Raw genomic sequence first — 55910 nt, forward strand, 5'->3', positions numbered from 1 at the left:
TGGGAGCAAAAACAACGCTACAAAAAAGAACTATTGCAAAAAGAAGCTGCAGGTAAATTAACACCTACTGAAGCAGAACAACTAAAACATATAAAAAAATTCCCACTTCGAAAGTTATTTGCCAGTAAAAAAGTAACAATCACAACAATCGGTCTTATTATTATGTCATTTATCCAGAACTTCGGATATTACGGAATCTTCACATGGATGCCAACTATTTTAGCAAATAAATATAACTATACATTAGCAAAAGCAAGTGGCTGGATGTTCATTTCTACCATCGGTATGCTAATTGGAATTGCAACCTTTGGTATTCTAGCTGATAAAATTGGTCGTCGTAAAACTTTTGCAATTTATTATATTGGCGGTACAGTATACTGCCTCATTTACTTCTTCTTATTCACAGATTCAACATTATTATTATGGGGAAGTGCATTGCTTGGATTCTTTGCAAATGGAATGATGGGAGGATTTGGGGCAATTTTAGCTGAAAACTATCCTGCTGAAGCTCGCTCTACCGCAGAAAACTTTATTTTCGGTACAGGACGTGGATTAGCTGGATTTGGGCCTGTTATCATCGGCTTACTCGCTACAAGTGGCAACCTACTTGGAGCATTGTCCCTGATTTTTATCATCTACCCAATCGGGTTAATTACAATGCTACTATGTGTACCAGAAACAAAGGGAAAAGTATTAGATTAAACGTAAAAGAGGAAGCATCTCATTTAAGATGCTTCCTCTTTTACGTTTTTATTTATTTTGATTTACTAGCCTTCTGAAATAAGAATGCAGTTTTATCTTCTTCTTTTACAATACCTTGTTTTAATGCTAATTCTCCCGCAACTTTAGGCGCTAACCATAGCATCGGGAATAACAAAATTGATACCGGAACTGCCGTCACTACGATAAACGATTGTAGCGCATTAATACTTCCTTCACCCATATATAAAAGAATTGCTGCAACTGCTCCCATAATAAGCGACCAAAAAATTCGCAAACTAATTCTAGGATCTCCGTCTCCAGTCACTGCCATTGAAATGGAATACGCCATTGAATCTCCTGTTGTCACTACAAATAAAATTGTTAATAAAAGAAATGCTGGTCCAATAATATTAGAAAGTGGCAATTGTCCTGTAATTGCAATCATAGCTGCCGGCATACCAGATTCACTTAATGCATCCGAGATAGAACCAGGATTCATTAACTCATAAAACACACCTGATCCACCTAATATAGTAAACCAAAACGTTGTAATAATAGGTGCGATAATTCCAATTGCAACGATGATTTCTCGAATCGTTCTCCCTCTTGAAATTCGACTCACTAAAATTGCCATCATTGGTCCGTATCCAATAAACCATCCCCAGAAAAAGATTGTCCAAGATCCTAACCAACTTGTATCACCACGGTATGTGCTCATCGGTATAAACTCACTTACATAAAATCCAAACGAAGAAACAAACGAATCAATAATAAATCCACCTGGCCCAAATAGTAATATGAATGCCATTAACAAAATTGCTAATCTAACATTTAAATTACTTATAATTTGAATCCCTTTATCAATACCTGTTACTGCCGATATGGTAGACACGGCCACTACACAAACAATAATTGCTAATTGAGTAGTAAATACATCAGAAATTCCAAATAATTCTTGTAACCCATAACTTGCTTGTAAACCTAAAAATCCAATTGGGCCAATTGTACCTGCAGCTACTGCAATAATTGCAGCTGCATCAATTATCGTTCCAAGCAGGCTCTTTCTTAATTTTCCCCCAAAAATAGGATATAAAAGCGTTCGAGGTTTTAGCGGCATACCTTTATGATAATGTCCATACATCATAACTACCGCACTAATTGTACCTAAAATCGTCCATGCTAAAAATCCCCAATGCATATAACTTTGTGCTAAAGCAGGCATAACTGCTTCTTTCGTTCCAGCAGATATACCATCATGTATTGGTGGCACCGTCATCAAATGGTACATTGGCTCTGCTGCTGCCCAAAAAACGCCACCTCCGGCAAGTAATGTAGACATAATAATAGCAAGCCATTTTGCCGTACTAATCTCAGGTTTTTCTAATCCCCCAAGTTTAACTCTCCCATATTTGGAGAACGCCATACACATCGCAACAATAAATGTACCTAATAATAAAACTTGCCAGAAGGCACCAAAATATTTAATTGAAAAAGCGAAACTGTTATTAATCGCACTCTCTACATAATCCTTGTTCAAAAAAACTGCAATTACAAATAATAAAAGTGAACCACCGCTAATAATAAACACAGGCCAATCAGTTTTTCGACTCTTCATCCTCATTTACACTTCCTCCTTCCTCAGCAATCTAAAAAACAACTTTATTATGTTTTATTGTTTAAACCCAAAACACAATAATTATATATGCATAACATTTCATCGACTTCCCACATACTTATGTTGTCCCTAAAAACATGCCAAATCCCTTATTAAAAAGAAAAAATCTCTTTCTCTTACATAAAAAAGCAAAACAAAAGACCTTATATTTCTATAAGGTCTTCGAAACAGAAATTTGATTATAACATAAGGAACTCCTTGGTTCAAAAATCCTCTTCCAAAAATAACCGAGAGTAAAGGCTTCCATTTGCTACATAACAGTAATTAAAAAAAATATATTTTGCAGAAAAAAACTGCACTAAATATTATTTATGAAAGAAATTTGGCTTCAAAATTTCATTCGGATACGGTTTATGATAAATATGAGTGGTAGCTGGAGATAGCGGTGGAATAAGCCACACCCAATTACCTGTTACAACACGACCACAAGCAGCTTCTTGCTTCTCAAATTGCTGAAATTGTTGTGCAGCAGTATGATGATCAACAATACTAACTCCTTGTTTTTTAAAAGAGTGTAGTACGGCAATATTCAACTCAATTAGCGCCTTATCCTTCCATAACGTACCGTTTCTCGATGTATCTAAATCCATCATCTCCGCAACAGCCGGAAGTAAATTATAACGATCATGATCCGCTAAGTTGCGCGCCCCAATTTCTGTTCCCATATACCATCCATTGAACGGAGCGGCTGTATAAGAAATACCGCCAATTTCTAAGCGCATATCTGAAATCATTGGAACCCCATACCATTTTGCTCCAAGTGATGAAATAGGGTATTCTGGGTGTTCAATTGGCACTTCTTTTACTTCTTTCCTCGGAATTTCTTTATATGTAGGCGCCTTCCCGTTTATAGAAAATACAAGTGGCAATACATCGAAATTCGTACCTTCTCCTTGCCAGCCAAGCTCCTGACAAAAGTCCGTAAATGTAGCGGAATGCGAGTCACCGATCACTCCCATTTCTGTTTTATATCCTGCATATCGAATCAATTGGTGATTATAAATTCGTATATTATTTTCCTCACCTTGATATTGCTTAAAAATCGTAATGGTTGGTTTAACTTTTCCATCGTTCGTTGCATATTTAATATGATGAATTAATGCATTATATACACCCTCTTCATCATTTACTTCGCGCGCATCTAATATGTGCATCTTACTCCAAAATAGTCTTCCAATACATCTATTACTGTTACGCCATGCCATTCGTGAACCATGAACAAGTTCTTCAAATGTATGCTCATATGTCCCTGTCTTCTCTATCTCAATTTGAATTTCTTTTATACGTTCTTCTATCAATTGTTCTTTATGAAGCTCCTTATAACAAATCGTAATAAAATTACTTGCTTCCTCTATTAATTGTTTCGTTTTACTCATAAACAATCTCCTTCTATTTCAACAAAACCTTGCTACTTTACAGTATAAGCAAAAAGGATAGGAGTCACAAATGAAATTGAGAGTGTTACTTTTATTGTAATATTTTTCAGAAAATTAACAGACTTACTATTGACTTATATGGAAAATGGGTGTATTTTTGACTCAGGTAAAGTATTTTTACCTAGACCAACTTTTTTAAATAGAAAGGAGGTAATGTTATGTCTTCATTTCAATTGCCAAAGCTTTCATATGACTATGATGAACTAGAGCCACATATCGATAGCAATACACTTTCCATTCATCATGGAAAGCACCATGCGACATACGTAAACAATTTAAATGCTACTTTAGAAAATTATACTGAATTACATAATAAATCTTTAGAAGAATTGCTATGTAATTTAGATGCTTTACCGAAGGAAATTGTTACAGCTGTAAGAAATAACGGTGGTGGTCACTATTGTCATAGTCTTTTTTGGGAAGTGATGAGCCCACGAGGTGGCGGTGAGCCTAATGGAGACGTTGCAAAAGTAATTGATTATTATTTCAATACCTTTGACAACTTAAAAGATCAACTTTCCAAAGCAGCTATTAGTCGTTTTGGAAGTGGCTATGGATGGCTTGTTCTTGACGGTGAGGAACTCTCTGTTATGAGTACACCAAATCAAGATACGCCTTTGCAAGAAGGGAAAATCCCCTTACTCGTAATTGATGTATGGGAACATGCTTATTATTTAAAGTATCAAAATCGGCGCCCAGAGTTTGTTACCAATTGGTGGCATACAGTAAACTGGGACCAAGTAAACGAGAAGTATTTACAAGCAATTCAATCACAAAAACATTAGTCGTATGTATAAGGTAAATTTGGTAATGTAAAATCAGTATTGTCGAAATCCTCCAGAATCCCCCGGATTGCCACCGGGGGATTTATGATTACTTCATTGTATTTATATAATGTTTTAAAACATTTTTTATTTCTAGTTTCAGCTCTCGGAACAAAAATCCAAATTTACGAGCCTTTCCATTATGTAACGTACAGTTAGTTACCTCATTATAAGGAGCTATATTTTCTCCAGCTTCCTGGATGAGTGCTTTTATTCCCGTCTTCTCTTCTATGAAATGAATAATTTCTTCCGTAGAAACTACCCCGTTACTACAGGCGTTAATTGGTCCTTTCACATTTTCCATTCCGCACCAAGCTAGAAACTCTCCTGCCTCTTTTTCATGTATAAATGACAAAGTTCCATCTACATGATCCACAACGATAGGTTTTTGGTTCACAACACATTCAACGTAAAATTGTAACCTTTTCGTATAGTCATTTTCTCCAATAACAACTGGAAAACGCACTGCAACGACTGGGAATGTTGCATATTGAAATAAAACCGCTTCGGCTAATCGCTTTCCTTCACTATAATTAAAATCATTTCTATCTCCATATGTAATTGCATATTCGTATGGATTAAAGTCCTCTTCTAACAAACTTAATGCAGGTTCATAGACAGCCATTGAAGATGTCATAATATACTTCTTCGTTTTTCCTTTCAAAACTTCACATACCATTTTCGCTGCATTTGAACTATAGCATAAATTATCGTATACAATATCATAACTTTTTCCTTCTAGACGCTCTTCTAGTAGCTTTCTATCTTTTCTATCGACAATTATTCTTTTTACTGCGCTACCAAAAGAATCTTCAGTAACTCCCCTTGTGGCAATTGTTACATCGTGTCCAGCTTGCAAAAGGTACTCTACTAAATGTTTACCAAAAAACCTTGTTCCTCCTAGCACCAACACTTTCTTCAATTTCATCATCCCCATTTTCATGATTTATGAGATACCACCTCTTTTATTATAAAACGCTAATATATAAAAAAGCATGAAATCAGTTTAACGATTCCATGCTTTTATGCAGATCATATATTAACGTACTCGATATTTATAAATACAATAACAGAAGTACAAAATAGAAATTACTGATACATAAACCCATAGTTCATATACGAATCCCTCTCCCCATACTCCCATAAAATAAAATAGTGAAGGTAAAGTCAATGTTACCCATGATTGTACGAAGGCAATCCTTCCAAGATATTGATTGATGTTCTTCTTTTGTGTATTTAATACAAAGAATAAATACCAAAGTAATGCCCACATAAACCACGTTAATGCATTAACAACATCATGGAATTGAACAAATGAAACAACCATATAGAATAAAGCAATAATTGCTACCCAAATACAAAACCATCCTAGACCACTACTATCCATTCCTTTTATAAAAGTAACACCTACATATAAATAAGTTAATCCAAATAAGAAAGTAGCCGCATATGAATACACTGTCCAATTGCTTTGGTCAGAAATCATGATCAAATAAAACGGAATAATAATTTGTAGTGCACCCACAAATAAATTAAAAACACCCGCACTTTTCATCTCTGCTTTCCCTAATATAACAAGACTATTTAAAAATAAAGCTGCCCCTGAAAGTAATAATCCTATATAACCCATATATATTCGTGTGAAAATCTTTACCTTTCACACTTTTAACCTCCCCACACTATAAAGTGATACTGATATTATTTTTCTTCCCATTTAAAACTACATACATAATTTTTCATCTGAATAAGTCAGACCTCCTACCTTAAAAAGGAGCGAACTTAAAACGCTTTCAATAATAAATAATCCTATCAAAACATGAACTAGGATTCCTTGATTATAAACGGACTCTAGCAATGATACAAGTGTTGGAATACTTTTCAATAATACGCTTTCAATTTCTATAAAAAATTAATAAAATAATACATTCCTCTATCTCATTCTACTACCTTCTAGCATAAGATATTGTAAAATCATATCATTTTAAGAAAGGTTTGATATTTATGCCTCTTCATTATCCAAATCATTCTGTTTTTCACTCTACAGGTGTGTTAACAAGAGAGCCTGCAACTATTTCAGCAGTCGTAAACATTGTAAATTTAGATGCATATTACGCTCACTATGTAAATATAGAAGTGTGGGATTGGTCTAATTATTCTAATCCTGTAAAGTTACCTGTATTAATTGGTGAAAATGTAGAAGTAGAATTCCCATATGTTTTACAAGGCAATCATCTCGCAGTCTTTTATGCTAATTTAGATGAGACTGTTGATTTGTATGAAATACGTATTTCTTATCCCGCTCACTCCAATATTATTGCAAATTGTTTCGGGCGAAGTCTCCCACCATATACAAGTCAAGAGGGAAACACAGTATATCACAAACAACTTGTTCGAATTCATTAATTCCTCCTATTATGTAATAGGTGGTGGTCCGTAATACATTCTATCTTATAAGAAAATTGTATTACGGACCTAAAACGCGATAGTACCCCTTAGCAGTTTTTGATTGTTTCAAACCCTCAATTTTGTATAAGGAATAGGCTTGATTCAAAACCTTTAATTTCTTTTAATAAATTTACATATGCTCGCTGAAATTGCTCTTGTGTTGCTGGCTGATCATAAGTGAAGCTTTAATTAGTGGGGGGTTTTACGGGCAGTTGATCCCCCATCTATATCCTTTCCGATAATTTGCCTTATTTATAACAATACCTCTGTAGCACTTTTCAATCTTCATTCACTTACTACTAGGCTATATTAAATACAATTTCGTTCTAAAACGAGAAATAGAACGCATACTTAATAATCAATACCTTTACTTACATTGAAAATATTGATTCCTACATGTGTTGCCAGCCAAATATTCCTATAAAATAGCGAACGTTCTTTTCTAGGTTCGCTAATAAACTTAATAGAAAATGAATATAAAAAATGACCTCTTGCTTTTATGCAAAGGTCATTTTTTTATATTCATCATTAAACTTCTAAATAGCCATTTTTATTATTTGATTGCCATTTCCAAGAATCTGCACACATTTCTTCTAATCCACGTGTTGCCTCCCAGCCTAATTCACGCTTTGCTTTCGATGCATCAGCAAAACATACTGCCACATCACCTGGGCGACGCTCTGTAATTTTATAAGGAACTTTCTTGCCCGAAACTTTTTCAAACGCTTCAACCATCTCTAGTACACTATAGCCCATACCTGTGCCCAGGTTATAAGCATCTACTCCTGTTGTACTCAGTACTTTCTCAAGTGCCTTTACGTGACCATTTGCTAAGTCCACAACATGGATGTAATCACGGACTCCCGTTCCATCTTTCGTTGGATAGTCATTTCCGAATACACTTAATTCTTTTAACTTACCTATTGCTACTTGCGTTACATATGGCATTAAGTTATTTGGGATTCCATTTGGATCTTCTCCGATACGCCCACTTTCGTGTGCACCAAATGGATTGAAATAGCGAAGTAATGCAATACTCCATTCTGCATCTGCAAATGCTACATCACGCATAATTTGCTCAATCATTAATTTCGTTTGACCATATGGATTTGTTGCACTTAATGGAAACTCCTCCGTAATCGGTGACGTTTCTGGAATACCATATACAGTTGCAGATGAACTAAAGATCATCTTCTTAACATTATGTTTCTGCATTACTTCACATAGCACTAACGTGCTTGTAATGTTGTTATGATAATATGTTAATGGAATCGCTACTGACTCCCCTACAGCTTTAAATCCTGCAAAGTGAATAACTGCGTCAATTGCATTTTCTTCAAAAATTGCGTCAATTGCTTCGCGATTTAAAACATCTTCTTTATAAAACTTAAATTGTTTTCCTGTTATTTCTTTCACTCGATTTATAGATTCTACCGAGCTATTCGAAAGGTTATCCACTACTATAACTTCGTAACCGCTATTTAGTAATTCTACACATGTATGACTACCAATATATCCTGCTCCACCTGTTACAAGTATTGCCATAATTATAGTCCTCCATATTTCATTCATTATAAACTTCTCAAAGTATATCACATATTTCTTATCCTATGTTTAACATGCGAACACAGAAACTTACATTTTATCCCATAATAATTTTATAACATATACGATTCTAATCAGGTAATAAAAAAACGCCACATAATTTTTATTATGTAGCGTTTTTTTATTAAATTACGTAACAATATACACTTAGAAAATGCGCAAGACTACCTAATAATACAAAAACATGAAAAATTTCATGATGCCCCATATATTTAAACTCTAACCATTTTGGCTTTGTTCCATAAATAAATCCACCAATTGTATAAAAAATGCCTCCAAGTACTAAGAAAATAATGCCTCCTGTACTTAAATTCTCAGCTAACGGTGCAAAGAATAAAACAATTAACCAACCCATCGTAATATAAATTGCTGTCGATAACCATCTTGGACAATTAAACCAAAACATTTTAAATACAATGCCACAAATCGCAGTTGCATAGACTAAACAAAATAATAGTAAACCACTTGCTGAATTTAATGTAATCAAGCAAAAGGGTGCATATGTACCTGCAATTAATATAAAAATCATAGAATGATCTAGCTTCCTAAAGAAGTAAATAACACGTTCATTGGCCACAACACTATGATACACAGCTGACGCCGTATAAAGGACCATCATTCCAATACCAAACAAAATAACAGCTGTAATTGCAGCAAATGATGGCATCTTAATAGAAACTTTCACAAGCATAGCTAATAAGGCAATAAATGATAATATCGCTCCACCTAAGTGAGTAAATGCGTTAACTGGTTCCCTTACATAAGTATTCATAATAACACCCCTCATATAATTACATATAGTTTCGATAACTACATGTAATTATATACACATTTCTTTTTAAGGTCAACATTTACAATTCATTTGTTTCGTAATACCATATTTAAAGATATATTAAACATTAAGTTCCACTAAGTTATAAAAGTGAGGGATTCTACGTGGAAAATATAAATGAATTACTTGAGACATTACATTTAGAAAAAAATATTAAACTTGAGGATATTCCAAATGTTGACTTATATGTAGACCAAGTTGTCCAACTATTTGAGAATACTTATGCAGATACAACGAGAACTGATGATGAAAAAGTATTAACAAAAACGATGATTAATAATTACGCAAAAGGGAAACTATTTATCCCTATCAAAAATAAAAAGTATTCAAAAGAGCATATGATTTTAATTAGCCTAATTTACCAATTAAAGGGCGCACTCTCCATTAACGATATAAAAAGTTCATTAGAAAATATAAATGACTCCTTATTAAACGATGATTCATTTGAATTAAATGCGGTATATAAAAATTATCTTACTCTTACTGAAAGCAATGTCGAAAGCTTTAAACAAGACGTAAATAAACGTGTTACAGAAGTAAATGAGATTTCTTCCTTAGAAGATACAAAGCTAGAAAAATTTCTACTACTAACATCCTTCGTGACTATGAGTAATATGTATAGACGTTTAGCAGAGCAACTAGTTGATGATTTGAAAAAATCATAAATAAAAAACTATCCACCTATTAAAGTGGATAGTTTTTTATTTACTTAATTGCCTCATGAACTTTTAATTGTTTCCCTTTAATCGTTGTAGTCTTCATGACTTTCAAGACAAGTGGTCCTTTTCCATTTAATATTTCAACGTAAGAAACGTTATCTTGTATCGTAATAATGCCTATATCTTCTGCTGTAACACCTTTAATTTTAGCAATTGTACCGACGAAATCTACCGCTCTAATTTTCTTTTTCTTCCCGCCATTAAAGTACAGCTTCATAATGCCTTTGTTTATGTCCGCATTTTTATCTTTCTTTATAATTGGTTTAGCATGTATCTTTTCTTCAAATGCAGCTTTCTCTTTCATAACTTCTTCTTTTGAAGGTCCAATTGCCTTTGGAATTTCAAAACCAATATAATCCTCAATCTCTTCTAAAAATCTATTTTCATATGGTGTTATAAATGTAATAGCTTTTCCACTATTTCCAGCTCGTCCCGTTCTCCCAGTACGATGTACATAGCTTTCTTTTTCAAGTGGAATATCATAATTAATAACATGTGTAATATTATCAATATCGATTCCTCTCGCAGCCACGTCTGTTGCTACTAAATAACGGAATTTCCCTTTTCTAAAATCATCCATGACTTCAAAACGATCTTCTTGTACCATACCACCATGTATTTTGTCGCAAGGATAGTTAGCTCGTTTTAACTGTCTATATACATGATCTACATTTTCTTGTGTACGACAGAAAATAATACAACTATCAGGATTCTCAATCGTTGTTACATCTTTAAGTAGTGAAAGCTTCTCGTCTTCTATCACCTCAAAAAGAGTATGTTCAATTTTATCCGTTGTAATCCCGGCCGCTTTAATTTCAATATGAATTGGTGAATTCATATATGTACGAGATAATTTTTCAACATCTTCTGGAAGTGTTGCTGAAAATAACATTGTCATTCTTTTTGTAGGTAATTCATCAATAATTGCCTCTACTTGATCGATAAAGCCCATATTTAGCATCTCATCTGCTTCATCAATAACTAAATACTTCAAACACTCTAAAGAAAGGGTACCCTTTTCAATATGATCCAACACACGACCAGGAGTCCCAACTACAATATGTGTCTTTTGCTTTAATTCTAATTTTTGACGTGCAAATGGAGATTTCCCATAAACTGCCGCAGCCTTAATCCTTTTGAATCGACCTATATTCGTAATATCTTCTTTTACCTGTACCGCAAGCTCTCTCGTTGGTGTTAAAACTAATGCTTGTGGTTTATTCTCTTCCCACTCCACCATTTCACAAAGTGGAATACCAAATGAAGCTGTTTTTCCACTTCCAGTCTGGGACTTCACAACAAGATCCTTCTTTTGTAATGCGACTGGAATAACCTCACCTTGTACTTCTGTTGGATGATCATATCCTAACCCAGTAAGTGCCCTTACAATTTCCTTACTTAATTTATAATCAGAAAAACTTTTTTTACTCATATATTAACCTCATTTTATTCTGTATTATTTTCTTTTTTATCTTTTGTATACGTTACTATCACCCTACTTATTATACTTGAAACCTCACATAAAAAGGTGGATCATGCCAGATTCATCTTTTTATATAGAAATAAACCTTATCATTTCATATATTGTTCAACTAATTGATAACATCTTTTGCTCGTATTGTTAGCATTAACCCTTTCATAGTACCCTCGCCCTACCAAAAAATAAAAAGAATACATACAACCTTGTGTAATTATCTCAATTTTTCAACCTTTTCCATAAACGAACAATACAATTGAAAAAACGTTTTAAATTCGTTTTTAACGTTGTTTTTCAGATATAAAATCTATTTTTTCAAAAAATGTTAAGAAATCCTTTGACTTCTTAATAAAAATAATGTAAATTATCCTATGGACGAACATTTTTGATTAATAAAAATAAAATATTCGTATTTTAGGGGTGTAAATGATGGAAAACGTATTCGACTATGAAGATATTCAATTAATTCCTGCAAAATGTATTGTAAATAGCCGCTCTGAATGTGATACAACTGTCACTTTAGGAAAACATAAATTTAAATTACCTGTCGTGCCTGCAAATATGCAAACGATTATTGATGAAAGAATCGCAACTTATTTAGCTGAAAACAATTACTTCTATATCATGCATCGTTTCCAACCAGAGAAACGAATCTCATTCATTAGAGATATGCAATCACGTGGATTAATCGCTTCTATCAGCGTTGGTGTAAAAGAGGACGAATATGAATTCGTACAACAATTAGCTGCTGAGCAACTTACACCTGAATATATCACGATTGATATCGCACACGGTCATTCTAATGCTGTGATCAACATGATTCAACATATTAAAAAACATTTACCAGAGAGCTTCGTTATCGCTGGAAACGTTGGAACTCCAGAAGCGGTAAGAGAATTAGAAAATGCTGGTGCTGATGCAACAAAAGTTGGTATTGGACCTGGTAAAGTTTGTATTACTAAAATTAAAACAGGCTTCGGAACTGGTGGTTGGCAGCTAGCTGCACTTCGCTGGTGTGCAAAAGCTGCAAGTAAGCCAATTATCGCTGATGGTGGTATTCGTACACACGGCGACGTAGCTAAATCTATTCGATTTGGGGCAACTATGGTAATGATCGGTTCTCTATTCGCTGGTCACGAAGAGTCTCCAGGGGAAACTATCGAAAGAGATGGCAAACTTTATAAAGAATACTTCGGTTCTGCTTCTGAATTCCAAAAGGGTGAGAAGAAAAACGTTGAAGGTAAGAAAATGTTCGTTGAGCATAAAGGTTCTTTAGAAGATACGTTAATCGAAATGGAACAAGATCTTCAATCTTCTATCTCTTACGCTGGTGGAACAAAACTAGATGCTATTCGTACTGTAGATTATGTTGTCGTGAAAAACTCGATTTTCAATGGTGACAAAGTATATTAATTCTTAAAATTAAAAAGAAGGAGAAGCATAGAATTGCTTCTCCTTCTTTTTCATATATAAAAATGTTAAATATTTTTATTTTACTGAATTTTCTAGTATCATATTTTTAGATGCTTTTAATAAGGGGGATGTAAGACATGAAAACTATAATTGAGAATCGTCTTGTTCGTGCGGAAGTACCTAACGAACTAAAATGGGATTTGTCTGATTTGTATAAGTCTGATGATGAGTGGCATACCGCATTAAACGTATTAGAAAATAATATACAGAAACTTGATGCATTTAAAGGACGGTTACATACTAACTCCACAACTTTATTAAATTGTCTACTTTTAGAAGAAGAGCTTTTAATGAAGTTAACAAAACTGTACTCATATGCAAATTTAAAAGAATCTACTGATCGTACAAATCCAATTATTCAAGCGAACTCTTCCAAAATTTCTGCTTTATGGACGAAAGTACATACTGCACTATCCTTTATTCATAATGAAATCCTCTCATTCGACGAAGGAACAATTGAAAAATATTTAACTGAAGAAACAAAACTCGAACCTTTCCGTAAGTCGTTACTAGAAATACTCCAAAAAAGGCAGCACACTCTCTCTCCTGAAACAGAAGAAGCACTTGCTGCACTTGGCGAAGTTCATAGTTCTCCATACAAAATTTACGGCATGACTAAATTGGCAGATATGGATTTCACTTCTATACAAGACGAACAAGGAAACGAACTCCCTGTTTCTTTCGCATTATTTGAAAGCAAATATGAATTTTCTCCAAGCGCATACATACGTAGAAAAGCATACTCATCATTTGTTTCCACTTTGAAACGCTATAAAAATACAGTTGCGACTACATATGCTACCGAAGTAAAAAAACAAGTAACACTTTCTCGTTTACGTAAATATGAATCCGTTACCCATATGCTATTAGAACCACAAAAGGTTCCACTTGAAACGTATAACAACCAACTTGATATTATTTATAAAGAATTAGCACCTCATATGCGCCGTTTTGCAGATTTAAAAAAGAAAGTATTAGGACTCGATCAAATGCTTTTCTGTGACTTACATGCACCTTTAGATCCCGAATTTAATCCGGCGATTACTTATGAAGAAGCAGGCACGCTCATTCAAAATTCTTTAAAAGTATTAGGCGATGAATATAGTTCCATAATCGAAAAAGGATTCAAAGAAAGATGGGTAGATCTTGCAGATAACGTAGGCAAATCAACAGGGGCATTTTGCTCAAGTCCATACGGCTCTCATCCCTATATTTTAATTACATGGCAAAATACGATGCGTGGATGCTTCACTTTAGCACATGAATTTGGACATGCTGGTCATTTCTATTTAGCAAATAAAAATCAACGTATCATGAACGTACGTCCATCTATGTACTTTGTTGAAGCACCATCAACTATGAATGAATTACTATTAGCTCAGCATTTACTAGCGACTACCGACGATAAGAGAATGCGCAGATGGGTCATTCTACAACTACTCGGCACATATTATCACAACTTTGTTACTCATTTACTTGAGGGTGAATATCAACGTAGAGTATATGCTCTAGCAGAAGAAGGACAGGCCCTTACAGCTACAACTTTAACTGAAATTAAAACAAATGTCCTTTCGACATTCTGGGGAGATTCTGTGGAAATCGATGAAGGTGCGGGCTTAACTTGGATGCGTCAGCCTCATTATTATATGGGGCTATATTCTTACACATATTCCGCAGGCCTCACTGCATCTACTGCAGTAGCTCAAATGATTAAAGAAGAAGGACAACCTGCTATTGATCGCTGGTTAGATGTGCTTCGCGCTGGTGGTACAATGAAACCACTTGAACTAATGAAACATGCCGGAATAGATATGTCAAAACCAGATGCAATCCGTAAAGCTGTTTCTTACGTTGGTTCATTAATTGATGAATTAGAGCATTCTTATCAAGAATAAAAAAATAAGCCCTCGCTTTATGAGGGCTTATTTTATATTTACTTCCCAAACCTTTTGCGGTATCCACATTTCCTACAAAGTTCTTCAACCGCAACTCTTTTTGAAAATCCATCGACAATGTTTGTTGCTCTTTCACCTTCTATAATGTTAGAAAATGAATCATTATTAATATTTCCAAGGTTAATAATCCCTTCACCATCTAAACAACAAGGAATAACCGTCCCATTGGCTAAAATCCCTGCCTGATTACGAAGTCCATGACAGAATCCTTTCCCATCGTCCTCTTCTTCATGTAATGCTGGCCACTGGAATTCATAGTCTTGATTAATAAAGACACGTTCTGCAATTTTTATACCTTTTCCTGGTGTAAGCTTCTCTTCAATCTGATAAGATAGATCAAATTCATTTTCAATTATGGATAATAACTCTCTATTTTTCTGGATTTCAGCATTTGTTTTATTATCCTGAGTTAAATTCCATAACCTTAACGATACAATTAAATCTGATTGACTTGTCGCTTCCCTAATGAAGGAAAGTATACTCCTTACATAGCCTTCTTTATCTTGCGAACCTGGGTGCCCATCAAAACTATGCAGTGAAAAATTCATTTGTCTTAACGCGGGCTTATTTAACAGTCTATGCCTTCTCTTATTAATTAACGTTCCGTTCGTTGTAATATTAACTTTAAACCCTTTTTCATGACTTAAGTCTAATAGTTGATCTATTTTCGGATGGAGCAACGGCTCCCCCTTCACGTGCAAATAAATGTAGTCTGTGTGAGGTTTAATTTGGTCTAATCTTTTAGCAAAATCCTCTACAGAAATGAATTGCTTCTGCCTTTCCGTCGGCGGACAAAAGCTACACGCAAGATTACATACACTCGTAATCTCCAAGTAAAACTTCTTAAACTTCTTCACCTTTAATTCCTCACTTCTCTAACTACTTATACTTTTTCCTCTTCATATTACAGCATATTTTTATGGAAATAGAAACATACTTATTTTAGGAAATCTACATACCATCTAATAATATTTAAAAGACCATCGGTAATTTTTGTCCAATGGTCTTTTTATCCTTTTTATATGCAAAGAATAAATTTATTTATGATACGGTTCATCATAACTATTCTAAATAAGCTTATTTTTTATTATTTTCATAATTAAATTTAACAAAAAAGGTAGTGCCTTCCGATCCTGTTTGAATTTCTATTTTTGCATTATGGCGGGCAGCAATGGCATAACATACACCTAACCCCAATCCAGTTCCATTATGTTTGGTCGTGTAAAATGGCGTACCCAGTTTCTCTAATACTTCAGGCCTGATACCTTTTCCTTGATCCTGCACTGCAAGCACCACACAATTTTGACCTTCCTTGTAGGTGCTAATCGTTAGAACTTTCCCTGTACTCATCGCTTCTAAGCCATTACGATATAGATTCATTAATAATTGCCGTATCTCATTACGATTTAAAAGTAATTTCGGAATGTCATTTGTATCGAATTGAATATATTTATTTTGATTATACGTATCAATCTTTATTAAAGGAATAATATCGCGGATAAGTGAATTTAAATCTAACATCTGCAAATCCAATTTCCTTGTATTACCCATTGAGAGAAATTCAGTAATAATAGAATTGGCACGGTTAAGTTCTTCAATCATTAAATGAAAGTACTTATTATGTTTCTCATAGGTATTCTCTTCTTTTAATAACTGCAAAAATCCTAGTACCGTTGTCATTGGATTTCTAATTTCATGGCTGATACCTGCTGCCATTTGCCCTATTAAATCAATGTTAGATAATCTTTTCAATTCCTGTTCATATTTCTTTTTTTCCGTTATGTTTTTAAAAATACAACAAATACCATCATCATACGGGTATGCAATAACTTCGTGCCAATATTCATCTGCAGTAGAAAGAAATTCGAAATGAACTGTAGTTCGTTCTGACATCGCACGATGAAATTCCTTATACATAACTGTGTCGATATCACTCGGGAAAACATCCCATATATTCTTTCCTAATACATCTTTTGCTGTTTTTCTTTGCGGAAAATATTGGTGCTTATTTACGTACGTAAATTCCCATTTATTATTTAAAGTAAAGAATCCATCCGTAATACATTCAATCACACTTGTAACTTTTTCATTAGCAGCAGCTAGCTCTCCCGTTCGCTCTTCCACTATACTTTCTAGTTTATCCATATATAACAAATTTGAAAACGTAGGGGCTGTGGCATCAACGATAGATTTTGCTAGTTGAATTTGAGAATTATCGTAATTGTGAGCTTTTCCTTCTTTCCCAACGACGATTACCCCTAATACTTCTCCCATTGAAATCAATGGGATCATCAATAAATCCTTACTATCTATATTTTTTGTTTGAATAACTTCTTGGATCTTGGCTTCATAGCTTTTCTCTGTCCAATCAGCTTCTGTCCAATCACAGCCCTTACTTAATTTCGTTGTTTTAATTATTGTTTTGTCTAGCGGATCTAGAAGATGGGCAGTCATATTTTTACCCTCTAAAATCTGTTCTAAGTAAAAAAAGCATTTATCAAAACTCTCCTGTATCGAGGAACACATTGATAAATCACGGGTAACATTTAGTAACAGCTGCTTCTCAACAATAAGGTTTTCCTTTTGTGTTAAATTATTTGCGTTTTGAATTGCGACCGCGGCCATATTTACATAAGCTTCAACACTTTGAATTTCTGAATCTGTTAAGTTCATCGGAATCCCATAATCAAATAAAAAAACCAGACCAAATAACTCTTGCCTAAATGAGATAGGCAGAACTAATAAGGACTTAATTTTAAACGCATCAACTGGTCTCGGATCTGGTCGATGATCCTTTGAGGTATCAGGAATATAGATGGTTTTTTTCGTTTCAATAACTTCTTTTGCCAGTAAGTCTATTTCAGGATCAACTACCTGAGTATCGAGTGTTACGCCATTTATGGTCTCTGGTTTTCCTGCAAACCCTCTAAATGTTCCATCTTCCTGGGGTAAATAAATTCCAACAGCATCGCACCTAACAATCTCCTCTGATATCGCCATTGTCACACGCTGCAATACTTCACGTAGTTCTAATTTCGTATTTATTATTTTTGTTATATTCGCGAGCCTAGAATATCTCGTCTGATCACTTACCATTCACATAGCCTCCAGTTATAGGCATAATAAAATAAATATGATAATATCAGCGTCTTACCTTTGTTTTACATAGAATATCTTACTTATGATACGGTTCCCCACGATTAATCCGAAACGCTCTATACACTTGCTCAAGCAACACTAATCGCATTAATTGGTGTGGTAACGTCATCTTTGAAAAAGAAAGTGATTCGTTTGAACGCTTCATTACTTCTGAACTTAGTCCGAGTGATCCACCAATTACAAATGCGACTTTACTCTTTCCATATGTAGCAAGGCGATCTAGACTGACCGCAAATTCTTCTGATGACTTTTGCTTTCCTTCTATAGCTAATGCAATCACATGCGTGTCATCAGAAATCTTATCCAGTATACGTATACCTTCTTTTTCCTTTACAATTAACATTTCTGCTTCACTTAAATTTTCTGGTGCCTTTTCATCTGGCAATTCAATTACTTCTACTTTTGCGTATGCTGATAATCGTTTTAAGTATTCTGCTATACCTTGTTTCAAATATTTTTCTTTTAATTTCCCAATTGAAATAATCGAGATATTCACACGTATCCTCCACCTTACAAACATGTTATCCACAAAACTTATCCACATATCCACAAACACTACCCACATATTGTGTGAGAATCTGTGTTCGATACAACATATGTCGCCTCATTTTGACAAAATTCACATGTTTTTTTCTCTTTTTCTGAGTTATCCACACTGTTGATAACCGGTGCAACTTCACACTCATCCACAATAATATCTAACGCTAATTCAACATGTTCTAAACAACAAGGTAAATTCATTTTCTTCACCTCACTTTTCTACAATAGAAAACAGGAGGTAGGCCCTCCTGTTTTTAATACTTTTGAATGCCTAATTTCACTGTTGTTGTTACTCTTTTTGTACCACGATAAAACGTAAGAGTCATTTTATCATTAATTTCCTTATCATATAAGGCCGTGCGGAATCCAATAATATCGCGAATCGGTTTTCCATCTACTGCCACAATAACATCATGTTCTCTTAAACCAGCATCCGCGCCTGGCGAAGGACTTTTCACATCCAAAATACAAACTCCTTCTGTTACAGTACCTGGTAAATGTAATGTTTTTGACCAATAATAGTTTGGAATTTCATTTAATGATCTAAGTTCAATCCCAACATACGGTCTTCTTACTTTTCCATACTTCTCAAGTTCATTCATAATCGGAACAGCCCTAGTCACTGGAATAGCCAGTCCGATTCCTTCTACTTCTTTTGCAGCAATTTTCATTGAATTAATACCAATTAATTGTCCTGCTGCATTTACAAGCGCACCGCCACTATTCCCTGGGTTAATCGCCGCATCTGTTTGTAACACTTCTACTTGCCAATCATAATGTCCATCTTGATCTAAATCTACAGGGACAATACGTTCATTAGCTGAAATAATACCTTGCGTAACAGTTCCAGAGAATTGCAGTCCAAGTGGATTTCCAATCGCAATAACTGGCTCTCCTCTGCGAACAGTATTAGAATCGCCAATTTCAATTATTTTTTTCACATGCTTTGCATCTATTTCTAATACAGCTAAATCTGTGACTACATCGGTTCCTAATACTTTTCCAGGAACCTTCTTACCGTCACTTAGACTTACTTCAATACGATTCGCTCCAGCTACAACATGATTATTCGTTACAATATAAGCTTGACCATCTGTCTTTTTATAAATTACTCCTGATCCTGTACCAGCCTCTGAATCTGCCTCTGAAAAGTTATCTCGTTGAATGTTAATAACACCCACAACAGCTTCAGATGCACGATCAACAGCATCTACAAAGCTAATCTGTTTAATTCCTTGAGCTTCGGCCATATTACTTCCGCTTGCTTCAGCTTGCGGAAGCGTATCAGCAGAATTTGAAAATAAAGGAGCTCCAAACGCAAATAAAGAAGCTCCTACAATTGTTCCCGCTATACTAGAAAGAACTATACCTTTATGCTTCTTTTTTCCTGCACGTTTCATACGATAATTTTCTTCATCAATAAAGGACATATTTGTTCACCCATCTTCCTGAAAACAACTATATTCACCTTTATTGTTTACTAAAATGAAGAATTATACGTATTGAATTTTTGTAGGCATTTTTGGATCTGTATCGTGAATTTCAAAGGATTCACCCACTCCAAATCCTTTTTCCTCTAGTACTTGTGATACTGACATACGCGCTAGTTCTTTCATGTTATTATCTAAGCTTAAATGGGCTAAATAAATATGCTTTGTCTCATCTGTAATTACATCTGCCATCGCTAATGCAGCATCCTCATTACAAACATGCCCAACGTCGCTTAAAATACGTCGTTTAATGCTCCATGGGTAACGTCCCATACGAAGCATTTCCACATCATGATTACTTTCAAACACGAAAGCATTAGCTCCCTTAATAACGCCCTTCATACGGTCGCTTACGTATCCCGTATCTGTAATAAGCGCTAATTTCCTATTATTGTTATGGAAAGCATAAAACATCGGTTCTGCCGCATCATGAGAAACTCCAAATGATTCGACTTCAATATCACCAAATGTTTTCACATCCCCAACTGAGAAAATGAATTTTTGCTCAGTTGGGATATTTCCTATTAAATGTTCCATTGCATTCCATGTTTTCTCATTCGCATAAACAGGTAAATCATATTTTCGCGCCAATACACCTAACCCTTTAATATGATCACTATGCTCATGTGTTACAAGAATACCTGATACATCATTTATATTCAGTTCTGCTTGTTTAAATAAAGCCTCTGTCGCTTTACCACTTAAACCTGCATCGACTAGTAATTTTTTTTCATCGGTTCCTACGTATAGCATATTTCCTGTACTTCCACTTGCAAGTACGCTAAAATGCAACCCCATTATTTCTCACTCCAGTATGTTCATCAACCACTTGATTTTCCTTTTCCCCTAATTCCATAACTTGTCCTTCAATTGCATTCACAAAGAAGTCCTGCTTTTGCTCCGTTTTTAAATTCCATGTTGGAGCAAGTACTTGGTTATTAGACGTAGATGCGGTAAGAGTGGCATAACCAATTTGCGCTTCTTTAACATGTGTATTTCCATGAATTTTATTTTTTAAATACAAATTTTCTAAAGCTGTTTGAGCCGTAATAATTTCTTGCTCTTTCGTTTTTTCACCTTCGCCCATTTCTTTTAAATCAGTTAGCATTGTCTGCGTATATGAAACAAGTTCATTTTTTTCATTTAATTCCACAACAATCATCGCCTGATTATTATAGAAAATAGGCTTATCTTTATATTTTTGGAAGAAATAAATTTTAGAGTCTTTCACCGCTCCAAATTCATACTTTTGTCCATCCAATACATAGTTCTTCAAAAATTCATTATACTTATCTTTTGATAATGATTTCGTATTTAAAAAAGGCTCTTTTAGCTTACTTTCTATCGTGTACATATTTTGTATATGCGCCGTTTGATTTTTCAAAGACTGTATATCATCTTCTTTAAAGGCTTTATTTTCCGCTCTAATAAATGACTCTTTCTTCGGTTCCTTAGGGATATTCCCTATAGTAATTTTATTTGCTTTTAATTCTTGATCTATCTTTGTTTCTGCAATAAGCTCCAATTGATTACTATCTTGCTTTTGAATGAATTGAAAAATGAGAAAGAGGTCCAAAACAAAAAAGGTCACAATAAATATGGTTTTAATTCGATCCCAATCCATTTAGTCCTCCCTCACTCCACTCATAGATTTGCTGTTTACCCGTTTCACCTTCAACAAGCTTTACATACCAAATTGGTTGTAGTCGAACTACTTGCCCATCTAGTGATAACTTGTATCCAATACCAATATCCTTAATTACTTGTTTCTTTATCTCTGGATTATTTTCTAGGGATGCTATTACAACATGCCCTGACGGAAGAGTAACTTTCTGTTCTATGCCTTTAGTATTTAAAGACAGCAACGGTCTTTCATATTCCATTACTTCTTCTGATCCCCATTTTTGTCTCAATTCAGCTAATCCATCTGTATTGAATACGGAATATCCATCTTCATGTAAGCGAAATACTGTCTCTCCTTTATTCATATAGTCCAAACGATATGAATCCAAACTTCCACTGTGACCACTTACAAATTCAAAGCTTTTTTGTAACAGCATTAAATTATCTATCGTTTTCTCAGTTAAGACAGAAGAGTTTTTATACTTTAGCATGTGACGATCGTTTTCAATTTCCATGGATCTAATACCATCTGTAAATGTTTCTTTCGATATCTCAGTAATCGGACTTAAATAACGAGGATCACTAAACAGAGCATTCTTAAACGTATCAACTGCTAAATTAGATGAAATATATGTTATATTGTTTAACTCTGTCGTGCCATCTGGTAAAAATAACTTTTTCATATCATTGATTTGATAATCAAAATAGGGCTTTGCTGATACTATAAATTGATTTTGAGCATTTACAATATCTTTTAAATACACACCACTTAATTTTGCCTCATATATTTTAAAGTTATCACCATCAGAAACAAAGTTAATTTTAATTTCTTGATCCTTACTCCTAGAAGGATCAAGGAGAATACGATTAAAATGTTTAGGTTTATCTGTACTTTTCTCTTTCATGTTAAACATAGATTTAACTGCATCAAATGGGATATCAGTAGGGAAAACAAGTTCAATTTTCCCTTCACCATGCACATAGGATAGGAAATCATCCTTAGTGATTGATATCTCTCTAAACTCATGTAGTTCCCCTACTTCCAAAGGCTTATAGATTGATTCTATATCTGCCTCTCTTCTGCTCCCATAATGATTTTTATCTTTATGCACGATGATAGAAGTAGGACGGACAACATCGGAAATTTTAGTTTGATTCGTTCCTTCATTGCCCTGTACAAATTTTGCGTTTTGCATGGATGTAGAATCTGGCACATACGTCCATAGGTTAAAAGTAAGAAACAGGCTAATTACAACTAGGTTAATTAAAACTATTGTTTTAAAGTTTTCCATACTCATTCCCAATCGTCCTCTTCATCTGCTGCCATTGGTAACGTGAAATAAATAGTTGTCCCTTTTCCTTCTTCACTCTTCGCCCAAATAGAGCCACCATGTGCCTCGATCATTTCTTTTGCAATTGCTAATCCAAGTCCCGTACCACCCATTTGTCTTGAACGAGCTTTATCTACGCGATAAAAACGTTCAAAGATTTTATCAACGTTTTCTTTTGGAATACCCATTCCTTGGTCACTTACGCTAATTTCTAATAAATCACCGCGATCACGTAAGCGATATGTTACTGTTCCACCTTCTGGTGAATACTTTAATGCGTTAGAAATAATGTTATACAGCACTTGAGTAATTTTGTCAGTATCCATATCAATAAACCTAGACTTCTTAGAGAAAGATCGTTTGAAACTTACATTTTGTTCTTTAGACATTTCAAAGCGATCAATAATATTATTAAAGAAATCAGTAAAGTCGACCCATTCTTTCATTAAACGGTGCTCTGTACTATCAAGTTTAGATAGCTGTAACAACGCATTTACAAGTCTAATCATTCTTTCTGTTTCTTCTTGTGTAACCGTTAAAAATTGTGGTGCGATATTCGGATCCTGCCATGCTCCATCTGTAAGTGCCTCTAAATAACTGCGCATCGTCGTTAATGGCGTCCTTAATTCATGAGAGACATTCGCCACAAACTCACGGCGTTCCCTTTCTATACGCTCCTGCTCTGTTACATCATATAATACGGCAATTAAACCATTTGCCTTCCCTGTTTCTTTTTGAATAACAGAGAAACTAGCACGTAAAATATATGGTTCATTTCTCGTACTAAAATCTAATAAAACAGAATCTGGCTCTTCATATAAATGATCGAGCGTAAATTCTTCCTGTATCCCTAATACCTCTAAAACAGATTGATCGAGCGCTGTTTCACGAGAAACATTTAACATTTTTTCCGCAGGGTCATTTAGTAAAATAATATCCCCTTTTCGGTCAGTAGCAATTACTCCATCTGTCATATGAGATAAAACAGATGATAGTTTACGCCTTTCACTTTCTGTAGAAGAACGCGCTTGTTGTAATTTTTTTGATAAATTATTGAAGGATAATGCCAGTTGTCCAATTTCATCATGGCTATGCACCTTTACTTTTCTCGAATAATTTCCTTTTGCCATTTCGATTGCTTGTCTCCGCATATCTGAAATTGGTCTTGTAATTGTTTGAGCCAATAAAATCCCAAGTACGGCCGTTACTAATAAGGCAATTACTGTTCCCGTAGCAAAAATTTGATTTATATCCTTCATTTGTTTATATACATCTTCCATAGATGCAACGATGTATATAACACCAAGCGCATCCTTGCCATTATCATCTAGAATCGGAGTAAGCATAACTTGAACACGATGGCCTGTACTACCATCCTTCTCAATTTTCACTTCTGGCTTTTTTTGCACCAACACTCGCTGAACAGCTATATCAGTTGATGTTCTATTCACCTTATTCTGCTTTGATTCATCTGAAATAGCCAGTAACTTTCTATGCGAATCAAATACACTTACCTCTTGTATAACTTTTTTTTGATCAGAGGCAAACTTTCGAATAGAAGTTTTAATCGTTTCATCTGTTGACTCTGTTTCTGCTTTTGTATAACTTTTTTTAAATTCTTGTTTCAAGTTATATGATAATAAGTTTGTTTGCTGCGTTAAAGAATCCCTAAAACCTTGTACTAGGCTCTTCTCTAATTCCCTTACAAAATATACCCCAATAACTTGCATCGCTATTAATATTAATAGCATATATATAAGCACAAATTTTAAATGAATAGATTGAAAAAAACCAACTTTCTTCATATACTATTCCTGCTCTGGGTCACGCAAGTAATACCCTACTCCACGTCTAGTTACAATTAAAGTAGGATGGCTTGGATTATCTTCAATTTTTTCACGCAAACGACGTACTGTTACGTCTACTGTGCGCACATCTCCAAAATAGTCATAACCCCAAACTGTTTGTAATAAATGTTCGCGTGTCATAACTTGTCCTAAGTGTTTCGCTAAATAATGTAGCAACTCAAATTCACGATGTGTAAGCTCGATATTTTCCTCGCGCTTCGTTACACTATATGCATTTGGATTAATAACAATTGGTCCAATAACCATTTCTGTATTTTCTTCTTTTTCTGCAGCACCACCTTGTTGGTGACGGCGTAAATTCGCCTTCACACGAGCAAGTAATTCTCTCGTGCTAAATGGCTTCGTTACATAATCATCTGCCCCAAGCTCAAGCCCTAATACTTTATCAATCTCAGAGTCCTTTGCTGTAAGCATAATAATCGGCATTTCTGAACTTTTACGTATTTCACGACAAACCTCTAAGCCATCTTTACCTGGTAGCATAATATCTAATAAAACCATATCTGGTTGTTCTTCATTAGCTTTTTCAATTGCTTCATCACCATCATGCGCCATTACTATTTCAAAACCTTCTTTTTCTAGGTTAAACTTCAAAATATCTGCAATCGGCTTTTCATCATCAACTACTAAAATTTTCTTTCCCATCATCGTCTATTTCCTCCTTATAAAAATATGGTCAATAATCCCTAAACATATTGATGTTTACATAGTATGTCCTATATGACCGCATCCTTTGTTTAAGTATTTTCTCCTCTATTCTCATAGACTCATGTATGATCCACTTTTACACGGAATCCTATACGATCTATAGAAAAACCTCTAGCTTCAACTGCTAGAGGCTCCTCGTTCTATTTTAAAATAACTACTCAGTTTTGTAAAATTACATAAATAAAAAGGATATTAAGTGGGCCCACTTAATATCCTGAGAGTGGCTCGGGACGGAATCGAACCGCCGACACGAGGATTTTCAGTCCTCTGCTCTACCGACTGAGCTACCGAGCCAAAACTATATATAAAACCACTAATGGTGGTATAAACAAAAGTGGCGGTCCCGACCGGGGTCGAACCGGCGATCTCCTGCGTGACAGGCAGGCATGTTAACCACTACACCACGGGACCAAAAATAAGCATAAAAAAAACATGACCCGTACGGGATTCGAACCCGTGTTACCGCCGTGAAAGGGCGGTGTCTTAACCACTTGACCAACGGGCCACGAAAAATAAAATGGTGAGCCATGAAGGATTCGAACCTTCGACCCTCTGATTAAAAGTCAGATGCTCTACCAACTGAGCTAATGGCTCATACTCACCAACGTCATATTTTCGTGACGACAAGATGTATCATAACATGTATTCTGTATTCTTCGCAATACTTTTTTTCATTTTTTTATAAAAGATAAGAAAAAACTCATGCGGACATGAGTTTTTTCTTAAAATATCAATTAAGCTTCGTATACATTACGAACAATATTCGTTTGGTTACGATCTGGTCCAACTGAGAACATAGATAATTGAATTCCTGTTAACTCAGAAACACGTTCTACGTATTTTCGTGCATTTTCAGGAAGCTCGTCTAATGATTTTACACCAGTAATATCTTCTGTCCAACCTGGAAGCTCTTCATATACAGGCTCACATTTCGCTAAAATGTTTAAGTTTGCTGGAACTTCATCGATAACTTCGCCATTGTATTTGTAAGCAACACAAATTTTAAGAGTTGGAATATCTGTTAAAACGTCGATAGAATTTAATGATAGATCCGTTAAACCACTAACACGACGCGCATGTCTTACAACAACGCTATCGAACCAACCTACGCGGCGCGGACGACCAGTTGTTGTTCCGTACTCACGACCAACTTCACGAATTTGATGGCCAATTTCATCATTAAGTTCAGTAGGGAATGGACCGTCACCAACACGGCTTGTATATGCTTTACATACACCTACAACGCGAGTAACTTTCGCAGGACCAACTCCAGTTCCAACTGTTACACCACCCGCAATCGGGTTAGAAGATGTAACGAATGGGTACGTACCGTGGTCAATATCAAGCATAACACCTTGTGCACCTTCAAATAATACACGGTGATTGTTATCTAGTGCATCATTTAATACAACAGATGTGTCGCATACATATTGTGCGATTTGTTGTCCATATTCGAAGTACTCCTCAAAGATTTCTTCTACACTGAAACCTTCTGTATCGTACATTTTTTCAAACAAACGATTTTTCTCTACTAAATTGCGCTCAAGCTTCTCTTTAAATGCTTCACGATCTAAAAGATCAGCCATACGGATACCAATACGAGCAGCTTTATCCATATATGCAGGACCGATACCTTTTTTCGTTGTACCGATTTTGTTATCACCTTTACTAGCCTCTTCTAACTCATCTTGTTTTAAGTGATAAGGTAAAATAACGTGTGCACGGTTACTTACACGTAAATTATCAGTACTTACACCACGGTCGTGTAAGTATTTTAACTCTTCAAGTAATGCTTTCGGATCTACTACTAAGCCATTTCCGATTACACAAATTTTCTCTTTATAGAAAATACCAGATGGAATTAAGTGTAACTTATATTTAACTCCGCCGAAAACAATTGTATGTCCCGCGTTATTTCCACCTTGATATCTTGCAACTACTTCCGCATGCTCAGAAAGAAAATCAGTGATTTTACCTTTTCCTTCGTCGCCCCATTGTGTTCCTACAACTACTACTGAAGACATTATTAAAGCACCTCCGCAATTTTCAAACGATCTATTCAAACAATATAATTGTACCAAAACCGAAAAAGAAGTCAACCAAAAAGCGAACATTTTTTTATTAAAAATCATTTTCGTTCGTAAGAATTATGTTTTCACCTTATGAAAGCCTTATCTTTACACAATAAAAAAAGAAACACATCTTATTATAAGAAATGTGTTTCTTTTTTATACTGCCTTTATGCCCCATCCTCAAAGCGTCGTTCTAAGTTAACGAACTTATTGAACTCTTTGACGAATGCAAGTTCCACTGAACCTACTGGACCGTTACGTTGCTTTGCAATGATAATTTCAATCGTATTTTTATTTTCCGTTTCACGGTCATAGTAATCTTCACGATATAGGAAAGCTACAATATCAGCATCCTGCTCAATACTTCCAGATTCACGAATATCAGACATCATCGGGCGTTTATCCTGACGAGATTCTACACCACGAGATAACTGTGATAAGGCAATAACAGGCACTTGCAATTCACGTGCAATCCCTTTTAAAGTACGAGAAATCTCAGATACTTCCTGCTGACGGTTCTCACCTGATTTCCCACTTCCTTGAATAAGCTGTAAGTAGTCAATTAAAACCATTCCAAGACCTTGTTCTTGCTTTAGTCTACGACATTTTGCTCGAATCTCATTTACCTTAATTCCCGGTGTATCATCAATATATATACCGGCATTTGAAAGACTCCCCATCGCCATTGTTAATTTCGCCCAATCATCAGAAGTTAGTGACCCGGTACGAAGTCTTTGCGCATCGATATTTCCTTCTGCACAAAGCATACGCATAACAAGCTGATCGGAGCCCATCTCCAAGCTAAAAATCGCTACATTTTCATCCGTTTTCGTCGCTACGTTTTGTGCGATATTTAATGAAAATGCAGTTTTCCCTACTGACGGACGTGCTGCTACAATGATTAAATCATTTCGCTGGAAACCTGCCGTCATCTTATCTAATTCAGTAAATCCAGTTGGTATCCCAGTAACTTCACCTTTTTGATTATGCAAAAGTTCAATTTTATCATAAGCATCCACAAGAACATCTTTAATATTTTGAAATGCTTTTGCATTCGTTTGATGGGATACTTCTAATATTTTTTTCTCGGCCTCATTTAAAAGGCCGTCCACGTCATCTTCTCTCTCGTATCCATCCGACACTATATGAGTCGCTGTTCGAATTAAACGGCGTAAAAGTGCCTTTTCAGCAATGATACGTGCATAATATTCAACGTTAGCAGCTGTTGGAACAACTTCTGCTAACTCTGCTAGATAAGACACTCCACCAACTTCTTCTAGTAATCCTTGATCAGCCATCGCTGATGTCATTATTACTAAGTCGATCGGTTCTCCTTTATCAGATAATCCAAGCATGACCTCAAAAATCTTTTGATGTTTTGTTCGATAGAATGAATCAGGTACCAATAACTCCGATGCTGACGTTAACGCATCTTGATCAATTAATATGGCACCTAAAACCGCCTGCTCGGCCTCTATATTATGCGGAGGGGTACGATCAGCAAGTACATCACTCATACGCAATCCTCCTTGCTTAATTTATTTTTATTGTTCACTAACATGAACTTTTACTGTCGCTGTTACTTGCGGATGCAATTTCACTGTTACATTTGTGTAGCCTAATGCACGAATTGCATCATCCATTTCAAATTTACGTTTATCAAGTTTAATTTTATGTGATTTTTGCATCGCATCTACGATTTGTTTGCTCGTAATAGAACCGAATAAACGGCCACCTTCTCCAGATTTCGCCTTTAATTCTACAGTTAATTTCTCTAAAGTCTCTTTTAACTCTTTTGCATTTTCAAGCTCTGCTGCTGCATCTTTTTCTTCTTTACGCTTTTGAGCTTCTAAAGTTTTCATACTGCTATTTGTTGCTTCAGCAGCTAATCCTTGTTTTAGTAAGAAGTTATTTGCATAGCCATCCGGTACGTTTTTTATTTCTCCTTTTTTACCTTTACCTTTTACGTCTTTTAGAAAAATTACTTTCATGATTGTGTGCCTCCCTGTAAATAGTCATCAATAACAAATCGAAGCTTCTCCTCAGCTTCATCTACTGTAACATTTTTCATTTGTGTGGCTGCATTAGTCAAATGCCCTCCACCGCCTAAGTTTTCCATAATTAGCTGCACATTCACTTCACCTAAAGACCTGCTGCTAATTCCAATGAGATTCTCACCACGTTTCGCAACAACAAATGATGCAATAACCCCTGTCATCGTTAATAACGTGTCTGCCGATTGCGCAATAAGCACTTGATCGTAGTAATCATCACTATCAACTTTAGCAATCGCAATTCCATTTTTATAAATGTACGCATTTTTTATAGCTTTTGCAACCCGTAAATACTGATCCATATCTTCCTTTAAAAGTTCTTGTACAAGTACAGTATCTGCACCATGTGAGCGTAAATAAGAAGCAGCATCAAATGTACGAGCCCCTGTCCGGAATGTGAAACTTTTCGTGTCGACAATAATACCTGCTAACAATGCCGTCGCTTCTAGCATTGTCATCTTTAAATTTTTAGGTTGATACTCAAGTAATTCTGTAACCAATTCTGCCGTGGAAGAAGCATATGGTTCCATATAAACTAGCAATGGGTCTTCAATAAAATCTTCCCCACGACGATGATGATCAATAACTACTACATTTTCAATTTTATGTAACAGTTTTTGCTCCATCACCATAGAAGGTTTATGCGTATCAACAACAACAAGTAACGACTCATCATTTGCAAATTCCATCGCTTGCTCTGGAGTAATAAAATGAGACCATAACTCCTCATTTTGTTTCACTTTGTCCATCAAGCGTTTAATTCCCTTATCAGAATCATTTTCATCTAATACAATATATCCTTTACGCTCGTTTAATTGAGCCACTTTTAAAATACCAATCGCAGCACCAATTGCGTCCATATCAGGAGCCCTATGCCCCATGATAATGACATTACTACTTTCTAATACTAAATCCTTTAACGCATGCGAAATGACCCTAGCACGTACACGGGTACGCTTTTCAACGGGATTTGTCTTACCTCCATAGAACTTAACTTTACCTGTCGCTTGTTTAATAGCTACTTGGTCTCCACCGCGCCCAAGCGCAAGGTCTAAACCAGATTGAGCCATTGCCCCAAGCTCTGACAAAGGTAAATCACCTGATCCGACACCTACACTTAATGTAAGTGGTATATTCCTTTTAGATGTTTCTTCACGCACCTGATCTAAAATAATAAATTTCCCTTTCTCCATCTGCGTCAGAATACTTTCATTTAGCACAACGAAGAATCTTTCTGAAGATGCACGTTTTAAATACGCACCATACTTAAGTGCCCATTCATTTAGTCGCGATGTCACAAGACTTGTTATATTCGTACGTAATTGATCATCTAATCCTTGTGTAACTTCATCATAATTATCCAAATAAATTACAGCTAAAACAGTGCGTTGATCCTCATACATCTTTTCGATTTCCGTTTGTTCTGTTACATCAAAGAAATAAATTAACTTTTCTTCTTTCCTTACAAAAACGCGAAACTTTCGATTATTTAAAGAGACTATATCATCAGAAGTTTCTCCTTTAATGAAAAGAAGTAATGTTTCTGATACATCGTAAAGGTGCCATCCAGCTAACGCATGCTGTCCCAGGCATGAAGATAAATAAGGATTTGCCCAATCAATCCCGTAATCCTTATTGTATAACAAAATACCAATCGGCATTTGGTTAAATGCTTCATTACTGACTTTCTTTACCCTCGTAATCATATCTGTCGTATGCTTTTCGAAATTCCTTTGAAAATTAAGTTCAAATCGTATAACGATAAAGAACACGATACAAAAAATGATAAAAGCAGCTATCCCCATAATTAAATGAAAATAACAGAGAATTGAAATGAGCATAAACACAAAAAATGCCAATACATAAACAGGATATAAAAACCACTGTTTCTTATCAAATTCAGGCATGTATACAACTCCTATAAAGTAAAACTAACTCACCTTCCAGTTAGTTAAACAGATTAAAATAGTATAAGGAATATTATTTTATTCCCCTATTTTAGAACGCAACGAAATCCCTAAGTCAATTATACCTAAGATTGTCACAAGAGGAAACAGCATCGGAATAAACATGCATACAATAAAACTAATAATAGGAACCCCTTTAGTAAAACCTTTTCTATACGCTAAAAAGGAAATGAATGTAAGCCCTTGCAATACAAGCAATAGTGCAAATATGACATATAGGTTAGAAAATACCATATGTAAATATGATGTTGGATCTACTTTTATAAAAGTTGCTAACAAAATAAATATAACGTAATACCAAACAATACTCTTTGGTAATTGTAGATCTTTAAATTTAGGCCAAGGTATAATGTCATGTTTTAACTTTTTCAAAACACTACCTGATATTATCACTGTAATCCAAGAAAAACATACTGAAACTAGAACAAGTATACTTGGAAATAACGATTGTAATATATCATTCATTTGTGTAAGTAACTCTTTTTGTTCCTTACTAATCGGCATACCTATAGCACTTACTATCTTTTCACTTTGCACCATACTTTCACTAAACACACTTTGCATTTGCTTCATTATATCTATGTTGAAAAACTTTATACTCGCAACATAAATAAGTACAAAACCAATTAAGTATGCAAGCGTCCCCGCTATTAAGATTTCCACTGGCTTTTTTCTTGTTTTATACATATACCCTAAAACAATCCCTATCAATCCAAACATAGTTGTCTTCACTAAATTCATAGGTTGACTCACAATAATAGTAACAAAAAGTGCTGCTACAAAAATCACGAGCACATTAGATAGTTTATGTCTTATCGTTAATAGTATAAATGGTAACGGCAACGCAAAAGTTACAACAGTACCTAAAATCGGAACATACATAGATATAAGCAATAAAATTACATATATAGCTAATAACGCTGCGCCTTCTGTAATAAACTTTGTTTGTTTCACATTTTAACCTCTCTTTCAAAAAAGAAAAGCATAGCAAAATGCACAGTAGAGTCCGACTCTACTGTGCATTTCATACGCTATTATTCACCAACATATGGTAAAAGTGCCATTTGACGAGCACGTTTAATTGCAACTGTAAGTTTGCGTTGGTATTTTGCGCTTGTCCCTGTTACACGACGAGGTAAAATTTTACCACGCTCAGAAACGAAACGTTTTAATAAATCAACATCTTTATAGTCAATGCGAGTGATGCCGTTAGCTGTGAAGAAACACACCTTACGACGTTTCGCACGTCCACCTTTGCGTCCTGCCATGTCTATTTCCCTCCATTCTTTGTTAAAACTAACAAATTTACTGTATTAGAACGGTAAATCGTCGTCGGAAATGTCGATCGGTTGACCTACATTTGAAAATGGATCGTCATTCTTCGTAAATCCAGAGTTCCCTTGATTACCTTGGTTACCTGAATTACTAGATTGACCAAATGGGTTAGAGCCTTGGTTACCGAAACCAGCTCCTGATGGTTGCTGATTGAATGAACCACGTTGCTCCCCACCGCCATTACGCGGCTCTAAAAATTGTACGCTTTCCGCAAGAACTTCTGTTACATATACACGTTTACCGTCTTGTCCATCGTAATTACGAGTTTGAAGACGTCCATCTACGCCTGCTAAGCTTCCTTTTTTCAAATAATTTGCTACGTTTTCTGCTTGTTTACGCCATATTACACAATTAATAAAGTCAGCTTCACGCTCACCTTGTTGATTCGCAAATGCGCGATTCACAGCTAACGTAAAAGTAGCTACTGCAACACCATTGGGCGTGTAACGTAAGTCAGGGTCCTTAGTTAAACGACCAACGAGGATAACACGATTCATCAATCGAACCACTCTCCCTTATATATCAATTATTTTTCTTCTTCTTTAACAACGATATGACGAAGGATGTCTTCGTTGATCTTAGCTAAACGGTCGAATTCGTTAATCGCTTCTGCGTTAGAGTTCACGTTTAAGATCATGTAGAAACCTTCACGTAAGTCGTTGATTTCGTAAGCTAAACGACGCTTACCCCACTCTTTCGTGTTAATGATTTCTGCACCATTGTTTGTTAAAACACCTGCAAAACGTTCAACTAAAGCTTTTTGAGCTTCTTCTTCAACGCCAGGACGAATGATGTACATAATTTCGTACTTTCTCATTACACTTTCACCTCCTTTTGGTCTAAACGGCCCATAATGGGCAAGGAGCAATTAATTTATAGTAATTACTCACGAGTTTAGATTATATCATAGTAAGTTATATGAATCAACTCACCAATACATAAAAAACTTGGCAAACATATAATATATTCGCCAAGCTCATATCTTTATTTTTCCTAGGAAATATTAGATTAAACGTTAAAACGGAAGTGCATAACATCTCCGTCTTTTACGATATACTCTTTTCCTTCTAAACGTACTTTTCCAGCTTCTTTTGCAGCTGTCATAGAACCGTTTGTCATTAAGTCATCGTAAGAAACTGTTTCTGCACGAATAAATCCACGCTCAAAGTCTGTATGAATAACACCAGCACATTGTGGTGCCTTCATACCTTGTTTAAATGTCCAAGCACGTACTTCTTGAACGCCAGCTGTAAAGTAAGTAGCAAGTCCTAATAAGTCATATGCTGCACGAATTAATTGATCTAAACCAGACTCTTCAATACCTAGTTCTTCAAGGAATACTTTTTTCTCTTCCTCGTCTAATTCAGCGATTTCTGATTCGATTTTTGCACATACAACGATTACTTGAGAATTTTCATTTTCTGCAAATTCTTTTACCATTTGTACGTATTTATTTTCCGAAGGATCGATAACATCGTCTTCACTTACGTTCGCTACGTATAACATTTCTTTTGTTGTAAGTAAATGAAGGCCTTTAACAATCTTCATCTGCTCTTCTGTAAATTCAACAGTACGAGCCGGTTTCCCCTCTTCAAAAGCCTCTTTTAAACGAACTAAAATTTCATGCTCATATACAGCTTCTTTATCTTTTTGTCTTGCTAATTTCGCAACACGCTCGATACGCTTATCAACAGACTCTAAGTCCGCTAAAATTAGCTCTAAGTTGATTGTTTCGATATCATCAATTGGATCTACTTTCCCTGAAACGTGCGTAATATTTTCGTCTTCAAAACAACGAACAACTTGGCAAATTGCATCTACTTGACGAATGTGAGATAAGAATTTATTCCCTAAACCTTCACCTTTACTAGCACCTTTTACGATACCTGCAATATCAGTAAACTCAAATACAGTCGGAACAGTCTTTTTCGGTTCTACTAATTCCGTTAATTTATTTAAACGCTCATCTGGTACTTCTACAATCCCTACGTTTGGATCAATTGTACAGAATGGATAGTTTGCAGATTCTGCTCCTGCTTGTGTAATTGCATTAAATAAAGTGGACTTACCTACGTTAGGTAATCCAACAATCCCAGCCGTTAATCCCATATTTTTCACTCCTATGTCTCAATCTTTCATCATTATAGATAGTAACGAAAAAAATGACAAGTTTCCGCCAAACGAAAAAAAGTAACAGTTACCTACTGTAACTGTTACTCTCCCTCTATTCTTCGTGCTTCACAAGTATTTTTTTCACCTTACGATCAAACTCTCTTCGAGTAATCATTACTGAATGGTCACATCCCTCGCACTTAATGCGGATATCCATTCCCATACGAATAATTTTCCAACGATTCTCGCCACATGGATGTGCTTTCTTCATTTCCACAACATCGTACAAGTTATATTCCTTTTGCTCCACTCTTCAAACTCCTCTCCATACTAAATTGCTTTTCCACTAACCAATTCTTCACGATTGTATAAAACCATACGTGGATATGGAATTTCAATTCCATGTAAATCAAGACGATTTTTAATCTCTTTACGAAGTGCCCTTGCAATAACTGCATGTTGCATCGGCTCTACTTCAGCGATAACGCGTAATATAACTTCTGATGCAGCTAACGTTTGCACACCTAATAATTGAGGTGTTGTTACCATTTTTTCATACTTTGAAGGTAACTCTACTAATAAATCTTCAATAACCTGTTCTGCTTTCGCAATATCAGCCTCATATGAAATAGATACATCAACAAACGCTACACTATTACTAACTGAATAGTTAGTAACTTGAATAATACTTCCATTTGGTAAAGTATGAATTTCACCTGTCCAACTCTTTACTTTCGTTGTACGAAGTCCAATTTCTAAAACGACTCCTTCAAATTGACCGATTTTAACATAATCGCCAACTGAAAACTGATCTTCTAGCAAAATAAATAAACCTGTAATAACGTCTTTCACTAAACTTTGAGCACCAAATCCGACTGCTAAACCAATTACCCCAGCACCCGCTAATAAACCTGATGCATTAATATCAAACACACCTAAAATCGCAATTAGCATAATGAACATAACAACATACGCTACAATATTTTCAAGTAATTTCGCCACTGTAACTGTACGACGTTCTGAAATTTGAATTGGAGAACGACTCCCCATACGAAACGCATTTCGTACAACCGCTCTTGCAATTCGCACAACAACTGCACCAATTGTTAAAATAATACATATTTTTAATGTCGCAACTCCAATATGAGCCCAACGATCAGCATCTAATAAATACTGTTTCGTAGAATTAAACCACTTCGTTAATAAATCCATGTACCTCTACCTCTCTAGCTAAAATTTCTTTTTAGTTATCCTTATTATTGTATCAGAAGTCCTCTAATTGCTGAAAAAATTTTATGATTTTAATCCTATTTTATCCCCGCCATTCAGGTATAAAATGGAACGAATATATATATACTAGTACTATTATTTCCGTTTTCATTCACATTTTGCAAAAATTACGCACTTATAGCTTTCCATTTTTCTCACCATATAACATATATTGAAAATTTATTAAAAGGATGGGTGCTTCATGAACATTGGAAGTTTTCGCTTACCATTTTTTGAGAAAGAAACTCAAAACGTTATGCACCAAGATCTAGAAGCCTCTGAGATAATCAGTAATTTCTTACTTACCCATATTCCTATTAAAACTAATATACCACTCATTCTCGTTTGTATCGGAACAGATCGTTCTACAGGTGACGCACTCGGCCCGTTAGTTGGTACAAAACTTGAACAAATAGACATCAAAAACCTCCAAATATTCGGTACACTAGATGAGCCAGTACATGCACTAAATTTAGAAGAAAAAATTCAGAATATACAGAAAAAACATCCTACTGCATTTATAATTGCTGTTGATGCATGTTTAGGAAAGTCCCAAAATATTGGGTCAATCACTACTGGAAAGGGTCCTAGTAAACCGGGTGCTGCTATGAATAAGAAATTACCTGCAGTTGGTGATCTGCATATACACGGTATCGTCAATCTAAATGGGTTTATGGAGTTTTTCGTTCTTCAAAATACAAGATTAAGTTTAGTCATGAAAATGGCTGATGTAATCGCACAAAGTATAAAAGAGACGGATCAAAAATTATCCGCATTAAAAAAAGCAAACCATCTATAAATAATAAGATGGTTTGCTTTTTAATTTTTCTGTGCTAATAGTTCTAAAATACGATTTAAATCTTCTTTATTAAAAAATTCAATTTCGATTTTACCTTTTTCTTTTTTCGTCTCTTTAATTTTCACATCTGTGCCAAACTTTTCTCTTAAGAACGTTTCACGTTCTACGAAAAATATATTTCGCTCTTTTTTCACTTTTTTTGTTTCACGTGAAACGTGTTGATTAATCTCTTGGACGATTTTCTCTAATTGACGAACATTTAATCCTTCTTTTTCAATGCGTTTCAATAAGGACTTCAATTGTTCTTCGTCTTTTATCGTAAGTAAAGTTCTCCCATGAGCCATTGAAAGTTGACCATTTGCAATCATATCTTGGACGAACGAAGGGAGGCTTAATAACCGAGTATAATTTGCAATGTAAGGTCTGCTTTTGCCAAGACGTTTCGCTAATTGTTCTTGCGTTACATTTAGCTCATTCATTAACATCTGGTATGCCATTGCCTCTTCCATAGGATTTAAATCTTCTCGTTGTAAGTTTTCTAACAAAGCAAATTCCATCATTTGCTGTTCAGTTAATTGTCTTACAACCGCAGGTACCTTTTCTAAACCAGCCTCTTTTGCAGCACGAAATCGTCTTTCACCTGCAACGATTTCATATCCTTTAATACTCTTTCTAGCAATTAATGGTTGTAGAATACCGTGTTCCTTAATCGAAATTGCTAATTCCTGAATAGCCTCTTTATTAAAGTGTTTACGCGGTTGATATGGATTTGGCCTTAATTCAGTTACAATAATCTCCTGAATTGTTTCCTCTTCTTTCACATCTAAATCAGGAAAAAACACATTAATTCCTCTTCCTAATCCTTTAGCCACCTGCAATCACTTCCTCTGCTAAATCTATATATACTTCTGCTCCTCTTGATTTAGCGTCATACTGCATAATAGGTTTCCCATGACTTGGAGCCTCGCTCAAGCGTACATTACGCGGAATAATCGAGCGATATACTTTATCCCTAAAATACTTTTTCACTTCATCTATAACTTGGATCCCTAAATTTGTACGAGCATCCAACATTGTTAACAATACGCCTTGAATTGCTAAATTTTTATTTAAATGTTTTTGTACAAGTCGAACTGTATTTAATAGCTGACTTAATCCTTCTAGTGCATAATATTCACACTGTACAGGAATAATAACAGAATCTGCTGCTGTTAATGCATTAATCGTTAATAACCCTAAAGACGGGGGACAGTCGATAATAATATAATCATATTCATCACGAACTGGCTGTAATGCTCTTTGCAAACGTACTTCCCGGGAAATAGTCGGTACCAATTCAATTTCAGCACCAGCCAATTGAATTGTAGCGGGTAGAACATCTAAGTTTTCAGTTGCGGTTTTCTGTATAACCCCTTGAACATCTGCATCTTCCACAAGAACGTTGTAAATACATTGATCTAATTCAGATTTTTCAATTCCCACACCAGTCGTTGCATTTCCTTGAGCATCAATATCTACAAGAAGGACTTTTTTACCTACTTGCGCCAATCCAGCCCCTAAATTAACAGATGTTGTGGTTTTTCCAACACCGCCTTTTTGATTAGCAATAGCAATGATTTTTCCCATGATGTCACCTACTTTCAACCTTTCTATCTTATTCTAGTAACAATTACGTTTATTGTAACATGAAATAAAACTTTTTCTTTTACGTCCTTTATTAAACTTCAAAATTTATTTCTAAACTCCTTCTTCATTTAACAAGAAAATATAGTAAAAGAGACCTCTCCAATAGGATAAGGTCTCTAACACGTCATTATTATTTTTTCTTTGGAATTTTAATTGTAATTTGATAGTACTCATCAAATTCTTCTTCCTCAGAATTAACATTTAAACCACTTTCAGTAACCATTTGTAAAGATTGTCTAATTGTATTCATAGCAATCCTCGTATCTCGACTTACTGCTTTTTGCTTTGCCTTACGCTTCGGTTTTGCTTCCTCTAGTAACTTCGCAATTCGTTCTTCTGTTTGCTTTACATTCAGTTGTTTCTCCACAATTTCCTGTAAAACCTTCAGTTGTAATTCCTCATTTTTTAAAGGAATGAGAGCGCGGGCATGACGTTCTGTAATGCTTTTTTCTAATAATGCACTTTTTATTTCTTCAGGCAACTTTAACAATCGCAACTTATTTGCGATTGTAGATTGTCCTTTTCCAAGTCGTTGTGCCAATGCTTCTTGTGTTAAATTATGTAACTCAATCAGCTTTTGATATGCCACAGCTTCCTCGATTGCCGTTAGTTCCTCACGTTGCAAGTTTTCAATTAAAGCTACAGAAGCTGTCTCTGTATCATTTAAGTTCTTTATAATTGCAGGAACCTTTTCCCAACCTAACTTTGTTGCCGCGCGAAAACGTCTTTCTCCAGCAATAATCTCATACTTATCGTCCTCATATTGCCTTACAACAATCGGCTGAATAAGTCCATGTGTACGAATCGTTAATGCTAGCTCATCAATACGCGCATCATCAAAAACTGTTCTTGGTTGATAACGGTTAGGGGTAATATTTACTATCGGAATTTCTTGTATTTCCTCATATACCTTTTTATCTATCTCTTCATGGCTTTCGTCTTGTAATTCGAATTCGCTCTCTTTATCTCCAAAGCCAAATAAACGAGAAAACGTATTTTTCATACATATTCCACCACCTTTTAGGCCTATTGACTATTCTCCATAAAATGTTTCCTATGAAACATTTACGTTTTCATTTATATAATTTAATCTTACGTCTAATAAGATTTATTTTTCAATAGGTAATTTATTGGGTGTTCCCGGTTTGCGTGGATATTTCTTTGGTGTCTTGCGCTTTTTCTCGATTAATAAAATATTACGTTCACTCTCTTCAAACGGTAATTGGAACGTAGACATCTCTTTTAACTCTCCGCCTAGAACCTCTAAAGCATACTTGCCATTTTCGATTTCTTCGTTTGCTGCTGCACCTTTCATTGCAATGAATGTTCCTCCAACTTTTACAAGTGGTAAACATAGCTCACTTAATACAGAAAGACGCGCAACTGCACGTGCCATTACAATATCGTATGATTCACGTACACCTTCTTTTTTCCCAAATGTTTCAGCACGATCATGACAAAATGCAACATCACTTAATTCTAACTTTTGTGCTAAGTGATTTAAGAAATTAATACGTTTTTGCAATGAATCTACAATTGTTACTTTTAAGTGCGGGAAACAGATTTTTAAAGGAATACTTGGGAATCCAGCCCCTGCACCAACATCACAAATTGAGAATGGTTTTGAAAAATCATAATAAAAAGCAGCTGTAATGGAATCAAAAAAGTGTTTTAAGTATACTTCTTCTTTTTCTGTAATAGCCGTTAAGTTCATTTTTTCATTCCACTCTACTAATGTTTCAAAGTAGATTTTGAACTGCTCTAATTGTCTAGAAGAGAGGGTGATTCCCTTCTCTTCTAGCATAGATTGAAATTGTTCTATGTTCATCTAGCAATATCTCCTTACTATGTTATTGGTTCGATACGCGCGCAATTTTTCCTTGTTCTATATACACAAGTAAAATGGAAATATCCGCTGGATTTACGCCAGAAATACGTGAAGCCTGCCCCATTGAAAGTGGACGAACATCTTTCAATTTCTGTCTAGCTTCTGAAGCAAGGCTAGAAATCGCGTCATAATCAATATCTACAGGGATTTTTTTACTCTCCATTTTCTTCATTCGCTCTACTTGCTGTAAAGATTTTTCAATATATCCTTCGTACTTAATCTGAATTTCAACTTGTTCTGTAACTTCATCACTTAATTCTACTTCACTTGGTACTAAAAGATGAATATGCTCATATGTCATCTCTGGACGACGTAATAAGTCACTTGCACGTATTCCATCTTTCAATTCACTTCCGCCAATATTGCGAATTAATTCTTGAACTTCAGGACGTGGTTTAATAATAATGCTGCTTAAACGTTCCTTTTCCTGTTCAATTTGTAATTTTTTATTTGTAAATCGCTCATATCGCTCTTCTTTAATTAATCCAATTTCACGACCAACTTCAGTTAAACGAAGATCAGCATTATCGTGGCGTAATAATAGACGGTATTCTGCACGAGACGTTAATAAACGATATGGTTCATTTGTACCTTTCGTTACAAGATCATCAATTAAGACACCAATATAAGCATCCTCGCGGCCTAAAACAACTTCTTTTTTACCTAAAGAACGGCATGCTGCATTAATCCCAGCCATAAGCCCTTGTCCTGCCGCCTCTTCGTAACCAGAAGTTCCATTAATTTGTCCTGCTGTATATAAATTTTTAATCTTTTTCGTTTCAAGTGTTGGCCATAATTGTGTTGGCACAATTGCATCATATTCAATCGCATAACCTGTGCGCATCATTTCAACATTTTCTAGGCCAGGAATTGTTCTAAGCATGTCACGTTGTACATCTTCTGGTAGGCTTGTGGATAAACCTTGTACATATACTTCTTGTGTATTACGCCCTTCTGGCTCTAAGAAAATTTGATGACGTGGTTTGTCATTAAATCTTACTACTTTGTCTTCAATAGAAGGACAGTACCTAGGGCCTGTTCCTTTAATCATACCAGAATACATAGCTGAACGATGTAAATTTTCATCTATTAAACGGTGTGTTTCTGTACTTGTATATGTCAACCAACATGGAATTTGATCCATAATAAATTTCGTTGTTTCAAAAGAGAACGAACGCGGCTTATCATCACCTGGTTGAATTTCTGTTTTACTGTAGTCAATTGTATTACTGTTTACACGCGGAGGTGTCCCTGTTTTAAATCTAACAAGATCAAATCCAAGCTCCTCTAAATGCTCAGATAATGTAATAGACGGTTGTTGATTATTTGGACCGCTTGAATATTTTAAATCGCCCATGATAATCTCGCCACGTAAAAATGTTCCAGTCGTAATTACAACGGTTTTCGCTGTATATTCTGCACCAGCTTGTGTAACTACCCCTTTACATATACCTTCTTCAACGATTAAACGCTCTACCATTCCTTGGAACAACGTTAAGTTTGGTGTTTCTTCAATTGTTTTCTTCAATTCATGTTGGTAAGAGAATTTATCAGCTTGCGCTCGAAGTGCACGTACAGCTGGACCCTTACCTGTATTTAGCATACGCATTTGAATATGAGTTTTATCAATATTACGTCCCATTTCTCCGCCTAATGCATCAATTTCACGAACAACAATCCCTTTTGCTGGTCCACCAACAGAAGGGTTACATGGCATGAATGCTACCATATCTAAGTTAATTGTTAACATTAATGTTTTTGAGCCCATTCGTGCTGCCGCAAGACCAGCTTCACATCCTGCATGACCTGCACCGATTACTATGACATCGTATGAACCGGCATTGTATCCCATTGTTTATTCCTCCTAATAATCTCTATCTTTCTAAAACATCACTATATTATTTTCCTAAACAAAATTGAGAGAACAACTGGTCAATTAGGCTTTCATGGACTGTGTCACCAGTAATTTCACCAAGTATTTCCCACGTTCTTGTTAAATCAATTTGCACCATATCAATTGGTACACCATTTTCTATTGCCTCAATTGCATCACCGATTGTTTGTCCCGCTTGTGTTAATAATCCAATATGTCTCGCATTAGAAACATATGTCATATCTGTAGAATCGATTGTTCCTTCAAAGAATAAATCAGCTATTGCCTTTTCGAGTTCATCTATTCCTTGTTCCTCAATTAAGGATGTTGTAATAACACGATTTCCCTCGGCTAACTCTGTAACACGTTCCATATCAATCGCTTGCGGTAAATCAGTCTTATTCACAATAACAATAAAGTCTTTTCCTTGTACCGCATGGAATAGATCTTCATCCTCATTTGTTAAAGCCTCGCTATAGTTGACAACAACTAATACTAAATCTGCTTGGCTCATCATTTCTTTTGAACGCTCCACACCAATTCGTTCAACAACATCTTCTGTCTCACGAATACCGGCTGTATCTATAAGTTTAAGAGGTACGCCACGCACATTAACGTACTCTTCAATAACATCACGAGTTGTTCCTGCAATATCAGTTACAATTGCTTTTTTCTCCTGAACAAGGCTATTTAATAACGATGATTTTCCAACATTAGGCCTACCGATAATTGCTGTAGCAATACCTTCACGTAAGATTTTCCCTTGTTTTGATGTTTCTAATATTTTTTCGATTTCCGAACGAACATGCGTTGCTTTCTCAATTAAAATATTATGTGTCATCTCTTCTACATCATCGTATTCTGGATAATCTATATTTACCTCAACATGAGCTAATGTTTCTAATATTTCTTGACGTAAGCGACCAATTAATTTAGATAATCGCCCTTCCATTTGATTAATTGCTACATTCATCGCACGATCTGTTTTTGCTCGAATCAAATCCATAACAGCTTCTGCTTGTGATAAATCGATACGTCCATTTAAAAAAGCACGTTTTGTAAATTCGCCCGGTTCTGCCAATCGTACTCCTTGCGCTAGAATAAGTTGCAATACTTTATTTACTGAAACAAGTCCGCCATGACAGTTAATTTCCACTATATTTTCACGTGTAAAAGTCCTCGGTGCGCGCATAATAGACACCATAACTTCTTCAATAACTTGATTTGTATCTAAATCAACGATATGACCATAATGAATAGTATGAGAAGAAACCTCTGTTAAATCCTTCCCTTTAAAAATACGGTCAACTTTCTCCACCGCATCATCCCCACTTACTCGAACAATGGCAATTGCACCCTCTCCAAGCGCTGTGGAAATCGCAGCAATTGTATCAAATTCCATGTCCTTTCACCTCACTTGCTTATTTATCTCTATTTCAACATGATTATTTCTTTCACTAAATTATTAGGATACCATAACGAACCTATCTACAAAAGAAGAATAACTCATTTTATTATATCCCCATGTAAAAAACACTAAACTTATTCACAGTGGATAAGTTTAGTGTTTTTTAGTTATCCACATCTATTTTTCGCTCAAAAAAACCGGCACTCATTTGAGCAACCGGTCATTTAGGAGATATTACAACATGCCGATGTGGTTCATTTCCTTCAGAAGTTGTTTTGATACCTTGATGATTTGATAATGCCTGATGAATAATTTTTCGTTCAAAAGATGGCATCGGTTCTAAAATAACTCTTTTTTTCGTATTAGATACTTGTTTCGCTAATCGATAAGAAAGTGATTCTAACGTACTTTTTCTTTTACTACGATAATTTTCAGCATCTAGTGTAATACCGATATACTGCTTCGTGTTACGATTTGCGACAAGTTTTGTTAAATACTGTAAAGAGTTCAATGTATTACCTCTTTTTCCAATTAAAACTCCTACATCATCACCAGAAATTGTAAATTCAATCTCGCGTCCTTTTACAATTTTACTAATTTCAACTTCCACACCCATATTGTGAATAACATTTCTTAAATATTCTTCACATTCCTGAATTGGATCTTTCTTCAATACAACTTCTACTACTGCAGGACGATTCCCAAATAAACCTAAGAACCCTCTTTTACCCTCATCGACAATATTTATATCTACTCGATCTTTTGATGTGTTTAATTGCCTTAAAGCATCCTCTACTGCCAGCTCGACTGTTTGTCCTTTAGCAGTAATTATACTCACTTGCTTGAGCCTCCAGCTTTGTTAGCCTTAATCTCTGGCCCTTTGATAAAGTACATTTGAGCAATACCAAAGATATTACCAACAACCCAGTAAAGTGATAATGCAGCTGGGAAGTTAATTGCAAAGATTAAAATCATAATCGGCATAAGCCAAAGCATCATTGCCATTTGCGGATTTTGACCAGCTGTTCCTGCCATTGCAAGCTTTTGCTGAATAAATGTCGTAATTGCCGCAACAACTGGTAAGATATAGAACGGATCTGCCTGTCCTAAATCAAACCATAAAAATGTATGTTCACTAATTGCTGTTGTTCTCATAATCGCATGATAAAACGCGAATAAAATAGGCATCTGAACAAATATCGGTAAACATCCTGCCAATGGATTTACACCATTCTTTTGATATAACTGCATCATTTCTTGTTGTAGTTTTTGCTGCGTTGCTTGATCTTTAGAACTATATTTCTCTTTTAACTTCACCATTTCTGGTTGTAACGCTTGCATTGCCTTTGTACTCTTCGTTTGTTTAATCATTAATGGTAATAATGCAAAACGAATGATAAGAGTTGTAATAACAATTGCTAAACCGTAATTACTGTTAAATAAGTCGGCAAAATACGTGATTAACTGAGAAAGTGGATATACGAAATATTCATTCCAAATCCCAGTACTTTTCGATGTAATCGGCTGACCCGTTTCACTACAACCGGTGGCAATCGCCATTAATGCAACGACCATGGCTAGTAAACCTAATTTCTTTTTCAAAGCCTACTCCTCCTTGTATCGGTATGTATATAGTGTAATTCATTTCCTTACGCTACTTTTTTATTCTTTTCATACCAGAGCGTTTAAAGACATGAATTAAGCTTTTCTTTACTTCTTCATATGTCATCTCTGCACAAGGCTTCCTTGCTATTATAACAAAATCTTTTCCAGAATCTATCTCATCTTTTAACTCTGTAATAGCCTGACGGACCATGCGCTTAATTCGATTACGAACTACTGCATTTCCTATTTTCTTGCTAACAGAAAGGCCGATGCGAAAGTTTGGCTGTTCTTCTTTATCTAATTGGTATACAACAAACTGACGATTCGCATTTGATTTTCCTTTTTGAAAAACCGCCTGGAATTCATCATTCTTCTTTATACGATGTTTTTTCTTCATATCAATTGACACTCCTGTATTTCATCAGCGGAAATTCACTATTATTAGAAAAAAAGACCACTGAACGATCAGTGGTCTACGCAGATAATACTTTTCTTCCTTTACGACGACGAGCTGCTAGCACTTTACGTCCGTTCGCTGTGCTCATACGGCTGCGGAAACCATGTACTTTGCTGCGCTTACGTTTATTTGGTTGGTAAGTTCTTTTCATTATATGACACCTCCCTGAGGAATATCTGTTAAAGACAGTCCTATAAATTATAGTTAATTAACTAGGAAAATGTCAATGGTTCTAGAAATTTTCATCAAATATTCATTTTGAACCTATTCACATACTTTTTCACAGCATCTATATTTCCTTGTGGATAAATGTTTTTTCACGTTTTTTATATCCACAAACTTTTTTCCCACTTTTACACAGTATATCGTGTTGTGGACAAGTTTATTCCACAAGGTATTGATTTTGTGGATAACTTTCTTAAATTCATTGCTATAGCCACTTTTTTTTGATATTATAGTTGTGTTTTCACTTTGAATAAGTTTTCCATACCTTTATCTTATCCACAATTTGTGTATAACATGTGGACAGTTTTAATCACATGTGGGTAAATAGTTGTCCACATTTGCTTTTTTTGTCGAAAACCCTATCTCATATACAAACGACGTTTTTAGGTTTTAAAATACGTTTCGTATAAATATACATTTTATATTTATTAGGTTGTACATTTGTTGCGCAACCTTATTCTTTTACCATCTTAGTAAAGGAGGGACACCTTTGGAAAATATCTCTGATTTATGGAATAGTGCCTTAAAAGAATTAGAAAAAAAGGTAAGCAAGCCTAGTTATGAAACATGGTTAAAATCAACAACGGCTCATAACTTGAAGAAAGACGTATTAACGATTACAGCTCCAAATGAATTTGCTCGTGACTGGCTAGAATCTCATTACTCAGAACTAATTTCGGAAACACTATACGATTTAACAGGGGCAAAATTAGCAATTCGCTTTATTATTCCCCAAAGTCAATCGGAAGAGGACATTGATCTTCCTCCAGTTAAGCGGAATCCAGCACAAGATGATTCAGCTCATTTACCACAGAGCATGTTAAATCCAAAATATACATTTGATACATTTGTTATCGGCTCTGGTAACCGTTTTGCCCATGCAGCTTCATTAGCTGTAGCCGAGGCGCCAGCTAAAGCGTATAATCCACTCTTTATTTACGGGGGAGTTGGGCTTGGAAAGACGCATTTAATGCACGCAATTGGTCATTATGTAATTGAACATAATCCAAATGCAAAAGTTGTATATTTATCATCAGAAAAATTCACGAATGAATTTATTAACTCTATTCGTGATAATAAAGCTGTTGATTTTCGTAATAAATATCGCAACGTAGATGTTTTATTGATAGATGATATTCAATTTCTTGCTGGAAAAGAACAAACTCAAGAAGAGTTTTTCCATACATTTAATGCATTACACGAAGAAAGTAAACAAATTGTAATTTCTAGTGATCGACCACCAAAAGAAATTCCAACTTTAGAAGATCGTCTTCGTTCTCGCTTTGAATGGGGACTTATTACAGATATTACGCCGCCAGATTTAGAGACACGAATTGCAATTTTACGCAAAAAGGCAAAAGCTGAAGGGCTTGATATACCAAATGAAGTTATGCTTTATATCGCAAATCAAATTGATTCAAATATTCGTGAATTAGAAGGTGCACTTATCCGAGTTGTAGCTTATTCATCTTTAATTAATAAAGATATTAATGCTGATTTAGCAGCTGAAGCACTTAAAGATATTATTCCAAATTCTAAGCCGAAAATTATCTCTATTTATGATATTCAAAAAGCTGTCGGAGACGTTTATCAAGTAAAATTAGAAGATTTTAAAGCGAAAAAACGCACAAAATCAGTTGCGTTTCCTCGCCAAATTGCAATGTATTTATCACGCGAACTTACGGATTCCTCTTTACCAAAAATAGGTGAAGAATTTGGTGGACGTGATCATACAACAGTTATCCATGCCCATGAAAAAATTTCTAAACTACTAAAAACCGATACGCAATTACAAAAGCAAGTTGAAGAAATTAATGGTATTTTAAAGTAGTAGCTGAATAGTGTGAATAACTTACCTTGTTTTACGCACAGTCTATCCACATGTAGATAGACTGTTTTTACATCCTTCAAAGGGGTTATCCACATATCCACAAGCCCTATTACTATTACTACTATTTTTTTATCTTTATTAATTAAATAAAATCTTATACTTACCGGAGGTTTTTCTTTATGCGTTTTACAATACAAAAAGACTATCTTGTAAGAGGTGTACAAGATGTAATGAAGGCAGTTTCTTCTCGTACAACAATCCCTATCCTTACGGGAATTAAAGTTGTAGCTACTGAAGAAGGGGTTACATTAACAGGAAGCGATGCTGATATTTCTATTGAATCGTTTATTCCTGTCGAAGAAAATGGAAAAGAAATCGTAGAAATAGCTCAATCAGGAAGCATTGTTTTACAAGCAAAATATTTTAGTGAGATTGTAAAAAAACTACCTAAAGATACTGTCGAAATTTCTGTGGAAAATCATTTTATGACAAAAATAAAATCTGGAAAATCAGAATTCAACTTAAATGGTTTAGATTCTGCAGAATATCCGTTATTACCACAGATTGAAGAACATCATGTATTTAAGATACCAACAGATTTACTTAAGCATATGATCAGACAAACTGTATTTGCAGTTTCTACTTCTGAAACAAGACCAATCTTGACAGGTGTAAACTGGAAGGTATATAACAGCGAGTTAACTTGTATTGCAACAGATAGTCATAGACTAGCACTTCGAAAAGCGAAAATCGAAGGACATAATATTGCAGATGAATTTCAAGCTAATGTTGTTATCCCAGGTAAGAGCTTAAATGAATTAAGTAAGATTCTAGATGAGTCTGAAGAAATGGTGGATATCGTTATTACGGAGTATCAAGTATTATTCCGTACAAAACATTTATTATTCTTCTCAAGATTGTTAGAAGGAAATTATCCAGATACAACACGTTTAATTCCAGCAGAGAGTAAAACGGATATTTTTGTGAATACAAAAGAATTCCTACAAGCAATTGATCGTGCTTCACTATTAGCGAGAGATGGCCGCAATAACGTTGTCAAATTATCAACTTTAGAGCAAGAAATGCTAGAGATTTCTTCGAATTCACCAGAAATCGGAAAAGTTGTCGAAGAAGTACAATGTGAAAAAGTGGATGGAGAAGAGTTAAAAATATCTTTTAGTGCAAAATATATGATGGATGCATTGAAAGCCTTGGATAGTACAGAGATTAAAGTTAGTTTTACTGGGGCGATGAGACCGTTCTTAATTCGTACAGTAAATGATGATTCAATTATTCAATTAATTTTACCAGTTCGTACTTACTAGGTAAGGAATAAGGGTTGCTAGTTTAAAGATGCTAGTGGCCCTTATTTGATTTTTGGGTATTACTTTCCTAATGTTAGTTTATTTAGTACAATGAAAGAATGAACACTTTCAGAAAGTGAGCGATTTTATGAAACATATTAAAATTTCAACAGAGTATATTACACTAGGACAATTTTTAAAGTTAGCTGATGTAATTGATACAGGTGGCGCTGTAAAATGGTTTTTACAAGAATATGAAGTGTACGTGAACAACGAACTTGAAAATAGAAGAGGTCGCAAACTATATGCGAATGATGTTATTGAAATTCCAGGAAGCGGAACTTTCCAAGTTCAGGCATAAAGGGGGAGCCCTTTGTTTATTTCAGAAATACAATTAAAAAACTATCGCAATTATGAAAAATTAGAGCTTTCCTTTGAAGATAAGGTAAATGTAATTATCGGCGAAAATGCACAAGGGAAAACAAACTTGATGGAAGCTATTTATGTTTTAGCGATGGCGAAATCTCATAGAACCTCTAATGATCGCGAACTTATCCGCTGGGATGAAGAGTTTGGTCAAATAAAAGGGAAATTACAAAAAAGAAACAGTTCTTTGTCTTTGGAATTAAATATTTCGAAAAAAGGTAAAAAGGCAAAATTAAATCAACTTGAACAACAAAAGTTAAGTCAATATATTGGCGTGATGAACGTTGTCATGTTTGCCCCAGAAGATTTAAATCTTGTAAAAGGAAGCCCTCAAGTAAGAAGACGCTTTTTAGATATGGAATTAGGACAAATAGCTCCTGTATATTTGTATGAATTAAGTCAATATCAAAAGGTGCTCACGCAACGAAATCACTTGTTGAAAAAAATGCAAGGGAATAGTAAGAATGAGGAAACGATGTTGGATGTATTTACCCTTCAACTAATTGAGCATGGTGCAAAAATACTGCAAAAACGTTTTGAATTTTTGCATTTGCTACAGGAATGGGCAGCTCCAATTCATCGCGGTATAAGCCGTGGATTAGAAGAGTTAGAAATTGTCTATAAACCAAGTGTAGATGTATCAGAATCAATGGATTTGTCGAAAATAAAAGAAGTATACTATGAAAGTTTTCAATCTGTGAAACAACGTGAAATTTTCCGTGGTACGACTTTAATTGGTCCTCATCGTGATGATTTACAATTCTTCGTTAATAGTAAAAATGTTCAAGTCTTTGGTTCGCAAGGACAACAACGAACGACCGCACTATCCCTAAAATTAGCTGAAATTGAATTAATTTATTCAGAGGTTAAAGAATATCCAATCCTTTTACTGGATGATGTTTTATCAGAATTAGACGATTATCGTCAATCACATCTGTTAAATACAATTCAAGGAAAGGTGCAAACATTTGTTACAACGACGAGTGTCGACGGAATTGAACACGAAACATTAAAAGATGCGAAAACAATTCATGTAACGAACGGCACGGTAGATTGTGAAATAGATAGGGCATAAACCCCTGTTTAAATGGAAAAGTAGGTGATCTTTGTGTCAATGGAACAAAAACAAATGCAAGAAAATGCATATGATGAAAGTCAGATACAGGTACTTGAAGGACTAGAGGCAGTTCGGAAACGTCCGGGTATGTATATTGGATCTACGAGTGGGAAGGGACTTCACCACCTTGTATGGGAGATTGTCGATAATAGTATCGATGAAGCGTTAGCAGGATATTGCGATGAAATTAACGTTAGTATCGAAGAAGATAATAGTATTCTTGTAACGGATAATGGACGTGGTATTCCAGTTGGTATACAAGAAAAAATGGGACGTCCTGCAGTAGAGGTTATTATGACTGTCCTCCACGCTGGTGGTAAATTTGGCGGTGGCGGTTATAAAGTTTCTGGTGGTTTGCACGGTGTTGGTGCATCTGTTGTAAATGCCTTATCAACAGAATTAGAAGTATTTGTACATCGTGATGGCAAAATCCATTACCAAAAATACAAAAGAGGTATTCCGGTTGCAGATTTAAAAGTCATCGGTGATACAGATAAGACGGGAACAATAACTCGCTTTAAACCGGATCCAGAAATTTTTAAAGAGACGACAGAATATGAATTCGATACGCTAGCGACTCGTATGCGTGAGTTGGCGTTTTTAAATCGTAATATTAAATTAACAATTGAAGATAAACGTGAACATAAGCAAAAGAAAGAGTTCCACTATGAAGGTGGAATTAAATCATATGTTGAACATTTAAATCGTTCAAAACAACCAATTCATGAAGAGCCTGTATATGTAGAAGGTTCAAAAGATGGTATTCAAGTTGAAGTTGCGCTTCAATATAACGAAGGATATACAAATCATATTTACTCATTTACAAATAATATTCATACGTATGAAGGTGGTACACATGAGGTAGGATTTAAAACTGCCTTAACACGTGTGATTAACGATTATGGTCGTAAAAATAACATTTTAAAAGATGCGGATAGTAATTTGACTGGTGAAGATGTTCGTGAAGGTTTAACAGCAATCGTGTCAATTAAACATCCAAATCCACAATTTGAAGGGCAAACGAAGACGAAACTTGGAAATAGTGAAGCGAGAACGATTACGGAGTCAGTATTCTCTGAGGCTTTTGAAAAATTCTTACTGGAAAATCCCAATGTTGCACGTAAGGTTGTAGATAAAGGGACGATGGCAGCACGTGCGCGTGTAGCAGCTAAAAAGGCTCGTGAGCTAACTCGCCGAAAGAGTGCTTTAGAAGTTTCAAGTTTACCAGGGAAATTGGCAGATTGTTCTTCTAAAGATCCAGCAATTAGTGAAATTTATATCGTAGAGGGTGACTCTGCGGGTGGATCTGCAAAACAAGGACGCGATCGTCATTTTCAAGCAATTTTACCGCTGAAGGGTAAAATTATTAATGTTGAAAAGGCACGCTTAGATAAGATTTTATCAAATGATGAAGTTCGTACAATTATTACGGCGATTGGTACAAATATTGGTGGGGACTTCGATATCGAAAAAGCACGCTATCATAAAGTTATTATTATGACCGATGCTGATGTTGATGGTGCGCATATTCGTACCCTATTATTAACGTTCTTCTATCGTTATATGCGTCAAATAATTGAGTGTGGATATATATATATCGCACAGCCACCTTTGTTTAAAGTGCAACAAGGTAAAAAAATTCAATATGCTTATAATGATAAAGAACTTGAAAAAATATTAGCTGAGTTACCAGCCCAGCCGAAACCAGGAATTCAACGTTATAAAGGTCTTGGAGAGATGAATCCAACTCAGCTATGGGAGACGACAATGGATCCAGAAGTACGTTCGTTACTTCAAGTTTCCCTTCAAGATGCAATAGAAGCAGATGAAACATTTGAAATTTTAATGGGTGATAAAGTGGAACCGCGTCGTAACTTTATCCAAGAGAATGCAAAATACGTGAAAAACCTTGATATTTAAATGAGTAATGACAGGAATCTAAGTATTCCTGTCTTCTACATATAAATCAATGTATGTGTAACGGAAATGTAAGAGGAGGTGCTCGTTGATGTCAGACAATCAACAACAAGCACGAATTCGAGAAATTAATATTAGTCATGAAATGCGTACCTCATTTTTAGATTACGCAATGAGTGTTATCGTATCTCGTGCATTACCAGATGTTCGTGATGGATTAAAACCTGTGCATCGTAGGGTTTTATATGCGATGAATGATTTAGGAATTACAGCTGATAAAGCGTATAAGAAATCAGCACGTATTGTCGGTGAAGTAATCGGTAAGTATCACCCTCATGGAGATTCAGCCGTTTATGAAACAATGGTACGTATGGCGCAAGATTTCAGTCAACGTTATATGCTTGTAGATGGGCATGGTAACTTCGGTTCTGTAGATGGAGATTCAGCAGCGGCAATGCGTTATACAGAGGCAAGAATGTCTAAGATTTCTATGGAATTAATACGTGATATTTCAAAAAATACAATTGATTACCAAGATAACTACGATGGTTCGGAAAGAGAGCCGATTGTATTACCAGCGCGTTTCCCTAATTTATTAGTAAACGGTACGACAGGTATTGCAGTTGGTATGGCAACAAATATTCCGCCACATCAACTTGGCGAAGTAATTGATGGTGTGTTGGCATTAAGCCATAATCCAGATATCACTATCGCGGAATTAATGGAATATATTCCTGGGCCAGACTTCCCGACATCAGGTTTAATCTTAGGGCGAAGTGGCATCCGGAGAGCTTATGAAACAGGACGAGGTTCTATTATGCTTCGTGCCAAAGTTGAAATTGAAGAGAAATCAAATGGTAAACAATCTATTATCGTAACGGAACTACCTTATCAAGTTAATAAGGCACGATTAATTGAAAAAATCGCAGAATTAGTTCGCGATAAGAAAATTGAAGGTATTACAGATTTACGTGATGAATCAGACCGAAATGGTATGCGTATTGTCATGGAAGTACGTCGTGACGCTAATGCAAACGTACTATTAAACAATCTATATAAACATACAGCACTTCAAACAAGTTTCGGTATTAATATGTTGTCTCTTGTAAATGGAGAGCCTCAAGTACTAAACTTAAAACAAAACTTATATCATTATTTGGAGCACCAGAAGGTAGTAATCCGTAGACGTACTGCTTATGAATTAGAAAAAGCAGAGGCACGTGCCCATATTTTAGAAGGATTACGAATTGCTTTAGATCATCTTGATGAAGTTATTATGTTAATTCGTAGTTCAAAAACGGCTGATATTGCAAAGCAAGGCTTAATGGAACGTTTCGGTTTAAGTGAGAAACAAGCGCAAGCGATTTTAGATATGCGTCTGCAACGCTTAACTGGATTAGAACGTGAAAAAATCGAGCAAGAATATCAAGACTTAATGAAATTAATTGCTGAATTAAAAGCGATTTTAGCAGATGAAGAGAAAGTTCTTGAGATTATTCGTGAAGAATTAACAGAAGTAAAAGAGCGTTTCAATGATAAGAGACGAACAGAAATTACAATTGGCGGTATGGAATTTATTGAAGATGAAGATTTAATTCCTGAGCAAAACATTGCGATTACGTTAACTCATAACGGTTATATTAAGAGGTTACCAGCTTCTACGTACAAAACACAGAACCGTGGGGGACGTGGTGTACAAGGAATGGGTACGAATGATGATGACTTTGTTGAACACTTATTAACAACGTCTACTCATGATCATATTTTATTCTTTACAAACAAGGGTAAAGTATACCGTACGAAAGGATATGAAATCCCAGAGTATAGTCGTACTGCAAAAGGGCTACCAATTATTAACCTATTAGGGGTAGATAAGGGTGAGTGGATCAATGCCATTATTCCAATTCGTGAATTTGGTGACGACCAGTTCTTATTCTTTACAACGAAACAAGGTATTTCTAAGAGAACGCCACTTTCATCATTTGCAAATATACGTACAAACGGTTTAATTGCAATTTCGCTTCGTGAAGAAGATGAAGTGATTTCTGTACGTTTAACATCTGGCGATAAAGATATTATCGTAGGGACAAGCAACGGTATGTTAATTCGCTTCAATGAACAAGATGTACGTTCTATGGGCCGTAATGCAGCTGGTGTAAAAGCTATTACATTAGGCGAAGAGGACCAAGTAGTAGGTATGGAAATTGTTGAAGAAGATACGAATGTTTTAATTGTAACGAAAAACGGGTATGGTAAGCGTACTCCAGTTGAAGAGTATCGACTACAAAGTCGTGGTGGTAAAGGTCTTAAGACTTGTAACATTACAGATAAAAACGGTAAGTTAGTAGCGGTTAAGTCTGTAACAGGTGAAGAAGACATCATGCTAATTACAGCCGCAGGCGTTATTATTCGTATGCCAGTTGATCAAATCTCTCAAATGGGACGTAATACACAAGGTGTTCGTCTAATTCGTTTAGAGGATGAGCAAGAGGTAGCGACAGTAGCAAAAGCACAGAAAGATGAAGAAGAAGAATCTAATGAAGAGGTTTCTTCTGAAGAATAAGAGGGGGATTTTCCCCCTCTTATTTTTTTATAATAATACTTGCATAGTAATAGAAAAGTCTATATAATAGGCAGAGTCAGCAAATGAGAGATACAAATTATCTTGAAAAACTTGTTGACGAAAATAATATACTATGATAT

51 protein-coding genes and 4 tRNA genes (1 of these 55 only partly in view) are annotated in these 55910 nt (G+C 35.3%); 13 read left to right on the top strand and 42 right to left on the bottom strand.

All coding sequences use genetic code 11. The annotated features are described in order from the left end of the window. Positions 1 to 702, top strand: partial view of an MFS transporter gene (locus tag OXT04_RS23290; RefSeq protein ID WP_267417925.1) — the 3' portion only. The gene continues 597 nt to the left of window position 1, outside the view; 702 of the gene's 1299 nt are visible here — the last part of the coding sequence; the start codon falls outside the window, past its left edge; its stop codon occupies positions 700 to 702. Positions 703 to 754: 52 nt separating this feature from the next. On the opposite strand, the gene OXT04_RS23295 is transcribed toward OXT04_RS23290, so the two are convergent. Together OXT04_RS23295 and OXT04_RS23300 are read right to left on the bottom strand one after the other, a co-directional pair. After that, positions 755 to 2323, bottom strand: coding sequence for a BCCT family transporter (locus OXT04_RS23295; RefSeq protein ID WP_097822004.1), 1569 nt, complete (start codon positions 2321 to 2323; stop codon positions 755 to 757). A 359-nt stretch (positions 2324 to 2682) separates the two neighbouring features. Then, the gene (locus OXT04_RS23300; protein ID WP_000047620.1) at positions 2683 to 3753 is read right to left on the bottom strand and encodes a nitric oxide synthase oxygenase; all 1071 of its coding nucleotides are present in this window, start codon (positions 3751 to 3753) and stop codon (positions 2683 to 2685) included. 218 nt (positions 3754 to 3971) lie between these two features. Between OXT04_RS23300 and sodA the strand changes: the two genes are divergently transcribed. Next, a complete protein-coding gene (sodA, locus tag OXT04_RS23305) occupies positions 3972 to 4598 on the top strand; it encodes a superoxide dismutase [Mn] (RefSeq protein ID WP_000094037.1) in 627 nt (208 codons plus the stop codon). 88 nt (positions 4599 to 4686) lie between these two features. Here sodA and OXT04_RS23310 read toward each other — a convergent pair whose 3' ends face one another. Both OXT04_RS23310 and OXT04_RS23315 read right to left on the bottom strand, forming a co-directional pair. Further along, entirely contained in the window at positions 4687 to 5580 is an 894-nt protein-coding gene (locus tag OXT04_RS23310) for an NAD-dependent epimerase/dehydratase family protein (protein WP_043924732.1), read from the bottom strand. A gap of 96 nt (positions 5581 to 5676) precedes the next feature. Next, the gene (locus OXT04_RS23315) at positions 5677 to 6267 is read right to left on the bottom strand and encodes an AmiS/UreI family transporter (protein ID WP_000540540.1); all 591 of its coding nucleotides are present in this window, start codon (positions 6265 to 6267) and stop codon (positions 5677 to 5679) included. A gap of 371 nt (positions 6268 to 6638) precedes the next feature. Here OXT04_RS23315 and OXT04_RS23320 point away from each other — a divergent pair, with 371 nt between their 5' ends. Further along, positions 6639 to 7040 (top strand): hypothetical protein, encoded by a 402-nt coding sequence (locus tag OXT04_RS23320; RefSeq protein ID WP_016079559.1) that lies wholly within the window; start codon positions 6639 to 6641, stop codon positions 7038 to 7040. Between the two features lie 570 nt (positions 7041 to 7610). On the opposite strand, the gene galE is transcribed toward OXT04_RS23320, so the two are convergent. Both galE and trhA read right to left on the bottom strand, forming a co-directional pair. After that, positions 7611 to 8627 carry a UDP-glucose 4-epimerase GalE gene (galE, locus tag OXT04_RS23325; RefSeq protein ID WP_098013919.1) on the bottom strand — a complete coding sequence of 339 codons (1017 nt, stop codon included), beginning with the start codon at positions 8625 to 8627 and terminating at the stop codon, positions 7611 to 7613. A gap of 184 nt (positions 8628 to 8811) precedes the next feature. Next, positions 8812 to 9459, bottom strand: coding sequence for a PAQR family membrane homeostasis protein TrhA (gene trhA / locus OXT04_RS23330; RefSeq protein WP_001099728.1), 648 nt, complete (start codon positions 9457 to 9459; stop codon positions 8812 to 8814). A 164-nt stretch (positions 9460 to 9623) separates the two neighbouring features. Here trhA and OXT04_RS23335 point away from each other — a divergent pair, with 164 nt between their 5' ends. After that, positions 9624 to 10184, top strand: a complete 561-nt coding sequence (locus OXT04_RS23335) for a DUF1836 domain-containing protein (RefSeq protein WP_029443708.1) — start codon at positions 9624 to 9626, stop codon at positions 10182 to 10184. 40 nt (positions 10185 to 10224) lie between these two features. Here OXT04_RS23335 and OXT04_RS23340 read toward each other — a convergent pair whose 3' ends face one another. Then, positions 10225 to 11670, bottom strand: a complete 1446-nt coding sequence (locus OXT04_RS23340; protein WP_016079555.1) for a DEAD/DEAH box helicase — start codon at positions 11668 to 11670, stop codon at positions 10225 to 10227. Positions 11671 to 12144: 474 nt separating this feature from the next. On the opposite strand from OXT04_RS23340, the gene guaC reads away from it, so the two are divergent. Then, a complete protein-coding gene (guaC, locus tag OXT04_RS23345) occupies positions 12145 to 13128 on the top strand; it encodes a GMP reductase (RefSeq protein WP_000432447.1) in 984 nt (327 codons plus the stop codon). Positions 13129 to 13265: 137 nt separating this feature from the next. Further along, positions 13266 to 15083 carry an oligoendopeptidase F gene (gene pepF, locus OXT04_RS23350; protein WP_097821458.1) on the top strand — a complete coding sequence of 606 codons (1818 nt, stop codon included), beginning with the start codon at positions 13266 to 13268 and terminating at the stop codon, positions 15081 to 15083. A 38-nt stretch (positions 15084 to 15121) separates the two neighbouring features. On the opposite strand, the gene OXT04_RS23355 is transcribed toward pepF, so the two are convergent. The 25 genes from OXT04_RS23355 to OXT04_RS23475 all read right to left on the bottom strand — a co-directional run bounded on the left by OXT04_RS23355 (position 15122) and on the right by OXT04_RS23475 (position 36614). Continuing rightward, entirely contained in the window at positions 15122 to 16000 is an 879-nt protein-coding gene (locus tag OXT04_RS23355) for a radical SAM/SPASM domain-containing protein (protein WP_000713633.1), read from the bottom strand. Between the two features lie 220 nt (positions 16001 to 16220). Next, a complete protein-coding gene (locus tag OXT04_RS23360) occupies positions 16221 to 18239 on the bottom strand; it encodes a GAF domain-containing sensor histidine kinase (protein WP_267417938.1) in 2019 nt (672 codons plus the stop codon). Between the two features lie 79 nt (positions 18240 to 18318). Then, complete coding sequence (gene rlmH / locus OXT04_RS23365; RefSeq protein WP_001027003.1) at positions 18319 to 18798, bottom strand: 23S rRNA (pseudouridine(1915)-N(3))-methyltransferase RlmH; 480 nt, start codon at positions 18796 to 18798, stop codon at positions 18319 to 18321. 59 nt (positions 18799 to 18857) lie between these two features. Continuing rightward, complete coding sequence (locus OXT04_RS23370) at positions 18858 to 19043, bottom strand: CxxH/CxxC protein (protein WP_001052833.1); 186 nt, start codon at positions 19041 to 19043, stop codon at positions 18858 to 18860. 53 nt (positions 19044 to 19096) lie between these two features. Next, positions 19097 to 20272: a S1C family serine protease gene (locus tag OXT04_RS23375; RefSeq protein ID WP_000008031.1), complete on the bottom strand. Its 1176-nt coding sequence runs from the start codon at positions 20270 to 20272 to the stop codon at positions 19097 to 19099. 63 nt (positions 20273 to 20335) lie between these two features. After that, complete coding sequence (locus OXT04_RS23380) at positions 20336 to 21130, bottom strand: MBL fold metallo-hydrolase (protein WP_000522837.1); 795 nt, start codon at positions 21128 to 21130, stop codon at positions 20336 to 20338. Next, positions 21114 to 21956, bottom strand: a complete 843-nt coding sequence (locus OXT04_RS23385) for a two-component system regulatory protein YycI (RefSeq protein ID WP_000383720.1) — start codon at positions 21954 to 21956, stop codon at positions 21114 to 21116. The genes OXT04_RS23380 and OXT04_RS23385 overlap by 17 nt, the downstream gene beginning before the upstream one ends. Continuing rightward, complete coding sequence (locus OXT04_RS23390) at positions 21937 to 23253, bottom strand: YycH family regulatory protein (protein ID WP_000061568.1); 1317 nt, start codon at positions 23251 to 23253, stop codon at positions 21937 to 21939. The genes OXT04_RS23385 and OXT04_RS23390 overlap by 20 nt, the downstream gene beginning before the upstream one ends. After that, positions 23250 to 25091: a cell wall metabolism sensor histidine kinase WalK gene (gene walK / locus OXT04_RS23395; RefSeq protein ID WP_000755367.1), complete on the bottom strand. Its 1842-nt coding sequence runs from the start codon at positions 25089 to 25091 to the stop codon at positions 23250 to 23252. The genes OXT04_RS23390 and walK overlap by 4 nt, the downstream gene beginning before the upstream one ends. Positions 25092 to 25094: 3 nt before the next feature. Continuing rightward, positions 25095 to 25802 (bottom strand): cell wall metabolism DNA-binding response regulator WalR, encoded by a 708-nt coding sequence (gene walR, locus OXT04_RS23400; protein ID WP_000971865.1) that lies wholly within the window; start codon positions 25800 to 25802, stop codon positions 25095 to 25097. Between the two features lie 281 nt (positions 25803 to 26083). Continuing rightward, positions 26084 to 26156 (bottom strand) — tRNA-Phe (locus OXT04_RS23405). Positions 26157 to 26197: 41 nt separating this feature from the next. Beyond that, positions 26198 to 26273 (bottom strand) — tRNA-Asp (locus OXT04_RS23410). Between the two features lie 22 nt (positions 26274 to 26295). Next, positions 26296 to 26367: transfer RNA gene (locus OXT04_RS23415), tRNA-Glu, on the bottom strand. A gap of 13 nt (positions 26368 to 26380) precedes the next feature. Then, positions 26381 to 26456 (bottom strand) — tRNA-Lys (locus OXT04_RS23420). A gap of 140 nt (positions 26457 to 26596) precedes the next feature. Next, the gene (locus tag OXT04_RS23425) at positions 26597 to 27886 is read right to left on the bottom strand and encodes an adenylosuccinate synthase (protein WP_000100230.1); all 1290 of its coding nucleotides are present in this window, start codon (positions 27884 to 27886) and stop codon (positions 26597 to 26599) included. Positions 27887 to 28101: 215 nt separating this feature from the next. Next, entirely contained in the window at positions 28102 to 29451 is a 1350-nt protein-coding gene (dnaB, locus tag OXT04_RS23430) for a replicative DNA helicase (RefSeq protein WP_001286147.1), read from the bottom strand. Positions 29452 to 29478: 27 nt separating this feature from the next. Further along, a complete protein-coding gene (gene rplI / locus OXT04_RS23435) occupies positions 29479 to 29925 on the bottom strand; it encodes a 50S ribosomal protein L9 (RefSeq protein ID WP_000864223.1) in 447 nt (148 codons plus the stop codon). After that, the gene (locus OXT04_RS23440) at positions 29922 to 31895 is read right to left on the bottom strand and encodes a DHH family phosphoesterase (RefSeq protein ID WP_267417940.1); all 1974 of its coding nucleotides are present in this window, start codon (positions 31893 to 31895) and stop codon (positions 29922 to 29924) included. The genes rplI and OXT04_RS23440 overlap by 4 nt, the downstream gene beginning before the upstream one ends. A 78-nt stretch (positions 31896 to 31973) precedes the next feature. Next, positions 31974 to 32909 (bottom strand): YybS family protein, encoded by a 936-nt coding sequence (locus OXT04_RS23445; RefSeq protein WP_023523631.1) that lies wholly within the window; start codon positions 32907 to 32909, stop codon positions 31974 to 31976. An 80-nt stretch (positions 32910 to 32989) separates the two neighbouring features. Further along, entirely contained in the window at positions 32990 to 33223 is a 234-nt protein-coding gene (gene rpsR, locus OXT04_RS23450) for a 30S ribosomal protein S18 (RefSeq protein WP_000918873.1), read from the bottom strand. Positions 33224 to 33268: 45 nt separating this feature from the next. After that, positions 33269 to 33790 carry a single-stranded DNA-binding protein gene (gene ssb / locus OXT04_RS23455; RefSeq protein ID WP_002094213.1) on the bottom strand — a complete coding sequence of 174 codons (522 nt, stop codon included), beginning with the start codon at positions 33788 to 33790 and terminating at the stop codon, positions 33269 to 33271. 26 nt (positions 33791 to 33816) lie between these two features. Next, the gene (gene rpsF / locus OXT04_RS23460) at positions 33817 to 34107 is read right to left on the bottom strand and encodes a 30S ribosomal protein S6 (RefSeq protein ID WP_001233781.1); all 291 of its coding nucleotides are present in this window, start codon (positions 34105 to 34107) and stop codon (positions 33817 to 33819) included. 191 nt (positions 34108 to 34298) lie between these two features. Beyond that, positions 34299 to 35399: a redox-regulated ATPase YchF gene (ychF, locus tag OXT04_RS23465; protein WP_000524670.1), complete on the bottom strand. Its 1101-nt coding sequence runs from the start codon at positions 35397 to 35399 to the stop codon at positions 34299 to 34301. A 115-nt stretch (positions 35400 to 35514) separates the two neighbouring features. Next, the gene (locus OXT04_RS23470) at positions 35515 to 35712 is read right to left on the bottom strand and encodes a DUF951 domain-containing protein (RefSeq protein WP_000435486.1); all 198 of its coding nucleotides are present in this window, start codon (positions 35710 to 35712) and stop codon (positions 35515 to 35517) included. 20 nt (positions 35713 to 35732) lie between these two features. Next, positions 35733 to 36614 (bottom strand): mechanosensitive ion channel family protein, encoded by an 882-nt coding sequence (locus OXT04_RS23475; RefSeq protein ID WP_000365115.1) that lies wholly within the window; start codon positions 36612 to 36614, stop codon positions 35733 to 35735. 259 nt (positions 36615 to 36873) lie between these two features. On the opposite strand from OXT04_RS23475, the gene yyaC reads away from it, so the two are divergent. Continuing rightward, on the top strand, positions 36874 to 37470 hold the full coding sequence (yyaC, locus tag OXT04_RS23480; RefSeq protein ID WP_001020709.1) for a spore protease YyaC: 597 nt from the start codon (positions 36874 to 36876) through the stop codon (positions 37468 to 37470). A gap of 20 nt (positions 37471 to 37490) precedes the next feature. Here yyaC and spo0J read toward each other — a convergent pair whose 3' ends face one another. The 10 genes from spo0J to rpmH form a co-directional block, all read right to left on the bottom strand. Beyond that, a complete protein-coding gene (spo0J, locus tag OXT04_RS23485) occupies positions 37491 to 38342 on the bottom strand; it encodes a stage 0 sporulation protein Spo0J (protein ID WP_078400658.1) in 852 nt (283 codons plus the stop codon). Next, positions 38335 to 39096 carry a sporulation initiation inhibitor protein Soj gene (gene soj / locus OXT04_RS23490; protein ID WP_000516114.1) on the bottom strand — a complete coding sequence of 254 codons (762 nt, stop codon included), beginning with the start codon at positions 39094 to 39096 and terminating at the stop codon, positions 38335 to 38337. Before soj ends, spo0J begins: the two co-directional genes overlap by 8 nt. 190 nt (positions 39097 to 39286) lie before the next feature. Continuing rightward, positions 39287 to 40159: a nucleoid occlusion protein gene (gene noc, locus OXT04_RS23495; protein ID WP_000799016.1), complete on the bottom strand. Its 873-nt coding sequence runs from the start codon at positions 40157 to 40159 to the stop codon at positions 39287 to 39289. 105 nt (positions 40160 to 40264) lie between these two features. Further along, the gene (gene rsmG / locus OXT04_RS23500) at positions 40265 to 40984 is read right to left on the bottom strand and encodes a 16S rRNA (guanine(527)-N(7))-methyltransferase RsmG (RefSeq protein ID WP_001019628.1); all 720 of its coding nucleotides are present in this window, start codon (positions 40982 to 40984) and stop codon (positions 40265 to 40267) included. 22 nt (positions 40985 to 41006) lie between these two features. Beyond that, entirely contained in the window at positions 41007 to 42896 is a 1890-nt protein-coding gene (gene mnmG / locus OXT04_RS23505) for a tRNA uridine-5-carboxymethylaminomethyl(34) synthesis enzyme MnmG (RefSeq protein ID WP_000541052.1), read from the bottom strand. 46 nt (positions 42897 to 42942) lie between these two features. After that, complete coding sequence (gene mnmE / locus OXT04_RS23510) at positions 42943 to 44319, bottom strand: tRNA uridine-5-carboxymethylaminomethyl(34) synthesis GTPase MnmE (RefSeq protein WP_000393762.1); 1377 nt, start codon at positions 44317 to 44319, stop codon at positions 42943 to 42945. Between the two features lie 226 nt (positions 44320 to 44545). Further along, positions 44546 to 45163, bottom strand: coding sequence for an RNA-binding cell elongation regulator Jag/EloR (gene jag / locus OXT04_RS23515; protein ID WP_000022795.1), 618 nt, complete (start codon positions 45161 to 45163; stop codon positions 44546 to 44548). Continuing rightward, positions 45160 to 45927, bottom strand: coding sequence for a YidC family membrane integrase SpoIIIJ (spoIIIJ, locus tag OXT04_RS23520; protein WP_000727740.1), 768 nt, complete (start codon positions 45925 to 45927; stop codon positions 45160 to 45162). Before spoIIIJ ends, jag begins: the two co-directional genes overlap by 4 nt. A gap of 52 nt (positions 45928 to 45979) precedes the next feature. After that, positions 45980 to 46327, bottom strand: a complete 348-nt coding sequence (gene rnpA, locus OXT04_RS23525; RefSeq protein WP_000726621.1) for a ribonuclease P protein component — start codon at positions 46325 to 46327, stop codon at positions 45980 to 45982. 76 nt (positions 46328 to 46403) lie between these two features. Then, complete coding sequence (gene rpmH / locus OXT04_RS23530) at positions 46404 to 46538, bottom strand: 50S ribosomal protein L34 (protein WP_000831901.1); 135 nt, start codon at positions 46536 to 46538, stop codon at positions 46404 to 46406. 564 nt (positions 46539 to 47102) lie between these two features. Here rpmH and dnaA point away from each other — a divergent pair. The 6 genes from dnaA (at position 47103) to gyrA (ending at position 55770) form a co-directional block, all read left to right on the top strand. Further along, positions 47103 to 48443, top strand: coding sequence for a chromosomal replication initiator protein DnaA (gene dnaA, locus OXT04_RS23535; RefSeq protein WP_000428028.1), 1341 nt, complete (start codon positions 47103 to 47105; stop codon positions 48441 to 48443). 179 nt (positions 48444 to 48622) lie between these two features. Further along, a complete protein-coding gene (gene dnaN, locus OXT04_RS23540) occupies positions 48623 to 49768 on the top strand; it encodes a DNA polymerase III subunit beta (RefSeq protein ID WP_001212886.1) in 1146 nt (381 codons plus the stop codon). Positions 49769 to 49895: 127 nt separating this feature from the next. Continuing rightward, positions 49896 to 50108, top strand: a complete 213-nt coding sequence (gene yaaA / locus OXT04_RS23545; protein WP_000680510.1) for a S4 domain-containing protein YaaA — start codon at positions 49896 to 49898, stop codon at positions 50106 to 50108. A gap of 12 nt (positions 50109 to 50120) precedes the next feature. Beyond that, the gene (gene recF, locus OXT04_RS23550; RefSeq protein ID WP_000470755.1) at positions 50121 to 51248 is read left to right on the top strand and encodes a DNA replication/repair protein RecF; all 1128 of its coding nucleotides are present in this window, start codon (positions 50121 to 50123) and stop codon (positions 51246 to 51248) included. A gap of 39 nt (positions 51249 to 51287) precedes the next feature. Then, the gene (gyrB, locus tag OXT04_RS23555) at positions 51288 to 53210 is read left to right on the top strand and encodes a DNA topoisomerase (ATP-hydrolyzing) subunit B (protein ID WP_267417959.1); all 1923 of its coding nucleotides are present in this window, start codon (positions 51288 to 51290) and stop codon (positions 53208 to 53210) included. Positions 53211 to 53298: 88 nt separating this feature from the next. Continuing rightward, positions 53299 to 55770, top strand: a complete 2472-nt coding sequence (gene gyrA, locus OXT04_RS23560) for a DNA gyrase subunit A (RefSeq protein ID WP_267417961.1) — start codon at positions 53299 to 53301, stop codon at positions 55768 to 55770. The last annotated feature ends 140 nt before the right edge of the window (positions 55771 to 55910 follow it).

Source organism: Bacillus sp. GC_Bacil_1, from assembly GCF_026540675.1.
Lineage (GTDB): Bacteria > Bacillota > Bacilli > Bacillales > Bacillaceae_G > Bacillus_A > Bacillus_A cereus.

What these genes read in the sequence shown, in the direction of transcription:
- OXT04_RS23295 (WP_097822004.1), bottom strand. Translation starts at nt 2,323, where the DNA reads ATGAGGATGAAGAGTCGAAAAACTGATTGGCCTGTGTTTATTATTAGC.
- OXT04_RS23300 (WP_000047620.1), bottom strand. Translation starts at nt 3,753, where the DNA reads ATGAGTAAAACGAAACAATTAATAGAGGAAGCAAGTAATTTTATTACG.
- sodA (WP_000094037.1), top strand. Translation starts at nt 3,972, where the DNA reads ATGTCTTCATTTCAATTGCCAAAGCTTTCATATGACTATGATGAACTA.
- OXT04_RS23310 (WP_043924732.1), bottom strand. Translation starts at nt 5,580, where the DNA reads ATGAAAATGGGGATGATGAAATTGAAGAAAGTGTTGGTGCTAGGAGGA.
- OXT04_RS23315 (WP_000540540.1), bottom strand. Translation starts at nt 6,267, where the DNA reads ATGGGTTATATAGGATTATTACTTTCAGGGGCAGCTTTATTTTTAAAT.
- OXT04_RS23320 (WP_016079559.1), top strand. Translation starts at nt 6,639, where the DNA reads ATGCCTCTTCATTATCCAAATCATTCTGTTTTTCACTCTACAGGTGTG.
- galE (WP_098013919.1), bottom strand. Translation starts at nt 8,627, where the DNA reads ATGGCAATACTTGTAACAGGTGGAGCAGGATATATTGGTAGTCATACA.
- trhA (WP_001099728.1), bottom strand. Translation starts at nt 9,459, where the DNA reads ATGAATACTTATGTAAGGGAACCAGTTAACGCATTTACTCACTTAGGT.
- OXT04_RS23340 (WP_016079555.1), bottom strand. Translation starts at nt 11,670, where the DNA reads ATGAGTAAAAAAAGTTTTTCTGATTATAAATTAAGTAAGGAAATTGTA.
- guaC (WP_000432447.1), top strand. Translation starts at nt 12,145, where the DNA reads ATGGAAAACGTATTCGACTATGAAGATATTCAATTAATTCCTGCAAAA.
- pepF (WP_097821458.1), top strand. Translation starts at nt 13,266, where the DNA reads ATGAAAACTATAATTGAGAATCGTCTTGTTCGTGCGGAAGTACCTAAC.
- OXT04_RS23360 (WP_267417938.1), bottom strand. Translation starts at nt 18,239, where the DNA reads ATGGTAAGTGATCAGACGAGATATTCTAGGCTCGCGAATATAACAAAA.
- OXT04_RS23370 (WP_001052833.1), bottom strand. Translation starts at nt 19,043, where the DNA reads ATGAATTTACCTTGTTGTTTAGAACATGTTGAATTAGCGTTAGATATT.
- OXT04_RS23375 (WP_000008031.1), bottom strand. Translation starts at nt 20,272, where the DNA reads ATGTCCTTTATTGATGAAGAAAATTATCGTATGAAACGTGCAGGAAAA.
- OXT04_RS23380 (WP_000522837.1), bottom strand. Translation starts at nt 21,130, where the DNA reads ATGGGGTTGCATTTTAGCGTACTTGCAAGTGGAAGTACAGGAAATATG.
- OXT04_RS23385 (WP_000383720.1), bottom strand. Translation starts at nt 21,956, where the DNA reads ATGGATTGGGATCGAATTAAAACCATATTTATTGTGACCTTTTTTGTT.
- OXT04_RS23390 (WP_000061568.1), bottom strand. Translation starts at nt 23,253, where the DNA reads ATGAGTATGGAAAACTTTAAAACAATAGTTTTAATTAACCTAGTTGTA.
- walK (WP_000755367.1), bottom strand. Translation starts at nt 25,091, where the DNA reads ATGAAGAAAGTTGGTTTTTTTCAATCTATTCATTTAAAATTTGTGCTT.
- walR (WP_000971865.1), bottom strand. Translation starts at nt 25,802, where the DNA reads ATGATGGGAAAGAAAATTTTAGTAGTTGATGATGAAAAGCCGATTGCA.
- OXT04_RS23425 (WP_000100230.1), bottom strand. Translation starts at nt 27,886, where the DNA reads ATGTCTTCAGTAGTAGTTGTAGGAACACAATGGGGCGACGAAGGAAAA.
- dnaB (WP_001286147.1), bottom strand. Translation starts at nt 29,451, where the DNA reads ATGAGTGATGTACTTGCTGATCGTACCCCTCCGCATAATATAGAGGCC.
- rplI (WP_000864223.1), bottom strand. Translation starts at nt 29,925, where the DNA reads ATGAAAGTAATTTTTCTAAAAGACGTAAAAGGTAAAGGTAAAAAAGGA.
- OXT04_RS23440 (WP_267417940.1), bottom strand. Translation starts at nt 31,895, where the DNA reads ATGCCTGAATTTGATAAGAAACAGTGGTTTTTATATCCTGTTTATGTA.
- rpsR (WP_000918873.1), bottom strand. Translation starts at nt 33,223, where the DNA reads ATGGCAGGACGCAAAGGTGGACGTGCGAAACGTCGTAAGGTGTGTTTC.
- rpsF (WP_001233781.1), bottom strand. Translation starts at nt 34,107, where the DNA reads ATGAGAAAGTACGAAATTATGTACATCATTCGTCCTGGCGTTGAAGAA.
- ychF (WP_000524670.1), bottom strand. Translation starts at nt 35,399, where the DNA reads ATGGGATTAACGGCTGGGATTGTTGGATTACCTAACGTAGGTAAGTCC.
- OXT04_RS23475 (WP_000365115.1), bottom strand. Translation starts at nt 36,614, where the DNA reads ATGGATTTATTAACGAAGTGGTTTAATTCTACGAAACAGTATTTATTA.
- yyaC (WP_001020709.1), top strand. Translation starts at nt 36,874, where the DNA reads ATGAACATTGGAAGTTTTCGCTTACCATTTTTTGAGAAAGAAACTCAA.
- soj (WP_000516114.1), bottom strand. Translation starts at nt 39,096, where the DNA reads ATGGGAAAAATCATTGCTATTGCTAATCAAAAAGGCGGTGTTGGAAAA.
- noc (WP_000799016.1), bottom strand. Translation starts at nt 40,159, where the DNA reads ATGAAAAATACGTTTTCTCGTTTATTTGGCTTTGGAGATAAAGAGAGC.
- rsmG (WP_001019628.1), bottom strand. Translation starts at nt 40,984, where the DNA reads ATGAACATAGAACAATTTCAATCTATGCTAGAAGAGAAGGGAATCACC.
- mnmG (WP_000541052.1), bottom strand. Translation starts at nt 42,896, where the DNA reads ATGGGATACAATGCCGGTTCATACGATGTCATAGTAATCGGTGCAGGT.
- mnmE (WP_000393762.1), bottom strand. Translation starts at nt 44,319, where the DNA reads ATGGAATTTGATACAATTGCTGCGATTTCCACAGCGCTTGGAGAGGGT.
- rnpA (WP_000726621.1), bottom strand. Translation starts at nt 46,327, where the DNA reads ATGAAGAAAAAACATCGTATAAAGAAGAATGATGAATTCCAGGCGGTT.
- rpmH (WP_000831901.1), bottom strand. Translation starts at nt 46,538, where the DNA reads ATGAAAAGAACTTACCAACCAAATAAACGTAAGCGCAGCAAAGTACAT.
- dnaN (WP_001212886.1), top strand. Translation starts at nt 48,623, where the DNA reads ATGCGTTTTACAATACAAAAAGACTATCTTGTAAGAGGTGTACAAGAT.
- yaaA (WP_000680510.1), top strand. Translation starts at nt 49,896, where the DNA reads ATGAAACATATTAAAATTTCAACAGAGTATATTACACTAGGACAATTT.
- gyrB (WP_267417959.1), top strand. Translation starts at nt 51,288, where the DNA reads ATGGAACAAAAACAAATGCAAGAAAATGCATATGATGAAAGTCAGATA.
- gyrA (WP_267417961.1), top strand. Translation starts at nt 53,299, where the DNA reads ATGTCAGACAATCAACAACAAGCACGAATTCGAGAAATTAATATTAGT.